Source organism: Thermostichus sp. MS-CIW-15, from assembly GCF_054060575.1.
Genome location: NZ_JBSSDI010000010.1, coordinates 1 through 54001, shown reverse-complemented (window position 1 = coordinate 54001; position 54001 = coordinate 1). Strand labels below are relative to the sequence as shown.

54 protein-coding genes, 1 tRNA gene and 1 pseudogene (1 of these 56 cut by a window edge) are annotated in these 54001 nt (G+C 60.7%); 25 read left to right on the top strand and 31 right to left on the bottom strand.

Annotation, left to right across the window (positions count from 1 at the left end):
• The 3 genes from ACVW0R_RS05415 to ACVW0R_RS05405 all read left to right on the top strand — a co-directional run.
• A protein-coding gene (locus ACVW0R_RS05415) for a putative 2-dehydropantoate 2-reductase (RefSeq protein WP_011429313.1) crosses the window boundary here: on the top strand, positions 1-121 show its 3' end. Its footprint begins 839 nt before the window's first position; 121 of the gene's 960 nt are visible here — the last part of the coding sequence; the start codon falls outside the window, past its left edge; it ends in the stop codon at positions 119-121.
• 62 nt (positions 122-183) lie between these two features.
• On the top strand, positions 184-738 hold the full coding sequence (locus tag ACVW0R_RS05410) for a metal-binding protein (protein ID WP_011429312.1): 555 nt from the start codon (positions 184-186) through the stop codon (positions 736-738).
• A 104-nt stretch (positions 739-842) separates the two neighbouring features.
• Positions 843-2567, top strand: a complete 1725-nt coding sequence (locus tag ACVW0R_RS05405) for an ABC transporter ATP-binding protein (protein ID WP_011429311.1) — start codon at positions 843-845, stop codon at positions 2565-2567.
• 3 nt (positions 2568-2570) lie between these two features.
• Here the strand turns inward: ACVW0R_RS05405 and ACVW0R_RS05400 are convergent, their stop codons facing one another.
• The 3 genes from ACVW0R_RS05400 to ACVW0R_RS05390 form a co-directional block, all read right to left on the bottom strand.
• Positions 2571-3482, bottom strand: coding sequence for a PfkB family carbohydrate kinase (locus tag ACVW0R_RS05400; RefSeq protein ID WP_041438075.1), 912 nt, complete (start codon positions 3480-3482; stop codon positions 2571-2573).
• A 9-nt stretch (positions 3483-3491) separates the two neighbouring features.
• A complete protein-coding gene (locus ACVW0R_RS05395) occupies positions 3492-4355 on the bottom strand; it encodes a M48 family metallopeptidase (RefSeq protein ID WP_011429309.1) in 864 nt (287 codons plus the stop codon).
• A 198-nt stretch (positions 4356-4553) separates the two neighbouring features.
• The gene (locus tag ACVW0R_RS05390; protein ID WP_143597300.1) at positions 4554-4925 is read right to left on the bottom strand and encodes a hypothetical protein; all 372 of its coding nucleotides are present in this window, start codon (positions 4923-4925) and stop codon (positions 4554-4556) included.
• A gap of 192 nt (positions 4926-5117) precedes the next feature.
• Between ACVW0R_RS05390 and treY the strand changes: the two genes are divergently transcribed.
• Positions 5118-7919 carry a malto-oligosyltrehalose synthase gene (treY, locus tag ACVW0R_RS05385; protein ID WP_099812492.1) on the top strand — a complete coding sequence of 934 codons (2802 nt, stop codon included), beginning with the start codon at positions 5118-5120 and terminating at the stop codon, positions 7917-7919.
• A gap of 5 nt (positions 7920-7924) precedes the next feature.
• Here the strand turns inward: treY and tpiA are convergent, their stop codons facing one another.
• The 3 genes from tpiA to ACVW0R_RS05370 all read right to left on the bottom strand — a co-directional run bounded on the left by tpiA (position 7925) and on the right by ACVW0R_RS05370 (position 10189).
• Positions 7925-8692 carry a triose-phosphate isomerase gene (gene tpiA, locus ACVW0R_RS05380; RefSeq protein ID WP_011429306.1) on the bottom strand — a complete coding sequence of 256 codons (768 nt, stop codon included), beginning with the start codon at positions 8690-8692 and terminating at the stop codon, positions 7925-7927.
• A gap of 92 nt (positions 8693-8784) precedes the next feature.
• Positions 8785-9504, bottom strand: a complete 720-nt coding sequence (locus ACVW0R_RS05375; protein ID WP_099812493.1) for a hypothetical protein — start codon at positions 9502-9504, stop codon at positions 8785-8787.
• 7 nt (positions 9505-9511) lie between these two features.
• Positions 9512-10189 (bottom strand): transporter permease, encoded by a 678-nt coding sequence (locus tag ACVW0R_RS05370; RefSeq protein ID WP_011429302.1) that lies wholly within the window; start codon positions 10187-10189, stop codon positions 9512-9514.
• Between the two features lie 123 nt (positions 10190-10312).
• Between ACVW0R_RS05370 and ACVW0R_RS05365 the strand changes: the two genes are divergently transcribed.
• Positions 10313-10696, top strand: coding sequence for a ribonuclease III domain-containing protein (locus tag ACVW0R_RS05365; protein WP_011429301.1), 384 nt, complete (start codon positions 10313-10315; stop codon positions 10694-10696).
• Between the two features lie 92 nt (positions 10697-10788).
• On the opposite strand, the gene ACVW0R_RS05360 is transcribed toward ACVW0R_RS05365, so the two are convergent.
• Both ACVW0R_RS05360 and ACVW0R_RS05355 read right to left on the bottom strand, forming a co-directional pair.
• The gene (locus ACVW0R_RS05360; protein WP_099812494.1) at positions 10789-11904 is read right to left on the bottom strand and encodes an aldo/keto reductase; all 1116 of its coding nucleotides are present in this window, start codon (positions 11902-11904) and stop codon (positions 10789-10791) included.
• A gap of 9 nt (positions 11905-11913) precedes the next feature.
• Entirely contained in the window at positions 11914-13203 is a 1290-nt protein-coding gene (locus ACVW0R_RS05355) for a cysteine desulfurase (RefSeq protein ID WP_011429299.1), read from the bottom strand.
• A 168-nt stretch (positions 13204-13371) separates the two neighbouring features.
• On the opposite strand from ACVW0R_RS05355, the gene ACVW0R_RS05350 reads away from it, so the two are divergent.
• Together ACVW0R_RS05350 and psb35 are read left to right on the top strand one after the other, a co-directional pair.
• On the top strand, positions 13372-13590 hold the full coding sequence (locus ACVW0R_RS05350; protein WP_011429298.1) for a hypothetical protein: 219 nt from the start codon (positions 13372-13374) through the stop codon (positions 13588-13590).
• Between the two features lie 110 nt (positions 13591-13700).
• A complete protein-coding gene (psb35, locus tag ACVW0R_RS05345; protein WP_011429297.1) occupies positions 13701-14009 on the top strand; it encodes a photosystem II assembly protein Psb35 in 309 nt (102 codons plus the stop codon).
• Positions 14010-14186: 177 nt separating this feature from the next.
• Here psb35 and ACVW0R_RS05340 read toward each other — a convergent pair whose 3' ends face one another.
• Together ACVW0R_RS05340 and ACVW0R_RS05335 are read right to left on the bottom strand one after the other, a co-directional pair.
• Positions 14187-15338 carry a glucose-6-phosphate dehydrogenase assembly protein OpcA gene (locus ACVW0R_RS05340; protein WP_457501770.1) on the bottom strand — a complete coding sequence of 384 codons (1152 nt, stop codon included), beginning with the start codon at positions 15336-15338 and terminating at the stop codon, positions 14187-14189.
• A gap of 110 nt (positions 15339-15448) precedes the next feature.
• Complete coding sequence (locus tag ACVW0R_RS05335) at positions 15449-17047, bottom strand: glucose-6-phosphate isomerase (protein WP_457501769.1); 1599 nt, start codon at positions 17045-17047, stop codon at positions 15449-15451.
• 185 nt (positions 17048-17232) lie between these two features.
• On the opposite strand from ACVW0R_RS05335, the gene ribD reads away from it, so the two are divergent.
• Together ribD and ACVW0R_RS05325 are read left to right on the top strand one after the other, a co-directional pair.
• Positions 17233-18342, top strand: a complete 1110-nt coding sequence (gene ribD, locus ACVW0R_RS05330) for a bifunctional diaminohydroxyphosphoribosylaminopyrimidine deaminase/5-amino-6-(5-phosphoribosylamino)uracil reductase RibD (protein ID WP_099812499.1) — start codon at positions 17233-17235, stop codon at positions 18340-18342.
• 443 nt (positions 18343-18785) lie between these two features.
• Positions 18786-19802, top strand: coding sequence for a hypothetical protein (locus tag ACVW0R_RS05325; RefSeq protein WP_414390243.1), 1017 nt, complete (start codon positions 18786-18788; stop codon positions 19800-19802).
• Between the two features lie 190 nt (positions 19803-19992).
• On the opposite strand, the gene ACVW0R_RS05320 is transcribed toward ACVW0R_RS05325, so the two are convergent.
• Positions 19993-20226, bottom strand: a complete 234-nt coding sequence (locus ACVW0R_RS05320; protein WP_011429292.1) for a hypothetical protein — start codon at positions 20224-20226, stop codon at positions 19993-19995.
• Between the two features lie 403 nt (positions 20227-20629).
• Here ACVW0R_RS05320 and ACVW0R_RS05315 point away from each other — a divergent pair, with 403 nt between their 5' ends.
• The gene (locus ACVW0R_RS05315) at positions 20630-20869 is read left to right on the top strand and encodes a hypothetical protein (protein WP_011429291.1); all 240 of its coding nucleotides are present in this window, start codon (positions 20630-20632) and stop codon (positions 20867-20869) included.
• Here ACVW0R_RS05315 and ACVW0R_RS05310 read toward each other — a convergent pair.
• On the bottom strand, positions 20866-21693 hold the full coding sequence (locus ACVW0R_RS05310; protein WP_011429290.1) for a DUF1350 family protein: 828 nt from the start codon (positions 21691-21693) through the stop codon (positions 20866-20868). The genes ACVW0R_RS05315 and ACVW0R_RS05310 overlap by 4 nt on opposite strands.
• A gap of 437 nt (positions 21694-22130) precedes the next feature.
• On the opposite strand from ACVW0R_RS05310, the gene ACVW0R_RS05305 reads away from it, so the two are divergent.
• On the top strand, positions 22131-22373 hold the full coding sequence (locus ACVW0R_RS05305; RefSeq protein WP_041438072.1) for a hypothetical protein: 243 nt from the start codon (positions 22131-22133) through the stop codon (positions 22371-22373).
• A gap of 51 nt (positions 22374-22424) precedes the next feature.
• On the opposite strand, the gene ACVW0R_RS05300 is transcribed toward ACVW0R_RS05305, so the two are convergent.
• The 4 genes from ACVW0R_RS05300 to crtE all read right to left on the bottom strand — a co-directional run bounded on the left by ACVW0R_RS05300 (position 22425) and on the right by crtE (position 25388).
• On the bottom strand, positions 22425-23261 hold the full coding sequence (locus ACVW0R_RS05300; RefSeq protein WP_099812501.1) for a SirB1 family protein: 837 nt from the start codon (positions 23259-23261) through the stop codon (positions 22425-22427).
• A 31-nt stretch (positions 23262-23292) separates the two neighbouring features.
• Positions 23293-23910, bottom strand: coding sequence for a ZPR1-type zinc finger protein (locus tag ACVW0R_RS05295; protein WP_011429287.1), 618 nt, complete (start codon positions 23908-23910; stop codon positions 23293-23295).
• Positions 23911-23952: 42 nt separating this feature from the next.
• Entirely contained in the window at positions 23953-24414 is a 462-nt protein-coding gene (locus tag ACVW0R_RS05290) for a divergent PAP2 family protein (RefSeq protein WP_041438070.1), read from the bottom strand.
• A gap of 80 nt (positions 24415-24494) precedes the next feature.
• Positions 24495-25388, bottom strand: a complete 894-nt coding sequence (gene crtE / locus ACVW0R_RS05285) for a geranylgeranyl diphosphate synthase CrtE (protein ID WP_011429285.1) — start codon at positions 25386-25388, stop codon at positions 24495-24497.
• Positions 25389-25612: 224 nt separating this feature from the next.
• On the opposite strand from crtE, the gene hemE reads away from it, so the two are divergent.
• Both hemE and ACVW0R_RS05275 read left to right on the top strand, forming a co-directional pair.
• Entirely contained in the window at positions 25613-26701 is a 1089-nt protein-coding gene (gene hemE / locus ACVW0R_RS05280; RefSeq protein ID WP_099812502.1) for a uroporphyrinogen decarboxylase, read from the top strand.
• Positions 26702-26762: 61 nt separating this feature from the next.
• Positions 26763-27746, top strand: a complete 984-nt coding sequence (locus tag ACVW0R_RS05275; protein WP_457501768.1) for a glycosyltransferase family 2 protein — start codon at positions 26763-26765, stop codon at positions 27744-27746.
• Here the strand turns inward: ACVW0R_RS05275 and ACVW0R_RS05270 are convergent.
• Positions 27701-28558: an inositol monophosphatase family protein gene (locus ACVW0R_RS05270; protein WP_099812504.1), complete on the bottom strand. Its 858-nt coding sequence runs from the start codon at positions 28556-28558 to the stop codon at positions 27701-27703. The two genes, ACVW0R_RS05275 and ACVW0R_RS05270, sit on opposite strands and share 46 nt — an antisense overlap.
• A gap of 130 nt (positions 28559-28688) precedes the next feature.
• On the opposite strand from ACVW0R_RS05270, the gene ACVW0R_RS05265 reads away from it, so the two are divergent.
• Positions 28689-30641, top strand: coding sequence for a protein kinase domain-containing protein (locus tag ACVW0R_RS05265; protein WP_457501767.1), 1953 nt, complete (start codon positions 28689-28691; stop codon positions 30639-30641).
• A gap of 317 nt (positions 30642-30958) precedes the next feature.
• Positions 30959-31597 carry a YIP1 family protein gene (locus tag ACVW0R_RS05260; protein WP_457392205.1) on the top strand — a complete coding sequence of 213 codons (639 nt, stop codon included), beginning with the start codon at positions 30959-30961 and terminating at the stop codon, positions 31595-31597.
• A gap of 38 nt (positions 31598-31635) precedes the next feature.
• Here ACVW0R_RS05260 and ACVW0R_RS05255 read toward each other — a convergent pair whose 3' ends face one another.
• From ACVW0R_RS05255 to ACVW0R_RS05240, 4 genes are all read right to left on the bottom strand, one after another.
• Complete coding sequence (locus tag ACVW0R_RS05255; RefSeq protein ID WP_011429279.1) at positions 31636-31863, bottom strand: indolepyruvate ferredoxin oxidoreductase subunit alpha; 228 nt, start codon at positions 31861-31863, stop codon at positions 31636-31638.
• Between the two features lie 287 nt (positions 31864-32150).
• Positions 32151-32780: a rod shape-determining protein MreD gene (gene mreD, locus ACVW0R_RS05250; RefSeq protein WP_099812506.1), complete on the bottom strand. Its 630-nt coding sequence runs from the start codon at positions 32778-32780 to the stop codon at positions 32151-32153.
• The gene (gene mreC, locus ACVW0R_RS05245; protein ID WP_457501766.1) at positions 32767-33510 is read right to left on the bottom strand and encodes a rod shape-determining protein MreC; all 744 of its coding nucleotides are present in this window, start codon (positions 33508-33510) and stop codon (positions 32767-32769) included. The genes mreD and mreC overlap by 14 nt, the downstream gene beginning before the upstream one ends.
• Before the next feature lie 60 nt (positions 33511-33570).
• Positions 33571-34599, bottom strand: a complete 1029-nt coding sequence (locus ACVW0R_RS05240) for a rod shape-determining protein (RefSeq protein WP_011429276.1) — start codon at positions 34597-34599, stop codon at positions 33571-33573.
• A gap of 165 nt (positions 34600-34764) precedes the next feature.
• On the opposite strand from ACVW0R_RS05240, the gene ACVW0R_RS05235 reads away from it, so the two are divergent.
• Positions 34765-35181 (top strand): VOC family protein, encoded by a 417-nt coding sequence (locus tag ACVW0R_RS05235; protein WP_071813547.1) that lies wholly within the window; start codon positions 34765-34767, stop codon positions 35179-35181.
• 362 nt (positions 35182-35543) lie between these two features.
• On the opposite strand, the gene ACVW0R_RS05230 is transcribed toward ACVW0R_RS05235, so the two are convergent.
• From ACVW0R_RS05230 to ACVW0R_RS05220, 3 genes are all read right to left on the bottom strand, one after another.
• Entirely contained in the window at positions 35544-36293 is a 750-nt protein-coding gene (locus tag ACVW0R_RS05230; protein ID WP_099812508.1) for an LmeA family phospholipid-binding protein, read from the bottom strand.
• 81 nt (positions 36294-36374) lie between these two features.
• Positions 36375-38393, bottom strand: a complete 2019-nt coding sequence (gene bchD / locus ACVW0R_RS05225) for a magnesium chelatase ATPase subunit D (RefSeq protein WP_457501765.1) — start codon at positions 38391-38393, stop codon at positions 36375-36377.
• Positions 38394-38518: 125 nt separating this feature from the next.
• Positions 38519-39961, bottom strand: coding sequence for a gamma-aminobutyraldehyde dehydrogenase (locus ACVW0R_RS05220; protein ID WP_099812510.1), 1443 nt, complete (start codon positions 39959-39961; stop codon positions 38519-38521).
• Between the two features lie 168 nt (positions 39962-40129).
• Here ACVW0R_RS05220 and ACVW0R_RS05215 point away from each other — a divergent pair, with 168 nt between their 5' ends.
• From ACVW0R_RS05215 to gatB, 3 genes are all read left to right on the top strand, one after another.
• Positions 40130-40321 carry a hypothetical protein gene (locus ACVW0R_RS05215; protein ID WP_041438067.1) on the top strand — a complete coding sequence of 64 codons (192 nt, stop codon included), beginning with the start codon at positions 40130-40132 and terminating at the stop codon, positions 40319-40321.
• Positions 40318-40602 (top strand): acylphosphatase, encoded by a 285-nt coding sequence (locus ACVW0R_RS05210; RefSeq protein ID WP_099812511.1) that lies wholly within the window; start codon positions 40318-40320, stop codon positions 40600-40602. The genes ACVW0R_RS05215 and ACVW0R_RS05210 overlap by 4 nt, the downstream gene beginning before the upstream one ends.
• 65 nt (positions 40603-40667) lie before the next feature.
• A complete protein-coding gene (gatB, locus tag ACVW0R_RS05205; RefSeq protein WP_011429268.1) occupies positions 40668-42140 on the top strand; it encodes an Asp-tRNA(Asn)/Glu-tRNA(Gln) amidotransferase subunit GatB in 1473 nt (490 codons plus the stop codon).
• Here gatB and ACVW0R_RS05200 read toward each other — a convergent pair.
• Positions 42137-42730 (bottom strand): Maf family protein, encoded by a 594-nt coding sequence (locus ACVW0R_RS05200; RefSeq protein WP_099834680.1) that lies wholly within the window; start codon positions 42728-42730, stop codon positions 42137-42139. The two genes, gatB and ACVW0R_RS05200, sit on opposite strands and share 4 nt — an antisense overlap.
• A 140-nt stretch (positions 42731-42870) precedes the next feature.
• On the opposite strand from ACVW0R_RS05200, the gene ACVW0R_RS05195 reads away from it, so the two are divergent.
• The 4 genes from ACVW0R_RS05195 to ACVW0R_RS05180 all read left to right on the top strand — a co-directional run bounded on the left by ACVW0R_RS05195 (position 42871) and on the right by ACVW0R_RS05180 (position 45980).
• The gene (locus ACVW0R_RS05195) at positions 42871-43752 is read left to right on the top strand and encodes an ion transporter (protein ID WP_011429266.1); all 882 of its coding nucleotides are present in this window, start codon (positions 42871-42873) and stop codon (positions 43750-43752) included.
• A 22-nt stretch (positions 43753-43774) separates the two neighbouring features.
• Positions 43775-44281: a hypothetical protein gene (locus tag ACVW0R_RS05190; protein WP_457501764.1), complete on the top strand. Its 507-nt coding sequence runs from the start codon at positions 43775-43777 to the stop codon at positions 44279-44281.
• 89 nt (positions 44282-44370) lie between these two features.
• Positions 44371-44784 (top strand): PH domain-containing protein, encoded by a 414-nt coding sequence (locus ACVW0R_RS05185; RefSeq protein WP_011429264.1) that lies wholly within the window; start codon positions 44371-44373, stop codon positions 44782-44784.
• A gap of 2 nt (positions 44785-44786) precedes the next feature.
• Positions 44787-45980, top strand: coding sequence for a glycosyltransferase (locus ACVW0R_RS05180; RefSeq protein ID WP_457501763.1), 1194 nt, complete (start codon positions 44787-44789; stop codon positions 45978-45980).
• On the opposite strand, the gene ACVW0R_RS05175 is transcribed toward ACVW0R_RS05180, so the two are convergent.
• The gene (locus ACVW0R_RS05175) at positions 45974-47623 is read right to left on the bottom strand and encodes a hypothetical protein (RefSeq protein ID WP_011429262.1); all 1650 of its coding nucleotides are present in this window, start codon (positions 47621-47623) and stop codon (positions 45974-45976) included. The genes ACVW0R_RS05180 and ACVW0R_RS05175 overlap by 7 nt on opposite strands.
• Before the next feature lie 168 nt (positions 47624-47791).
• Between ACVW0R_RS05175 and ACVW0R_RS05170 the strand changes: the two genes are divergently transcribed.
• Entirely contained in the window at positions 47792-48211 is a 420-nt protein-coding gene (locus ACVW0R_RS05170; protein ID WP_011429261.1) for a hypothetical protein, read from the top strand.
• Positions 48212-48274: 63 nt separating this feature from the next.
• Here ACVW0R_RS05170 and ssuE read toward each other — a convergent pair whose 3' ends face one another.
• Positions 48275-48826: an NADPH-dependent FMN reductase gene (gene ssuE / locus ACVW0R_RS05165; RefSeq protein ID WP_011429260.1), complete on the bottom strand. Its 552-nt coding sequence runs from the start codon at positions 48824-48826 to the stop codon at positions 48275-48277.
• Positions 48827-48934: 108 nt separating this feature from the next.
• Between ssuE and ACVW0R_RS05160 the strand changes: the two genes are divergently transcribed.
• Positions 48935-49006: transfer RNA gene (locus ACVW0R_RS05160), tRNA-Gly, on the top strand.
• A gap of 389 nt (positions 49007-49395) precedes the next feature.
• Here the strand turns inward: ACVW0R_RS05160 and nusB are convergent.
• The 4 genes and pseudogenes from nusB to ACVW0R_RS05140 form a co-directional block, all read right to left on the bottom strand.
• On the bottom strand, positions 49396-50262 hold the full coding sequence (gene nusB / locus ACVW0R_RS05155) for a transcription antitermination factor NusB (RefSeq protein ID WP_457501762.1): 867 nt from the start codon (positions 50260-50262) through the stop codon (positions 49396-49398).
• Between the two features lie 119 nt (positions 50263-50381).
• Entirely contained in the window at positions 50382-52541 is a 2160-nt protein-coding gene (locus ACVW0R_RS05150; RefSeq protein WP_041438062.1) for an ATP-dependent helicase, read from the bottom strand.
• 11 nt (positions 52542-52552) lie between these two features.
• Positions 52553-53410, bottom strand: coding sequence for a Cof-type HAD-IIB family hydrolase (locus tag ACVW0R_RS05145; RefSeq protein ID WP_011429257.1), 858 nt, complete (start codon positions 53408-53410; stop codon positions 52553-52555).
• Between the two features lie 136 nt (positions 53411-53546).
• Positions 53547-53678: pseudogene (locus ACVW0R_RS05140) on the bottom strand (IS200/IS605 family transposase); the annotation flags it as partial.
• Between the last annotated feature and the right edge of the window lie 323 nt (positions 53679-54001).

Below are 54001 nucleotides of genomic sequence, written 5' to 3'. Positions count from 1 at the left end.
GGCTATTTTTGCCAACCCGCTCCGCTATGCCCAGCAAGGCGGGATTCAGATGCCGCGGGTGGAGATGCTCTACCGGCAGTTGCAGGTGTTGGATCGCCTCAATCGAGGGATCCCGGCCTGAGGGCAAGCTTTTTCCTTCTCCTGCGGCTAGACTCAGCCGCAGCGGAGCGCTGCGCTGGCTTCATGCCTCTAGGATCCACCCACGATCGCATCACCCTCTGGACAGCTCCCGGCGTCACTTTGGCAGCCGGCCTGTTGGGCAACAGCGCTGCCGTAGCTCTGGCCGTGGGATCCGCCTATCTCTTCAGCGGCCTGATGTTTTCCGGGGATCTGGACACTGACTCTCGCCAGTATCGCCGCTGGCTGTTCCTGCGCTGGATTTGGCTCCCCTACCGCCGCTGCCTGCAACACCGCTCCTTCTGGTCCCACGGGCCGATCGTCGGCACTGCCCTGCGCGTGCTCTACCTGGGCCTGTGGGTGGCGGGGGTGGGCCTGCCGGGGGCTTGGCTGGGATCCCGCCTGGGCTGGTGGCAGTGGCGGCCCTGGGCCTGGCGCAACCACCTCTGGCAAGGGTTGCATGCGCACGCAGAGACGCTGCTTTGGGTGGGCATGGGGCTGGAGCTGGGTTCGCTGAACCACAGCCTCAGCGATTGCCTGGTCTCCCGCTGGCGACGTTGGCGCAGACGCCGTCGAAGAAGGGGATCCCCCCTTGCCAGGTATGGGCAAAAGTTAGGCTAGCCAGAGCCGTCTAAGAGACAACCCCGCTGGCCAGGGATCCCGGCAGCAGCTTGTGGCCCGATCCGGTAAGCTGAGTGGGGCAGAAGCCCTTTCTTCTGAGATCTGTGCATCCGGGTCGTAGCTATCGCCGCCTTTTTCCCTTCATTCGGCCCCACCTGTGGATGTTGCTGCTGGGGCTGGCCTGTACCCTTGGCTTTGTCCTCACTATGCCTGCCCTCGCCTACTTGATCGAGTGGGTGGCCCGCTCCATCGGCGCGGGGGATCTGGGGCAACTGCGGATCTTGGCCTTGATCGGGGTGGTGTTTTTTCTGGTGCGCGGCGCCTTCCAGTACGGCCAGGACACCCTTATGGCCAAGGCCTCTTTGCAAATGGTATTGGAATTGCGGCAACGGCTCTACGCCCATTTGCAGGGGTTGGATGTGGACTACTTTTCCGGCAGCCGCACCGGCGACCTGGTCTACCGCCTCACCGGCGATCTGGATCGGGTGGGCGAAGTGGTGCAGCGCTTTTTCCACCGCTTCATCCCCAGCGTGCTCACCATCTTGGCGGTAGTGGCCTACCTGTTCTACCTCAACGGCATCCTCACCTTGACCACCCTGGTGATTGCCCCCCTGATGGGCGCCTTGATCAGTTGGTTTGGGGAGCGGCTGCTGCTGCGCTCCCGCCTTAACCAGGAGAGCATGGCCGACCTGTCCTCCCTTCTGACGGAAGCCTTTGCCGGCATCAGCCTCACCCGCGCCTTTGCTGCCGAGGACTACGAGATCCGCCGCTTCAGCGCCATGGCCGAGAACAACCGCCTGGCCCGCTTCCAAACCGAACAGGTTAAAGCTATCCAAGACCCGGTGGTGGGCTTTCTGTACGCCATGAGCGTGTTGGGGGTGTTTTGGGTGGGGGGCTGGCAGATTAGCAAGGGCAACCTGACCGGCAGCCAGTTTCTTGGCTTTATTGCCGGGGTCGCCATGCTGATCGACCCCATTGTCCACATCACCAACAACTACAGCGAGCTGAAACAGGGGGAAGCCTCGGTGGAGCGGATCTTCGAGCTCTTGGATACCCGCTCCCGCGTGCGGGAGCTGCCCGGCGCCCGCCCCATGCCGCCCATTGAAGGCTGGGTGGAGTTCGAGCAGGTTTCCTTTGCCTACAAACCAGATCAGCCGGTGCTCAAACAGATCAGCTTCCAGGTGGCCCCCGGCGAGATTGTCGCCCTGGTGGGATCCTCCGGCGCCGGCAAATCCACCCTGGTCAACCTGATCCCGCGCTTCTACGATCCCCAGGAAGGCTGCATCCGCATCGACGGCATCGACATCCGCACCGTCACCCTCAAGAGCTTGCGCCGCCAGATCGGCATCGTGCCCCAGGAGATTACCCTGTTTTCCGGCACCATCGCCAGCAACATCGCCTACGGCCAAGAGGACTTTGACCTGGAAGCAGTGCGGCAGGCGGCCCGCGTGGCCAACATCGACAGTTTCATCGAGAGCCTGCCCGATGGCTACGCCACCCGTGTTGGAGAACGCGGAGTTACCCTCTCCGGCGGCCAGCGGCAGCGGTTGGCCATTGCCCGCGCCGTGTTGCTCAACCCCAAGATCTTGATCCTGGACGAGGCCACCTCTGCTTTGGATAACGAGTCTGAGGCCTTGGTGCAGGAAGCTCTGCAGCGGTTGATGCAGCGCTGCACGGTTTTTGTGATCGCCCACCGCCTTTCTACGGTGCGCAGCGCCCATCGCATTTTCGTCCTCGAGCAGGGGCAACTGTTGGAGGAGGGCAATCATCGCGAGTTGCTGAGCAAGGGGGGGCGCTACGCCCAGTTCCACTGGCGCCAGTTCCAGTAGCTTCTACAGCCCCCACGCTTGCCGGAAGGGGCGATAGAACGCCGGATCTGGGGGGGCGCCCCCCGCAACTCCACAGATGGCCGCCGCAAACTCCACCGCCCGTTGCAGCAACACCGCCTCCGGCCATCCTTGCAGCAGGCCCAGGATGGCCACCGCGCTAAACCCATCCCCTGCCCCCACCGTATCCACCAGCCGCGGCACCGGCACCGGCTCCCCCCGATACACCCCCCTACCGGTGAACAGGAATGCACCTGCCGCCCCCAGCGTTAGGAACAAGCCCCTCAGGTTCAACCGCGCCCGCAAGGCCTGCCCCTGTTCCTCCACCTTGCCGGCGGGGATGCTTTCTAACTGCACCACCTGCTCCAGCTCCTCTTGGTTCAGCTTCAGCCAAGCGCAGGTGCGCAGCATTTCCCGGACGGGGCCTGGGCGCCACCAGGGATCCCGCAGATTGAGGTCCAAAAACACCGGACAGCCCAAAGTGGGAAGGGTCTCCTGAAAATGGCGATGGGCTGCTTCTCGACGCGCCGCCAAGCTGCCCCGGTAGATCAGGCTGGGGCGGAGGGCTTGCAGAGCTGCCCTGTCCAACTGGATGTAGTCGTAGGCTTGGTCGGGCAAGATGGCGAAGGTCGGAATCCCCTCCCCATCCAGCGTGACCCGGACTTGGCCGGTGGGGTGAAGCGGATCCCGCTGCAGCCCTTCCAGACGCAGCCCCTGCCGCCGCAGCGCCGCCAACAACTGTTCTGCCGCCTCATCTTGGCCGACGCGGCTGAGCAAGACGGGATCGGATCCTAGCCCTTTGAGGTTCCAAGCCACATTCAAAGCCGCACCGCCCAGCACCACCTTGTCTGGGAAACAATCGAAAAGGGTCTCCCCCACAATCAGGGGGAGGCCAGAGGTCACTCCGAGGGAAGCCATCCTGGCCTCTCAGGCAGCAGTCGAGCCGTGCTGCTCCAAAATTTGCCGGTAAGTGTTGCTGCGGAACCAGCGCTCAATTTCCCGAGCTCGCAGCACCGGCAGCGGGTGGGTGCGCCCAATGGTCTGCATCTGCTTCAGCTCAAGCTGCCAGAGATCGTCGTCCAGCTCCTCGTAGGTGCGGGCCTGCTCCAGAAAAGCATCCACATTGAGCTTGGCGGCCAACTGCGGCGAGCCGCCGCACAGCTTCATTAGCACCGAGATCACCGTTCTTGCGTCCTGGGTAACCAGCAGCGCCGCCCGGTCGCAGGTAAACTCGGCACAGCGCAGCCAGTGCAGCAGTTGATCTTGCAGCGCTTGATAGAAGAGCCCACCGAAGGGGAGCAAACTGGTCGAGAGCATGAGAAGGTTGGCCATCGTCAAGTAGACGCCGTGGTTGCACTTGAGGTGGCCCAGCTCGTGGGCGATCACGGCTTGAATTTCCGGCGGCTCCAGCAAGTCCAGCAGGGAGCTGTGCAGGACGATAAAGGGCTTTTTCCCCTGCATGGCAAAAGTGTAAGCGTTGGGCACGGGATTTTGGCGCACGTAGAGCTGGGGCACTTCCAGATCTAGAATGCGACAGGCCTGCACCAGAAGCTGGTGAATTTCCGGCAACTGGTGCTCGTTGATTTGAATGCTCGAGGCGATGTTATCCAGATAAAAGATCTCCCCTGCCGTCGAGCCGAGCAAATTCTGAATCAGCAGGCCCAGCCCCGGCACCTGCTGCAGAGAGCGGGTTGCCTGCAGATCCACAGGATGGCGAAAATGGTCAGCCCGCAGGCCCAACAGGATGCGGGGCTGGCGGGGAAGGGTTGGCGTGGATGGTGTAGAGGACATAGGAGGCCGTAGAAAAACGCTTAGGGTCGCAACTCGTAGGGCACAAACTGAGGCAGGCGGTTTAACAAAAATAGCCGCTCCGGCGGGGGATCCGGCAGCACCGGCTGATAGGAAAACCCCAGGGGATCCTCCCCAAAAGGGATCTGCCAATAAACGACATGATTCCCGATGCACGGTCCACCGGTAACCAGCCGCCCATTATCGGCGATAGAGCCGCTGCTGGCTCTCCGCCGAGTCTAGGGTCTTCTGTAGCCGTCGCGCCAAATCCGCCGGTTGAGAAGTGGCGTAGGCCTCTGCATCCACCGGCGTCACTGTCGACGGCAGTTGCCCATTGAGAAGAGTATGGGCTGGCAGAGGAGCCACCAAGGGATCCGGAGTGGGAGGAGCAGGGATCTCCAAACCGACCTGGGGCTGGGAGCTGCTGGCCTGCAGCAAAATCTCCTCCAGACGTTGCTGCACCAGACGCAGATGGGCAGAGGCAGCGGGAGTGGGCAGGGTGAAAACCGGTTCGTCCCCCACCCGCAACTCCCCTTGGGCAAAGCTCAGGTCGCTCCCAGAAGTGCCGCTCAAGAGAAAAATCGTTGCCCATCTCGCCGCCGCCTGGTTTAGCATCGTTGCTTGCCCTTTGGCGCTCTTGTGCCCCTGAACACCTATCTAGGGTTTTGCCGATCTTTATGCGGGACCTCCCGATCTTAGCCGCTACCCTGGAAACATCCCTTCTGGTCATGGGCTGAGCCACCTTGTCGTCGTTTTGAGGTCGTCATGCGGATCCCGACTTCCACCTATCGCATTCAGTTTCACGCTGGATTTGACTTCGAGGCAGCGCGGCAAATTGTCCCCTACCTGAAGTTGCTGGGCATCAGCGATCTATATGCTTCCCCCATCTTTCAGGCCCGCAAGGGCAGCACCCATGGCTACGACGTCGTGGATCCCAGGCAGATCAACGTGGAGTTAGGGGGGAGTGAAAAGTTTGAACTCTTGTGGGAAACCCTCAACCAGCAGGGAATCGGCTGGATCCAAGACATCGTGCCCAACCACATGGCCTACGACGGCCAAAACCAAATGCTGATGGATGTTTTGGAAAGCGGGCCTAACTCAGACTTTATCGACTACTTTGACGTGAATTGGGATCACTCCTATCTGGGGATCAAGGGCAGAATCCTTGCTCCCTTCCTGGGCGACTTCTACAACAAGTGCCTGGAGTCAGGCCAGATTCAGCTACGCTATGATGCCGACGGCCTGAGCATTAACTACTACAACTTAAGATTTCCTCTCAATATTGACACCTATGCCGATGTTTTTACCTATAACCTGGGCAAGTTGCGGCGGAAACTAGGGCGCAGCCACCCCGACTATGTCAAACTACTCGGGATCCTCTTCAGCCTCAAGTTTATTCCTAGCAAAGAGGATCTCCTAGAGCGCACGGATCAAATTAGCTTTGCCAAGCACTCCCTCTGGGAGCTCTACACCTCTAGCCCGCATATTCAAAGCTTCTTTGACGAGAACATCGCCATCTTCAACGGCAAGCCCGGGGATCCCTCCAGCTTTGACTTGTTGGACAGCCTTTTGGCACGGCAAAACTTTCGCCTCTCCTTTTGGAAGGTGGGTGCTGAGGAGATTAATTATCGTCGTTTTTTTACCATCAACGATCTGATCTCGCTGCGGATGGAAGATCGCGAAGTATTTCGCAAAACGCATCAGCTCATTCTCAAGCTCGCAGAACAGGGGCGCTTCACAGGTTTACGCATCGACCACATCGATGGCCTATTTAACCCAGAGGAGTATCTCCACCGTCTGCGAGAACGCTGTCCAGATCTCTACATTGTGGTAGAAAAAATACTAGAAGCTAATGAGAAGCTACCTCAGCAATGGCCAGTTCAAGGCACAACGGGTTACGACTTTTTAGCTAAGCTTAATGGCATCTTTTGCCAATCGGAGAATGCAGAAGCCTTCAGTGCTCTTTATCAAGATTTCACCAACCTGCAACAGTCACCAGAACAGGTTATCGAAGATAAAAAACGGCTGATTATCGAGCGCAACCTGGCAGGGGACATGGACAACCTTGCTTTTTTGCTCAAGCAGATTACCAGCCATCACCGCTATGCCAATGACTTCACCCTCTACAGCTTGCGCCGAGCCTTGGCAGAGGTTTTGGTGTGTTTCCCAGTTTACCGAGTCTACATCCACGAAGGGATCCTCAGCTCAGAAGGTCAACAGGCCGTCCGCCAAGCTGTAGAGAAAGCTAAGGAGAACCTGCCCATTTTGGTTAACGAGCTGAATTTCCTGCAGCGCTTTCTCTGCCTTGAGTTCCCCGAAAACGTCTCAGAGGAAGAGAAAAACGAGCAAATCTACTTTGCCATGCGGCTGCAACAGTTGGCTGGCCCTCTCATGGCCAAAGGGGTAGAGGATACGGCCTTCTACGTTTACAACAGGCTGCTATCCCTGAACGAAGTAGGTGGGGATCTATATCGTTTTGGCATTTCTGTCCAAGAGTTCCATCGCTTTAACCAAGAACGAGCAGCCCAGTGGCCCTTCTCAATGAATGCTTCCTCCACCCATGACACCAAACGCGGCGAGGATGTGCGGGCCCGCCTGAATGTGCTCTCGGAACTCCCCGCTGAATGGGAGAAGCACATTAAACTCTGGCATGAGTTGAATCTTGGCTACAAAGTTCGCAGCAAGCAAGCGAAGCGTTCGGAGCTGCCCGATCGCAACGACGAGTATTTTCTTTATCAGACTTTGATCGGCTCCTATCCTTTTCAACCAGAGGAAGTTCCTACCTTTATCCAGCGAGTTAAAGACTACGCCATTAAAGCAGTTCGGGAAGCTAAGGTTCATACTGCTTGGCTTCGCCCCGATACCGAATACGAAGAAGCTACCCTTGCTTTCATCGATCAGATCCTGCGGCCCTCAAGCCCCTTCTTGGAGTCTTTCCTGCCCTTTCAGCGCAAAATTGCCCACTTTGGCATCTTTAACTCTCTCTCTCAAACCCTGCTGAAGCTCACCAGCCCTGGGATCCCGGATATCTACCAGGGCACGGAGCTGTGGGATCTCAGCATGGTCGATCCCGACAATCGTCGGCCTGTGGACTTTTCCCGCCGCCTGGCTTACCTCGAAGAAATTCAACGGCGAATCAAGCAGGATCCCCTGCAACTTATCCAAGATCTTCTGCTTCACCGCCACGACGGCCGCATTAAGCTGTTTCTCATCCATCAGGTGCTAAAGGCCCGTCAGGAACAGCCGCAGCTATTTCTGGAAGGCAGTTATATTCCCCTGCAGGTGAGCGGCTCCTATGCCAACCATGTCATTGCTTTTGCCCGTCAGCACGACAAACAAGTCGTCCTGGTGGTGGCGCCCCGCTTCCTAACCTCCCTAATTTACCAGACGCAGGATCCCTTGGGGGACGCTGTTTGGAAAGACACAGAAATTCAGCTGCCGCGCTGGAAGCGGCTGGAGTGGGTCAATGGCCTCACCCAAGAAGGGATCCCTGCCGGCGACACCTTGTCGGTGGGCGCCGTCCTCAAGTCTTTTCCCGTGGCTCTACTGTGGGGGCAATCTCGCTGAGGAACCTAGGGAGCCGCTGCTGCGGCAGGAGTCAGGGCCTGGAAGTTGACAATGCGGGCAAACTCTTGGGGATCGAGGCTGGCCCCTCCCACCAGTACACCGTCAATCTGCGGCTGGGCCATCAGCTCGTCGATGTTGCTGGCTTTGACCGAGCCACCGTAGAGGATGGGCAGGTGGTCGGCGCCCAGATGCTGGCGGATAAGGCCGATGACGCGGTTGGCCTCGGCGGCTGCACAGGTTTTCCCCGTGCCAATGGCCCAGATTGGCTCGTAGGCAATCACGAGGTTGCGCAGATCGATCCCCGGCAAGGCGCGATCCAACTGTCCCACAATCCAAGACTCGGTCAGGCCTTGCTCCCGCTGTTGCAAGCTTTCCCCCACACAGAGGATGGGGGTGAGCCCGTGCCGCTGGGCCGCGGCCAAGCGCCGGTTGACGGTTTCATCGGTTTCGCCAAAGTACTGCCGCCGTTCGCTGTGGCCGACGATAACGTAGCGCACCCCCAGCTCTGCCAGCATGGGGCCGGAGATCTCTCCCGTAAACGCCCCTTGATCCTCCCAGTGCAGGTTCTGGGCTCCCACAGCCATGCCGGATCCCCGCGTTTCTTCTACCACCACGGCCAGGTCTGTGAAGGGCACGCAGAGAATGATCTGCCGCTGCGGCCTCACCCCTGCAGACGAGGCTTGCAGGGCTGGACGAAACTCGCGCAGAAACTGGCGAGCCTCAGCCTGAGTCTTGTGCATTTTCCAGTTGCCGGCAATGAGGATGGGGCGCAAGATGGATCCTCCCTAAGCGACACAACGATGTAGTCAACCGCTGGGATCCCGAGCCTGGGGGATCCCGAGCTTTTTTCGTATGTCACAGTGTATCAGCAAGAGGTTTCAGAAGAGGGCGAGGGAGGTTGTTGACACCGCTCCTCCAAGCTGGCCGCAAGGGCAGCTAGGCAGTCTTGGAGGGGGGATCCCTGCTCTAGGTGCCGGACGGCAACGGCATAGGCTTCGGGGTGGGCTTGCAACAAGGCCCGGCTCTGGCGCAGAAAGCGGTTGATGTAGGCCCTCATTTGAGCCGCAGAGGTCAAGGGCTGGGCTGCTGAGATCCCTGCCAGCAGCTTGGCCAACTGTTGTCTATCCTCCTCATCTCCCACCACTTGGCCATATTGGAGAGACTCCGCGGCAGCCCCTGCCATCCAAAACAGGCTGTAGCGCTCTAGATCTGCCCAGGGGATGCCCCCCTGGGCTTCCCAGGTGCGCATGGGGGCTTGATCCAGCTGCACTCCCCCGTAGCCGGGGATCCCGTGTCGGAAAGCCTGCCAGGGGCCCAGCACGTAGCCGCGCAAGGGGATCCCTAGCAGGTGGGCCACCACAATGTGTCCTGCCTCGTGGCAGATGACCCGCCGCCGATAGGCTGGAGAAGCCCAATCCAGCAGCGCGCCCAGCAACCCCGAGAGCCGCCCCCCAAAGGCCACCTGCTCGACAATCACCAAGCCCACCATCCCAGCCAAAGGCAGAGCCAACCGCGGCCCCAGGGCTGCCGACACCACCAAGGCCGCCACGATCCAAGCTGCGCGGGTGATTCCAGCCTCTGACATAAGGTTTCTATGCCTTCGCCTCCGGTCCTAGCTCGAGCGCCAGCAGCTCGTCGGCCAACTCCAAAAACGCCTCCCGATCCAGATAGGAAACATCTCCCACCCACTCCCCTAGCTTGACCACGTAGACTTCGCTCAAGGTCGGTCGGCGCCGCAGATCGCGGGAATAGGCCTTCACCAGCGCCAGCACCGATTGCTTTTTAACAATTCGCCGGTAGCGGGGATCGTCCCTGGCCCGCACTCGGTAGAGAACTCCTGTTTCATCGCCAATTTCCATCTCAAACTGGCGCTCGCGCACTTCTTCAATATAGAGTTGCCCCTCTTCATCCACCTTTTCCCGCTCTTCCACCACCACCTCGTAGCGGCGGGTGCTCAACACCTGGCCAAAAAAGAGCCCTCCGTAAGGGATCTCGCGAAAGGCTAGCTGCCGGCGGGAGATGGTGTAGAGGGGCCCCCAGAGGAAAGGGTAGAGCAACGAGAGAAACCCCGCCAGAAAGGAGACTGCCCCCAAGAAGGATCCCTCGCCAAAAGCGCGAGACAGCACCAGCAGCGCTACGCCCACCAAAATAGCTGTAATGATCCGGCCTACGCTCTTGAGGGCATCGCTCCAGTAAGCTGCGTACTGGAGCCGCGTCGGCACCAGCGGGATCACCGCCTCGCACTCTTCTGGGGTAAGCTCCAACAACATGCACTGAGATCCTCAAAACAGCCAACTCCGCCCCTTTACCCGCTGAGGGTGGGCCAGACCCCATCTTAGTAGAATGAGGCAGGGAAGCTCTGCTACCCTTGCTGCTCCTTCTAAGTGCTGCCCATGGTGCCCGGATCCCAGTTTGCTTCGACCGTCAGACAGCAGGTGGCCCAGTTGGACGAGGGATCCCGACGGGACAAGGCGTGGCTAGGAGATGCGGTGCTGAGCCTCTTTGCCCGCCAGTGGCTGCTCGGCCCGCCACCCGACTGGCAGGTGCCTTCCCCTCCCGGCTGCGATCTTAGCCGCGCGGAACTCTTCACCTGGCTCACCTCCAACCAATTTTTGTCGGCTCTGCGGGATCCCACCCAGGTGGAGGCAGAAATCGGCCTTATCTACGAAAGAGAAGGCCTCCCGGCAGCCTTTGCCTACATTCAGGAACAGCTCCTGCCTCTGTTTGTTAGACAGGTACACAACCGTGCCAAAACCCTGCGCAGCAAGCGGCGCTAGAGCCTTGAACTCCGGAGCAGCAAGAGGCTTCCCCCTAGCTGGCTCTCCTGGCCAGGATTTTCACCCCCCTCACCCCCTGGGAGAAGGGGCCCTTACTCCCACAGCCGCCGGATGGGAGAGCGGTGCAAAAGGCGGTGGGTTTCGGCCAACAACTCCGGGATCGGCAGGTGCTGCGGACAACGGGGCAGGCAGTCGCCGCACTCGCTGCAGCGGTCGGCAGGCACCCCTGGGAACCAGTGCCCTGCCTGGCCGAACATGTTGTAGCGATATTGGGCAAACTCGGTCATCTCGTGGGCAAGAGCCAAGTTGCGCAGCCGCAGCACCTCTGGGATGTGGATCCCTTCGGGACAGGGCAGGCAGGCGTAGCACTGGGCACAGCGGCTGGAGCCCAGGCGTTCCTGCTCCGCTTGATGCAGCCGCTCCTGTACCTGCAGGCCCTCCGTCCACCAGCGCTCGGGATCCTGCAGGGCCGCCAGGGCCGTCTGCAGCTCGTCGGGATGGGTAATGCCCAGGCTGAGGGTGTGGATGCGGGGATCCGCCAGCAAAAATCGATAGGCAAACTCCAGGGGGCTAAAGGGCGCACAGCTCTCCCGGAGACGCTGGGGCGGGCGATAGAGCATCCCCCCTTTGTCGGCAGGGGAGATGATGAACACCCCCATATCCTGCTGGGCTGCCGCCTCCAGGGCCGCGGCATTGCGCTGCTGGAAAAAGTGGTAGTGCAAATTCACAAAGTCAAACTGGCCCCTCTGGATGGCCTGCAGGATTAGCTCCAGGGATCCATGAGTGGAAAAGCCGATGTAGCGCACCAAGCCCTCCTGCTGCGCCTGCCGCAGCAGCGGCAAGCCCTCCTGCAGCACCCACTCCAGGTGTTCGGGCAGGTTGATGCCGTGGAAGGCAAACTGATCCAAATACTCCACCTGTAGCCGCTGCAGGGATCCCTCCAGCCGTTCCCGCAGCCTCTCGCCGGGCGTAAGCTTGGTGGTCAGGATCAGGCGCTGCCGCGGCACCGCCAGCTTCTGCAGGATCTCCCCCAAGAGCACCTCGGCCTGGCCATAGGCCTGCGCCGTTTCGATGTGGTTGATCCCTGCTTCTAGCGCCGCTGCCACCGTGGCCTGGGCCTGCTCCGGCGGCACATGGACTAGGCGCATGCTGCCCAGGGAGAAAGCCGACATAAGCTGCTGTGTGCGCCCAAAGCGGCGGTAGAGCATCTTCCTCGGCTACCCCAAGGCCTCCCTGAAAAACGCCACCGCCTCCGCCAGCACCTCCAGGAAGCGATCCACCTCGGCCAAGGTGTTGTAGAGGTAAACGCTGGCCCGCGCCGTCGATTGCACCTGCAAGTGGCGATGCAGCGGCTGGGTGCAGTGGTGGCCGGCCCGGATGGCGATCCCCTGCTCATCCAGCAGCGTAGACAGGTCGTGGGGGTGGATGCCCTCCGCCGAAAAGCTGACCAGCCCCGCCCGCCGCGTCGGGTCCTTGGGGCCATAGATTGTAATGCCTGGAATGCGCTGAAGCCCTTCTAGGAGGCGAGCGGTTAACTTTTGCTCATGGGCATGCACGCGCTCCAGACCGATCTGGCTTAGGTAATCGACGGCTGCCCCCAGACCCACGGCTTGGGCAATGGCCGGCGTGCCCGCCTCAAACTTGTGGGGGATATCGGCGTAGGTGGCGTGATCCCAGTACACCTCGGCAATCATCTCGCCCCCGCCCAAAAAGGGCGGCATGGCCCGCAGCAGCTCCCGCTTGCCGTAGAGCACCCCGATCCCCGTGGGGCCGCCCATCTTGTGCCCAGAAAAGGCCAGCCAATCGCAGTCTAGGGCCTGCACATCCACCGGCATGTGGGGCACGCTCTGACAGGCATCCAGCAACACCTTGGCCCCACAGCGATGGGCTAACTCAACCACCTCCCGGACAGGGTTGATGGATCCCAGCATGTTGGAGACGTGAGTTACAGCCACTAGGCGGGTGCGGTCGCCCAGCAAAGAGCGGTAGTGCTCCAAATCCAGCTCGCCCTCGGGCGTGATCTGGATAAACTTGAGGCAGGCCCCCGTCTTTTGAGCCACGAATTGCCAGGGGATCAAGTTGCTGTGGTGCTCCATCACCGACAGAATAATCTCATCCCCCCGCTCTAGGGTGCTCATGCCCCAACTGTAGGCCACCAGGTTAATGGCCTCGCTGGCGTTGCGGGTGTAGATGATCTCTTGCGGGGAAGGCGCGTTGATAAAGCGGGCAATCTTCTCCCGCGCCCCCTCGTAGGCCTCCGTGGCTTCGTTGCCCAAGGTATGCACTCCCCGGTGCACGTTGGCGTTGCTGTGCCGATAGTAGAAATCCATTGCCTGCAAAACCGCCAGCGGCTTCTGGGAAGTGGCCGCATTGTCAAAATAGATGAGCGGCTGGCCGTTGACTTGGCGCTGCAAAATTGGAAAATCCGACCGCACCTGGGCAGCTAAGTCGGCAGCAGCGTCAAAAGCCTGGTCCAGCTTGGGGGAAGAAAGAGAGGATACCGCCATAGTCTGCGCAGAAGCCTACCTCCCTCAGTATGGCATCGCTCTGGGCACCCCTCGGCAAACTCCTTCCCTCTCGCCAGGGATCCCTACCTCCCCTCGCCAGTCGGAAAAGTTGTCAAGAACTGTAATTTTATGTTAAGTTTGTTTACGTACAGTTATGAGGCATTACCTATGCAATCCTCTCCTAGGATCCCTTCTCGCCTGGACTCCGCTTCTGTGGCCCAATACTACGACACCACCAACGACTGGATCCCGGGCTGGACGGAGCAGGCGGAGCGTTGGAATGGCCGCCTGGCTATGGTGGGTTTGGTGATCAGCGTTGCCACAGAGGCGCTGGTGGGTCACAGTGTTTTTGCCACCACTCTCGCTCAGTGGCTGGGACTGCGATAGTTGAGAACATCTGAGTTTTACGCAAGCATCAGGTCGGGCGTTCTGTCTGGGGGCTGCCCGATCGGCTCGCTACCCAGGCTATTGACTGTTTCACTGAACCCAACAGGCCGATGATCCTCGACAACCCTTTCTTTCCTTACATTGCCGTTATGGTGAGCGGGCTGGTGGCTGCTGTTGCCCTCGGTTCGATGGCTTTCTTCAACTCCAAGCGTCCTGCGGGCTGGGAGGGTGCTGCTCGTCCGCGATACGTGCCTCAGTATGGGCAAGAGGGCGAGGCTCCGCCCGAGTGGGAAATTGGGTGGACGGAAAAGGCCGAGCGCTGGAACGGGCGATTGGCCATGCTGGGGTTTGCCATGAGCATTGCGGTGGAAGCCCTGGTAGGTCACAGCGTGCTGGCCTCCGTCCTGGGGCTGCGCTGAGCTGGCTTCGACAGTGGATAGGCGGATCTGGCTAGCTTTCTTGGGCCGATTTGTCAGGATATCCCGAGAAGCCTAGGTTCTCGTCTGTCAAGCGCTGGGTTGGGGTCTTCGCTTCCCTGCATTTGAACGCGAGACAGTATCCGTCTCCCCAAGATTGCCAACAACGAAATCGAGATTCTACCCCAGCGCTCCGCTTTTCTTTAATTTGAGGATCTGGGCCACCACCCCTAAGGTCTCTTCGTAAAGATAGTTGGGGCCAGGCCGCTGCAACTCGGCAGCTAGCAGCGTTTCCAAGGACTCCTGCTCCAGGGGAGCCACCTGGCGAACCACGCACCTCTGGGCACCTCCCATGGCTTCCATGCGCATGCACCCTGTGGTTTCTGAACAGAGCACGGTGCAGGCGTCGGCTTCCTGGTTGCTGGAGGTGAGGCGCAAGCCGATGAGATCTCCCGCCTGGCTCATCTCCGAGACCAGGGGCACGGCAGCCAATTCTGCCCTCACCTCGCCTCCCGCTTGGGTTTGGAAGCGGATGCGGTCGATCTCGTAGTCGTGTTCCCAAGTCTGGGCCCGCTCGGTGGGCGTCCACCCCAGCCGGCTGGCCAGCCAGCCCAAGAAAAGGAGGGCCTGGCAGGGGTTGCCAGCTCTGTAGTCAATGGTTACTTGATCTATCCAGGACAGAGACTCTCGCCGATCTGGGGGGTCGAAGGCTTGGGCGGTGAGTTCCTGCCAGGGCAGCAGCCGTCGCCAGTTGAGATCCCCGCAGTGGTGCCCCTCGCTGATGAGGAGATGAATTTCCTGCAGGTCTTCTTCTGGGTTGACAAAGCCCCGCGAGTCGACGATGACGCGGTTGCTCAGGGCTACCAGCTTTTGAAACAACAAGCTATTCAAGTCTAAGTTCCCTTGCCACCACAGGAACGTGGGCAGGTTGGGGATCAACAGCGAGGCGACAGTGCTGCAAGCGCGCACAAAAGCCGATTCCGGCGCTTTCAGGGTGATGTACTCACAACACACCAGCGAGCTGCGCTGCTCGCGGGTCACCGGGCAATAGGCCGCCACCTGGGCCTCGATGGCGTCGTCTGTGGCTCCCTCCCGTTTGGCCCTTAGGTCGATGACGCGGCAGGGGTTCTGGGTGGCAATGGCTTCGACGGTGGGGGAAGGCAGCAGCAGGGCATCGTCTAGCGACTCATACACCACCAGGGTAAAGGTGGCAGCCCGGGCGGCAACGCTCTCTCCCTTGGAGGACCAGATCTTGTTCAGCTCCTGGTCAATGTCCTCGATGGAGACATCTTTTGGGGTTTGTAAAGGCAGGACGGCGGCAGGTTGGTCCATAGTCTCCTCCTGGAGTAGCCTCTTGCTCGATTCTAGGCAGACAGGCCGGCTGCCCAGGAGGGGTTTAAGGTGAGATACAGATCTTTCTTCAGGCTGCCTCTTCTAAACCCTCAGGCCGGGCGCGGCTGGATGCTTAGCTCCAAGGGTCGGCCAGGATCCCCCACAAGCACTAGACTGCGGCCATTGGCTTGCAGATGCCGCACAATCCAGTACAGGGTCTCGATGCGCTCTGGGCAGCCCAGTTTTTCCGCCAACTGGGGCAAGGTCAGGGATCCCTTTTGCTCTTGCATCACCTCCAGCACCTGACGCTGGAGCTGCAGGACGGCGCTAGCCGCTTTCTTGCCGGCTTCCACCCCCGGCTGGTGATAGGCGTTGACCTGGATCAAGGAGGCGTAGAGGCCCACTGCCCGTTCGTAGAGGGCAATCAGGGCCCCCACGGAGCGGGCATCCACCCGCGGCAGCGTCACTGTGACGGAGTCGCGCCCGTTTTCGTAGAGGGCTTGGCGGGTGCCCTGCAGCAGGCCATCCAGATAGTCGCCGCTGGTTACCTCGGGCTCTACGAAGGGGGAAGGGATCCCGGGCTCGCGATCCTGAAGCACCTCGATGAAGGTGACGAAGAAGTTGTTGAGGCCGTCCCGCAACTGCTGCACGTAGGCGTGCTGATCGGTGGTGCCCTTGTTGCCGTAGACGGTTAGGCCCTGCTCCACGCGGTTGCCCTGCAGGTCGTGGGACTTGCCTAGAGATTCCATCACCAACTGCTGCAGGTAGCGGCTAAACAGCGCCAGGCGGTCTTTGTAGGGTAAAACCACCATATCCTTGCGCCCTCGCCCCTCGCCGACGATGTACCAGGCCATGGCCAAGAGGGCGGCAGGATTGCGCTCCAGATGGGGTACGCGGGTGGCTTTGTCCATGGTGGCAGCTCCGGCCAGCAAAGCCCGGATGTCGATCCCCTGCAACGCTGCCGGCAGCAGGCCCACCGCGGAAGTTTCCGAGGTGCGCCCCCCCACCCAGTCGAAGATGGGAAAAACGGCTAGCCACCCCTCCTGCCGCGCCTGCTGCTCCAATTGGCTGCCGGGGCCGGTGATGGCCACTGCATGGGCAGAAAAGGGGATCCCTGCCTTCCGGTAAGCCAGCTCCACTTCCACCAAGGCGTTGCGCGGCTCGGGCGTGTTGCCGGATTTGGAGGTGACAACCACCAGGGTTTGTCCCAGTTTGCCGGCCAGCCGTCCCAGCACCCGGTCAAACCCGTCCGGATCCGTGTTGTCGATGAAGTGAATGTTCAAGGGCGGCTGCAGCGGAGCCAGGGCCTCCGCCACAAATTGTGGCCCCAGAGCCGAGCCGCCAATGCCAATCCAGAGCAGCTCGGTGAAACGCCCTCCCCCACTGGCTGGGATCACGCCGCCGTGGATCTTTTTGGCAAAGCTCTCCACCTGTTCAACGCAGTCTTGAATTGCCTGCCGGATTTCGGCAGTGGGAGCCAGCTCCGGCGCCCGCAGCCAGTAGTGGCCCACCTGGCGGCCTTCGTCGGGATTGGCAATGGCCCCGGCTTCTAGGGCCTGCATCTCGGCAAAGGCGCGGGCAAAGGCAGGCCGCAGCGCTTCCACCTGAGCGGAAGTAAAACGGATGCGGCTGATATCAACAAAAATTTCCAGCTCGGGATGGTAGTAGAGCCAATCGCAGTAGCGCTGCCAAAGTTGAAGGCTGTCCATGGGATCCCTTCTGCCAAGGCCGTAACCAGCTTACCAAAAACGCCCTCCAGCTCCTGGACGGGCCAGCGGGTGAAGTCGCCAACAGCGCCCAGATCCGTCGCGCACTTGAAGGGAACGGGTCGGCTTTTGTTCCCCAGATGGCAAGGCTAGAATCCAGAGCAACTGTAGCTTGATCCCGGCCCCTTATGAACTCGGATCGGCAATGGATGGAACGGTGCCTGTCCTTGGCCCGCTCCACACCGCAGCGCCCCTCCCCTAACCCGCGGGTAGCTTGCGTTATTGTCCGGGGGGATCAGGTGGTGGGGGAAGGCGTTCATCCGGGAGCCGGCCAGCCCCACGCCGAGGTGTTGGCTCTGCAGCAGGCGGGATCCCTGGCCAAGGGCGCTACCCTCTACGTCAACCTCGAGCCCTGCAACCACTACGGGCGCACCCCTCCCTGTACCGAGGCCATCCTGGCTGCCGGGATCCGGCGGGTGGTGGTGGGAATGCAGGATCCCAATCCCCTGGTGGCCGGCAAAGGGATCCGCCGCCTGCAGGAGGCAGGGGTTGAGGTGACGGTGGGGGTGCTGGAGCAGGAATGTCAGGAGCTCAACGAAGGCTTTGCCTTCGCCATTGTGCAGAAACGGTGTTTTGGCCTGCTCAAATACGCCATGACCCTAGACGGCAAGAGCGCCGCCGCCACCGGCCACAGCCGCTGGATCAGCAATCCGCTGGCGCGAGAGTGGGTTCACCGCCAGCGGGCCTGGCACGATGCAGTCATCGTGGGCTCCGGCACCGTCTGGCACGATAACCCCCACCTTACCTGCCGCCTGCCGGATTTTCACGGATCCCAGCCCCTGCGAGTGGTTCTCAGCCGCTCTCTGAATCTGCCCCCGCTGGCCCACCTGTGGCGAGCGGAGGAGGCGCCAACTTTGGTGATTACCGAGGCCACTGAAGCCCATCCCCTCTGGGGATCCCTGGCCAAGCAAGGGGTGGAGCTGCTGCACCTGGATCAAGTAACCCCGGCTCAAGCGGCGCAGGTTCTCTTTGAGCGAGGCTGTCTGAGTGCCCTCTGGGAATGCGGCGGCACCTTGGCCTGGGCAGCCCTTAAAGATGGGGCCATCCAGAAGGTGGCCGCCTTCATCGCTCCCAAGATCTTGGGCGGGGCCGACGCGCCAACCCCCGTAGCAGGAGAAGGGATCCCGGATGTGAACCAAAGCTGGCAACTGTTGGAGCCGCAACTGCAGACTGTGGGGGATAACTGGTTGATAACCGGGAAGATCCTCCCTTCTGGCGCCGACGACTCCGGTGAATGATTTGTTCTCGATGACTCTCAATTGTCATCCGAGAGAGTTTTAGGTTTTTGAACGAACAAAATCATATCTGCTTAAGGTAAACGAGTATACTGCTCAGAAAGAATGTGGCGTTTCTGAAAAACAGGGATCGAAACTGAGCTAGCCTGTGATAGGCTACTGGTGCCCTCTAGAGCTTGCGGTTCAAAGGAATATAGCCCACAGAAAAAACTTTACCTGAGTAAGGTTTCAGCTCGTGTGACGATACGGGTTTTGCCCAAGCAGGCTGTAACTGCCATTTTGCCAAAAGCCACCCGGATCATTGAGCTCCTCTGGGGTGAGCCTTGAGAAAGCGACAACAAAGGGCTGTCCTTCTTGTCCAGTCTCCTTTCGTTGCCTGCCCGGCGAGCTGATTGAGAACTTTCCCCTCTCATTTCCCAGTACAAATCTTGGTAGGGAGGATCATCATGTTGAACCTTTTTGCCGGCCTGCTCTTTGCCTCGGCTCACCTCAGCCCTTCAGGAAATGTCCTCATTGAAGGAGATGTGGGGGAGTGGGCTTTTGCTGATCGCCAAGTTACTGAGACAGCTACATTGACTGTTCTCATACGGCCCGAGGCGAGCTTGGCCTCTTGGAGAGAAATGCTCTCGGTCATGAACGTTCAGGTACCAAAATTGCCCCGCTTCCTGGCAAACAATATGCGGAATAATCTCCTAGAGTACTGCCCCCAAACAATGTGGGAGTTTCACCGGGAAAGCGAAGAGGATGTCCTCTACGAGTTCCGTAGCGCCGGCTGTCGTGGGCAGGTTGCCGGGATCCAAGAGCATGAAATTGGCCGCATCACCCAAGGCCCAGACGGCCCTGTGCGCATTGCCTACGCCGCCAAGCCAGAGATGACACCCGAAATGCGGAGCCGCTGGCTGAACTTGCTGGGCAGCGAGGTGGGGACGGCTCGGGGCTTTCCCATCCAAAACCTTACCGGGGCCGCCCGAAAGCCTTCTTCCCCAGCTCCAGAGCAGCCGATCGCCCACTGGCTACAGGAAGCAACCGAGGCCCTGAAGCGGCAGGAAGATTTGCTGGCCGAGCTGGATCGCCTCGCTCAGGAAGCGCAAGCCAATGCCCGCGCCTATAGCCAGAAAGCCCCAAACGAGGCGGGGACAAGGGTGATCAGCCTGCACCGAGGTCGGGGAGACGGCAGCCCTGGCGAGGCCACAACCGAGTTTAAGACCACCGACACCTTGATCTGGGCCATCTTGCCGGTGGGCAGCCTCCCTGCCAACGCCCAGGTGGAGATGCTCTGGTACTACGAGGGCGGAGAAGCCGGGAGCGAGCAACTGATCCGCAAGTTTGATTTTCCCTGGGATCCCCTAGCCGACACGGTGCGAGGCTTTCTCAGCTTCAGCCAACCCTACACCGGGCGCTACCGCGTCGAGGTTCATGTCAACGGCGAGAAGATAGGAGTTGGCCGCTTTACAATTCGGTAGCCTTAGCTTGGCTCCCGCTTCCAACTCTTTTCTCTCGGAGGGAGACCGGCCTCTCTCTTAGAAGACTTACAGACAACAATTTTTAACTATAAATCCAGACTTTCCGGCAGGGCAATGTCCATCGCCATCTGCCTGTTTTTCGCGCTGTGAAGACCGTTGTGCTGAGAGTGAAAAGATAGCTCGACATTCTCTAGCGAGTTCTGATCACAGCTCTAGCTTTGAGGTTGTAGATAAAGCTGGTGCGGTACTGCAACAGCAAATTGCGCAGGTAAAGGGGCAAGTTGCGCTGGTAGAGTAGGCGAGTTCTGCGGTAGATCAGTTTGCGGCGACGGTTGATCGCCCGGCTGCGCTGCTGCAAAGGAGCCTGCAGAGAACGCTGAAGTGCCAGGGATCCAGCCGCGCCGGCCAGCCTCCGCCGTACCATACCCCACCTCTCAAGCAGCAGTTAGCTCAAGTGTAAGGGATCCCCCTGCGAGCAGCCGCTGGCGGGTCGATGTATTTTGGTATCCTGCAGACAATTGGCCTGAGGAGCTAGGAGCTGCCCGGAAGCTTTCTCCTTTGCCAGATCTTGCAACAGTTGCCGGCGCTTCCCCCGAAGGGCGACAGGTGTAGGCCGCTTGAACGCCCAGCAATCTTTGCCAGCGGGATCCCTTTGGGGCCTGTAGCTTAGACAAGGCCGGCAAGGCCCCAGGGGGCCGCGCCCGCCGCTACCCCGCCGACAAGTTGCTGGCTGCAGAAGACAGAGAACTCTTTACGCTTTAACCAGGTTTTGTCAATAGCAGTTGAGCGACAGGTTCGTTACAATAGATTACAGCTTAGATTACGATATGTTGATTATCCTTGCCATTGTGATCCTACTGGGGTTCTGGGCGCTGCGCTTAATGGAACAGGCGTTTCAGCGGCAGGAGTTCTCGCGCATGTTGGCGGGAACGCTGGTGGCCGTAGCTGCCGGTGGTGTTTTAACCTGTTACTTCCTGATGAGCGATATTCTACAGATGCTGTTTCCTCTGCAGGCTCAGTCTCCCCACTCACAGGAGCTCCTCTCCGACCTAAGCTGGCTCGACTAAGCCAGTTGTGCTGCCAGCCAGGCTTGAATACTCCGGATCATTCGTTGGTTAGGAGCCAGTAAGTTTTGATAAAAAAACTGCGCGAAAGCATCGATGGGACTGAACTCCCCCCCGACCCGGAAAGGATAGCTGAAACCCAGCGGGGTTAAGTGATCCCCCTCCAGGCGTTGCCATTCGGTGTAGCCTCCGTACTTGCGGCGAAGCTGTTGATAGAGCAGCGGAATATCGTCAATATCATCCTGCTGAAACTCTACAAGCAGGTTGTTTCTAACCGGATACTGCTCCTCGATAAGGCGATTGGTTTCTGCCGGAGAAGGCTCAAACTCCAACCACAGATTCACTGGCGGTGACGAGGATCCCATCCACATCCGCCACAGAGTGCTCAGTTGCTGTTGCGGCCACGCCTGGGCCAAGGCCTGCAGCACCGGCAGCGCCCGTTCCAGTCCCGCATTGCTGTAGGCCAAGAAAATATTGCCGCGCCGCTGGGATCCCAAAGAAGGAAGGGCTAGGCAGGAGAGGATCTGCAGCTTACCGCCAAGGCTGTGGCCCAAGCCAAAGAGGGGCAACCCCATCAAACCTTTGCTCTGCAGGCTTCTATGCAAAGATTGCGCTGCTTTAAAAGCCAGTTGCGCGTGATCGATATCGGTGGTGTAGGGGGTAGCCACAACGGCCATGCCCATACGGGCCAATTCTTCCAGCAGGCGGCTGTAGAAAAATTGTGGGGCGGATCCCACAAAAGCTCCGCCCAGAAAGTGGATCACGGCACGGGGTTGGGGAGGCAGAAGAAACCAAGTCTGTCCATCCGTTTGCCAAGTCAATGTCATGGTGCTACAACCTCACCTGCGATTTGACTGGGATTTCCCAGAAAACCCGCTAGCCGACAGGATCCCACTTCATCCTAATGGAGTACCAACAGACTAGTGGATCGCCCCCCGGGATCCTAGACCAAGCAACTCACTCGTGGCGCGACTGGCCCCAAAGTCGCCAAAACTGCAGCAGCTATCGGGTGAACCCATCACTCGCACCCCCTTCGCAAAAGATTGGGAAAGGCGAACCGGACAAGCCTCCCTGGGGAGCTCCCAAGCCTCGGCGAGGCCCCGTGAAAGTACCCTTGGCAGTTTCCCTTAGCATGGGCGGCCCTAGATCTTGGCCAAAATACGTGATCCTCAGGATGGCTACGTCAAGTATTTCTTGCATTCTAGGTTTATGAGCTCAGATAACAAATTCTCCGCTGAGATTGCCATCAGATTGTGAGGTTGTAATGAGCATTCGCGAGATTATCGACGAGGTCTTACGATCCTCGACCCTGACGCTGCAGCAGGAGTTTTCTATTAACAAAATCCTTCGGGAAAAAGACTACAACCTATCTGACCTGGAAGCTTTAGACGAGCTGGTAGAGGCAATTCTTCGCCAGGAGGTGAAAGCTGCTCCAGACTCTTGCAAAAGCCCCAGCGACACCCAAAGATGGCAAGGCGAGATCTCAGGTGAGATCCGTATTGCTTAGGTGGCCAGCTCTCGATTGGAGGATTTTTTCGAGCAATTGCTGCACCTGACTTTAGTCAGAGTAAGCTTCTAGCCTTTGTAGGATCTCTTGGATTAAATGCTCGTCGGGGCCGCTGAGCTCTGGGTGGAGGGTCGCCTGGTTGAGGTAGTGCCTCAGATCCTGACAGGCCTGCTGCCAACGCCCCAACTGGTAACAGAGCAAGCCCCGATCCCTCAGGTGGGGCAAGGACTCTGGGATCAATAACAAGATGCGCTCCACCGCTGCCAAGGCAAGCTCTAGCTGGGCGCGGCTCAAGTAAATCTGCTTAAGATTGTTGAGCAGCCGCACCAAGATTAGGCGAGGAGGGGTGGGGCGGAGGTGATGATCTTGTAAAGGGATCCTGGGCCCGTAGATCTGTGCCAAACGCTCTTGGCAGTCCTCGGGAAACAAAATTTCTCCCTGATGAAAGGGATCCACAAAAATCTCCGCGTCTGCAAACAGGGGCCGCACCAGAAAGTGGCCGGGCATGCCTACCCCTGCCATGGGAAAATCGATCCGCCGCGCCAGCTCTAGATAGATCAGAGAAAGAGTGATCGGGATCCCGGTGCGCCGATCGATCACCTCGTTTAAAAAGCTGTTGCGCGGGTCATAATAGTCTTCGCTGTTGCCACAAAAGCCCAGATCTTCAAAGAGATAGCGATTTAAAATCCGGATGACGCGCAGGGGGTAGCGCTCGGGAGGAAGACGCTCTTGCACTTCTGCGGCCATCTCATCCAAAGCGGCCAAATACTCTTCTACATCCAAGTCGGGATAGGCTTCTTGGGCGATCCAGAGGGCCGCTCGGCCCAGATCGATGGGATCCGCTTGAATTTCTTGGAGGAAGCGTTGGCGGGCAGCAGGAATGCTCATGGGAGGCTGGAGTGTTTGTCAACCATCTCGGCTAGAACAGCAGCGTGCAGAAGCTGGTCAACAGCAGCGTCAATGCCGTCAGAAGCAGGCTAAAGCTCCACAGCCCCACGGCGGCAAACAGGAGGAGCCCGATGACCCAGATGAGCAGAGCATTCCAGTAGGGCCGGTTGGGGGCCTTGGAAACGTTGATTTTTTGGAAGAAGGGCAGCAGGATAAACGCCACATCCAGCAGCAGCCGCGGCAGCCGCAAATCCTGGGGCAACGGCCGATCCCGCACTGCCAAGTAGAGCAGCCCCCAGCTCAACAGGAGCGGGAGCAGCAACAGGTAATTGGATTCGGCCAGCAGCGGTCGATCCACGACTAGCGGAAACAGAGGGCTGATCCCCCAGCCCAGATAGAGGTAAAAGTCGAACTTCAACAGCGGCTGCAACAGAGGGGGCAGGCCGAGGCGCTGAATGTGTTGTTGAATCCTACTCCCCTGAGCTCCGGATCTCTGGCCCCCAGATCCGCCTGTTTGAGGGGTTTGCCCTGCCGGGGTTGCCCGCCAACCGCAGTGGTCGCAGTAGGGGGACTTGTAGCGATAGGCCGGGATCGGCTTGCCACAGGCCGGGCAGCGCTGGATCGGACGAGGTTGAGAACTGGAGGCCATGACCACCCGTGATGCTCCTGCTCTAGCATGCCCCAATTGCGTTCAGTTGATTCCCAGGACAAAAGATAACGTGATACAGGCTGCCCCCAAGGCTGCTCCGGCGATCACCTGGACGGGCGTATGGCCCAGCAACTCCCTCAAGTAGGGCTCCTGGAAGCGATCTGCACCCTTCTCCTCAAACCATTCTTCCATGAGGCGGTTCAGCACCCGCGCCTGCTTGCCGGCAGCCTGACGGATCCCGGCGGCATCGTACATCACCACCAGCGCAAAGACCATCGTTGCCGCAAACAGCAGGCTGTCCCAGCCTTCCTCCAGCCCCACCCCCACCGACAAAGCCGTTACCAGCGCTGCGTGAGAGCTGGGCATCCCCCCTGTCTCCACCAAAACCCGCAGGTTGAGCTTGCCCGAACGCACATAGGCCAGGATCAGCTTGATGGCCTGGGCCAAGACACTGGCCAGCAGAGCAACCCAGAGAACGTGGTTGGCCATCAACTGCTGCAGCATAGGGCTCTCCGGCACCAGAACGCGACCAGGGTCTCCGACAGGGTGGACAGGGATCCCATCTACCTTCTTGTCCTCTTGTCTCAATGCTGGCGGCGGGTGATGAAATCGGCCAGAGCCAACAGGGGCTCGGCCTGGGATCCGTAGGGGCGCAACGCCTCCTTGGCCGATTGGATCAGTTCCTCAGCTTTCTGCCGGGAAGCCTCTAGGCCCAACAAGCTGGGGTAGGTGGCTTTGGCGGCAGCTTGATCCTTGCCTGCCGTTTTGCCCAGTTGCTCGCTGGTGGCAGTAACATCCAAAATGTCGTCCACGATCTGAAAAGCCAGGCCGATGTCCCGAGCGTAGTGGCTCAGCCGCGCCAGCAGCTCCTCATCGGCCCCTGCCAGGATCCCTCCCGAAACCACCGAGGCCTCCAGCAGAGCACCCGTCTTGTGGCTGTGGATGTACTCCAAAGTTTCTAGGGAAATGGCTTTGCCTTCGGACTCCAGATCCACCACCTGGCCCCCTACCAAGCCGGTTGCCGCCACAGCATGGCCAATGCGGGCAATGACTTGCAGCACCAACTGCGGCGGCACCCCCCGCGTTTGGCTGGCGATATGCTCAAAGGCATAGGCCAGCAGGGCATCTCCTGCCAAAATGGCGATATCCTCGCCGAATACCTTGTGATTGGTGGGCTTGCCGCGGCGAAAATCGTCGTTGTCCATCGCCGGCAGATCGTCGTGGATCAGCGACATGGTGTGGATCATCTCCAGGGCGCAGGCGGTGGGCATGGCCTGCTCCACAGAGCCGCCGGCCAACTCACAGGCCGCCAGACAGAGGATCGGCCTCAGGCGTTTCCCCCCCGCCAGCAGGCTGTAGCGCATCGCCTCGTAAATGCGCTCCGGATAGGCGGGAACCAATGCCGCAGAAAGCGCCTCTTCCACCTGTTGCTGGCGTTGGCTCAAGTAGGTGTCCAGGTTGAAGGTTTGGGCAACCAAGGGAGGGCTCCTCTCAACTCAGCAACGGCGGGAAGGGGTTCTACAACAGGCCTGCAAGCTGACATTATCTCATGTCCACTCTAGGTCGGGATCCGCCTTCCTCAGCCGGTGAAAGCAAGTTGCAACCCCTAAGGAAAGGGTCAAGAGGAAGGGCCGCGAGCTTGCGCTAGCCGTCCCCCCAATGTCAGGATGCATTGAGGATCTTGAACCGGCTTGGTCTTCCCATGTCCCACTCACCTGCTCAGCTCAGCGCTTCTCCTTCCTCCGTCGGCGATGGCGACCGTCTGCTGCGGGCGGCCCGCGGGGAAGTGGTAGATCGTCCCCCCGTTTGGATGATGCGCCAGGCGGGTCGCTACATGGCGGCCTACCGCGAGCTGCAGAGCAAATACACCTTCAAGCAGCGCTGCGAGATCCCGGAGCTGGCGATTGAGATCTCGCTGCAGCCGTTTCGCGCCTTTGCCCCCGACGGCGTCATTATGTTCAGCGACATCCTCACCCCCCTCGAGGGCATGGGGATCCCCTTTGAGTTGGTGGAGCAGCAGGGGCCGATCATCGACCCGCCGATCCGCTCCCAGGCCCAAGTTGAGCAAATCCGACTGCTAGAGCCGGAAGAAAGCCTGCCCTTTATCAAGACCATCCTCAGCACTCTGCGCCGCGAGGTGGAAGGGAAGGCGACGCTGCTGGGCTTTGTCGGCTCCCCTTGGACCTTGGCCTGCTACGCCGTGGAGGGCCGCAGCTCCAAAGATTATGCCCATATCAAGAGCCTGGCCTTCACTCAGCCGCAGGTGTTGCATCAGTTGCTGAGTAAGCTGGCGGATAGCATTGCCCGCTACGTGATCTACCAGATCGAGTGCGGCGCCCAGGTGGTGCAGCTCTTCGACACCTGGGCCGGCCAGCTCAGCCCCGGCGACTACGAAACCTGGGCTTTGCCCTACCAAAAGCAAATTGTGGATCAGGTGAAAGCTCGGTGCCCGCAGGTGCCGCTCATTCTCTACATCAACGGCAGCGCTGCTTTGTTGGAGCGGGTGGGCAAAGCTGGCATCGATGTGTTCAGCCTCGATTGGATGAGCGATATGGCCGAGGCCAGGGCCCGCCTGGGATCCCTGGCGGTGCAGGGCAATCTCGACCCGATGGTGTTGCTGGGATCCCCGGAATTCATCCGGCAGCGCACCCTGGAGGTGATTCAAAAGGCGGGATCTCGCGGCCACATCATGAACCTGGGCCACGGCGTGCACCACACCACTCCGGAGGCCAATGTCCATCACTTTTTCGAGACGGTGCGCCAGGCGGCAGAGCTGCTCAAAGCTCTCTAGCCGTATGGAAAAACCCCTTGACTTTAGGGGTAGGGTTTGCCTTACGAGCCAGGGATCCCCGGTGTACATCAGCGTCATCATCCCCACCTACAACCGCCGTCCCATCTTGCAGAAATGTCTGCAGGCCTTGGCGCAGCAGCAGCCTGGCCCCTACGACGGCTACGAGGTGGTGGTGGTGGACGACGGCTCCACCGATGGCACGCTGGAATGGCTGCAGAGCCAGCCGCCAGATTTGCCGCCGATCAGGCTTTTGTGCCAAGAACACCGCGGCCCTGCTGCCGCCCGCAACCTGGGGTTTCGCCACGCCCAGGGATCCATCATTGTCTTTATCGACAGCGACCTGGTGGTGGTGGAGCACTTTTTGGCCGCTCATGCCCGGATGCTGCGGCGACACGGGGTTACCGGCAATCCCGACTCGCCCCACGAGGCCAAGGTCTTCACCTACGGGCGGGTAATCAACACCTGCAATTTTCGGGATCCCTGCTCCGAGCCCTTCAAGCCCACCGATTTTTCGGCAGCCTTCTTTGCCACCGGCAACGTGGCCATTGCCCGCCATTGGCTGGAGCGGGCTTGTGAAACCCCTGCCGGCCCCTTTGACGAGCGGTTTCACCTCTACGGCTGGGAAGACCTGGAGCTAGGGGTGCGGCTAAAGCGCCTGGGCCTGCGCCTGGTCAAGTGCCCCCAAGCCACCGGCTACCATTGGCATCCGCCCTTCGAGCTGGCGCAAATCCCAGCCCTCATCGAGCGGGAGCGGCAGCGGGGCCGCATGGGCATCCTCTTTTACCAAAAGCACCCCACCTGGGCCGTGCGCCTGATGATCCAACTGACGCCTCTGCATCAATGCCTGTGGGGCCTTCTGTCGCTGGGGGGGTGGCTGAACGAGAAGCGCTTAGAGCCGCTGCTGCGCTGGTTGATCCGGCAGGGCCGCTCGCAGTTGGCCTTGGAGCTGTGTCGGGTTTTCTTCCTCAACTGGTACAACGTCCAGGCGGTTTACGAGAGCTACAGAGCGATGAAAGCCCGAAACACGGGGATCCACCTGTTCTGAGCGCTCACCAGCGTCGGATAGGTCAGCCGACCATAGTCCTTGCCGGGGAGCAAGGGCGTTCCGGGATCCGGGTCGGCAGGGCCAAGGGGTTCCCAAACGGCGCCGGCCCCCTTGACAATGGCCCACACCGCCGCCACATCCCAGATCTTGGGCGAGCGTTCTACCGCCCCCAAAAGGCTGCCGCCGGCCACCGCCAGCAGGTTGTAGGCAGCGCCGCCCAGCATGCGGGCTTTGCAGGGAAATTGCGGGCTAATCCAGTGGCTGCTGCGGGAGCAAAAATTAAACAGTTGGTTGGGTCCGGGTGGGGCGGTGCTGGGGCGAATGGGCTGAGGACGGACGGGATCCCGGTCGTGGCGGATGAGAAAAGCTCCTGCCGGCGCGTCGTCGGGAAACTGAGGCCAGTAGCCGTAGAAAGTCTGGCGGATGGGGGGCAGATGCACACAGCCAAACACAGGCACACCCCAGTGCAACAGCGCCAGCGAGCTGCCCCAGATGGGGATCCCGTGGGCAAAATTGGTGGTGCCATCCAGGGGATCCACCACCCAGCACCACTCTTTCTCCAGGAAAATGTGGTTGGACTCCTCGCTCAGGCAGCCGTGATCCGGGTAGGCCGCGGCAATTGCCTCCTGAAAGGCGCGATCCGCCCATTGGTCAGAAGCGGTCACCAAGCTGCCGTCCGCTTTTTCCGTAGAGGAGGCCTGGCCAAAGTCTGCCAAGAGCTGCGCTCCGACCTTTGCCGTGGCCTGCAGGGCAAACTCGGTAACCTCCAGCCAGAAGGGCGGGAGAGAAGCGGTTTCAGGAGAAGCACCCATGCCCCAATCCTAGCGGGATCCCTGACTTCTGGGGCGAAAAAGGGCGGATCCCTCACCCACAGGTCTTGCGCCCTCAAGCTGACTAGAATCATTTTAGGTAGACCCTCCCCTCGGCTGGCCCTCCTCCTCCATGAACCAGCGCCTAATTGGACAACTGATCGGCAACCGCTACCGACTGACCCACCACATCAGCGAGGGTGGCTACGGCAATGTGTTCGAGGCGGTGGATACCCAGTTGAATGACGAGCCGGTGGCCGTTAAGTTGTTGCGCCCGCCGCCGCCAGACATGGAGCCGGAGTATTACCAGCAACTGCAGCAGCGCTTCCTGGACGAGGCCAGGGTCAGCGCCCTGTTGGGCGAGCACCCCAACATTGTGCAGGTGCGCTCCTACGGTCTGTACCAAAACCAGCCCTACCTGGTGATGGAGTACCTGAAGGCCAAGCCTTACACGGGCCAGGGCTTGGACTATGTGTTGGCACGGGAAGGTCCCCTGCACCCAGAGCGGGTGGTGAACTTGGCTTTGCAAATTTGCTCGGCCCTGCACCACGCCCACAACTTTCACATGGATCTGGGCAAACACTCGATTCGAGGGGTCATCCACCGCGATATCAAGCCCAGCAACATCTTTGTGCAAAAAGGGCCCGATGGCAAAGAACGGGTCAAGCTCCTGGACTTTGGCATTTCCAAACTCATGGGGGAAACCTCTCGTGGCCTGACGCAAACCGGGTATTTTTTGGGCACGATGGTCTATGCCTCGCCGGAGCAGATGCGGGGAGAGAAGCTGGATGGCCGCTCCGACATCTATTCCCTGGGGGTGGTTTTGTACGAGCTGTTAACCGGTGCGTTGCCCTTCGAGCCAGAGACCGACACCCTGCAGGGCTGGTACCACGTCCACAACTTTCAAAAGCCCCGCCCTTTTCAAGACCATCCGCTGCCCCACCCCATCCCTGAGGCCCTAGAAAAGGTGGTGCTGCGTTGCTTGGAGAAAGACCCTGCCCTTCGCCCGGCCACCATGGAGGAGCTGGCCCAGCAGCTCCGAGCCGTCTATGGGGACAAGATCCCGCCTCCCCCTCAAAAGGCTCCTCTGCAGCGGGTCCCTGCCGGCTTTGGCCAGCAAGCCACCCAGCAGAGCCGAGCCGCCCCTGTTTCGGAAGCTGAGGAAGAAGAGCTGCAGCGGGCGGTGCGTTTGATCGAGGCAGGCGAATACAAAATGGCTGTCCACCTGCTTAACAAGCTGATCCAGAGTGCCCCCAACGAAGCCCGCTACTACCTATACCGCGGCCTGGCCCACCAGCGGCAGGGCCATTGGGGCCTTGCCCAGATGGACTATCAAGGAGTGCTGCGGCTGGAGCCGGGTAACCCCTCGGCAGAACAGGGGCTGCGCGAGGTCGAACAGCAGGTCGGCCAGGAACAGGTTAGCCCCCACCAGAAGCCCACCCTCCCCACCTCAGGCAAGCCCCGCCAGAGCAAAGGATTGGCCCTGGGCTGGCTCCTGGCCAATTGGGCGGCGGCTGGGATCGGCTATCTGGGGCTGGGGGCGGCAGCTCCCCTGCTGGCTGCTTTGGGTTCGCTCCAAGGAGCGGTGGCCGGGGCCGGCCTGGGCTTGGGGATGGGGCTACTCCAGTGGGCGGTATTGCGGCGGCAGGTCTCTTGGCGGTGGGTGGCGGCCACGCTGCTGGCCACGGCTTTGGGTTGGGTAGCAGCAGATACCCTGGAGGCGGGGATGGCAACCTTCGCTTTCGATCCCAGGGATCCCTGGCTGCAGAACGCCTTGCAGGCGATGGCCAGCCCGCTGCGTGGCTTGCTGGTGGGGCTTGGCGTCGGTGGATTGCAAGGGATCCTCCTGTCCCGGCATGGGAAAGTTGCCTGGGCCTGGGTCTTGGCGGCAGGGGTAGAAGGAGGAGGGGCAGCTCTGCTCATCCATTGGCTGTTGGCCGGCTCTGCCTTGAGCCGTTGGCTGCTGCTCCTTGCCGGGCTGCTGGCTCACACCCGTCCCCTCAGCGCCCTGGTGCTTGCTAACTTAAATTGGCGCCGCATCCCTGCCGTTCAAAATTGCCAACAGGCCAAACAACAGGCCGCCTAACCCCCATCCCACAACCACCTCAGCTCCCCTCAAAACTTGCCTGACGAGGGATCCCGTGCAGCCATTAAGAGCAAGAAGGCCCTCCAGCGAGAGCCTTCTTGAGGATCCTATTGCGCCGTTTTACCGTGGTTTTCGACCTGGAAAAGCCAGTGTAGGACATCGGGGATGACTATCGATAGTTTCCAAATCGAGTTTGGCTTACTGCTCTCACATCCACACCCGTCCTAATTGTCGAAGGGTATCGATCGCAAAAACGTAACGGCAGTCACCAACGCCTCAGAATCCTTAGCCCATCATACCGCATCTGCGGGCCGTGCTTGTCAAGTGCTCATCAGGGCTTTGCCAAGGACGGGATCGGCATTTGCTTGGCTTTGGAGGAGCCCTCTTGTCGTTGGGCTAGGATAGGAGAGCAGACCGACTTTTTGCCGGCCATGCTCGACTCTTTGTTGGATAACATTTACGGCGCTTGGTTTCTGCCGGAGCCCACCTTTCGCTCGCTGCGGCAACAGCCTGTTCTCTGGCAAGCTTTTGGGGTGGTGGCGCTGCTGAACATTCTCGAGGCTGTGCGTCGTTTCGGGGTAAACCTGCCGAGCATGGTGCTGGCGCTGCTGGCAGGCTTCCTGGGATGGGTAAGCCTGGCGGCCCTGCTGCAGGCGCTGGCCTTTTGTTTTGGGCGGGCTGCCCCTTCTTTTGCGTCGCTCCTCTGCCTGACGGGCTTTGCTGGCCTGCCCTGGCTGCTGCTGGGACCTGCCCAATCCTTGGGCGGAGTGGCCGGATCCCTGTTGGGGTTCGTGGCGCTGTTGTGGTTTGTGGTTTGGCAGGTGCGGGCGGCAGCGGTGGCGCTGGATCTGGAGTGGTGGCGCCTGGCGGGTCTGATCCCGTTGGCCTTCCTGGGCGGGCTCCTGTCCTTGAACTGGTTGACCAGCGCCGTTGTGGCTTTGGCTTCTCTGGGCTGAAAGGCAATTGCAAAATTGGGAAGAAGCAGCCCGCCGGGCTAGTTGGGCACTCGCTGCAGGTGCGGTTTTTCCTCCGGCAGGATCGCCCCTTCCACAGGGCAAACCTGAAGACAGATGCCACAGTCAATACAGGTGGCAAAGTCGATCCAGAAGTAGTCGGTGCCTTTGGCATTTTTGCCGTCCCCAGGGTGAATGCAGGCGACGGGGCAGGCCTCCACACAGTCGGCAACGCCTTCACAAATATCGGTGACGATGGTATGAGGCATGGATCCCTCTCCCTCAATCGAGTCAACCTCAACACCTTCCCATCCGCTTGGCCCAGAGTCTGTTGGCCCGTTGGCAGTGGGTGGCAGAGGGCTTTGTCATTTTAGGCGAAAACGGATCCCTCTGAGAGCGACCCCAAGCCCTCACCCCCCGTTCCTCTCCTAGGGAGAGAGGAAATGGGGCAAGGAACCGTTTTGCCGCCGTTGGGAGCAGTAGCTGTGCAACCGATGTCCCATCGCGCCCGGCAACGGCTGTGGGGAATGCAGATCACTGGCGGCAGAACCTGCAGCTAGGTCTCTCTCAAATCCCGCTCTTGAGATTGCCACCAACGGCTGAGGGGCCAATAGAGAGCGGGGGCCCACAGGCTGCTTAAAATGGCCGACGTGAGGGCATTGCGCTGATGGTTCCACCAGATGCTCTCCAGAGAACGGGGGCCATCGCCGCCAATGGCGCCGGCGGCGGGCGAGGAGTTTGCCAACCCATCCAACCAAGTTGCCATTTCCGCCGGCTCGAGGCCAGCGGATCCCTGAGAGGCCGTCAGCCACATCCATTGCAGCGCCATCAGCGTCTCGGCAATCACCACCATGCCGAAGACGATCAAAGCCACGGAGATGAAGTCCTCTTGCATGTAGCGCTGCTTCTGCAACTTGGCCGTGAGGATCCCGACCACCGCCAACCCCAGGGCATGGGTAGGATAAGGGTTGGTCAGGGCATCCTGCAGAAAACCCAATGTGATCCCGGCAACAGCCCCCTGCCAAGCCTTGCGCCGCACGCTCCAGCACACCACCCAGATCAGGGGCCAATCGGGGGTTAGGCCCGCCAGCTCCAAGCCCGGCCCCCGCCACCAAGGGGCCACCACCGCCAACAGCCCTGACAAGGCGGTGACCAGCCAATTGAGGCGAGACTTAAGGTTGAGCATAGCGGTAAATCAAGGCCCACTCCAAGAGGCCCAGGGACGCCGACAATTCGACTGTGGCTTGTGGGGCAGGGCTGGCATCCAGGTTGATGGCTCGAACCGTTCCCACCACAACCCCCGCCGGGTAGAAGCTGCTCAGGCCCGAAGTTACCACCACATCCCCCACTTCCACTTTGGGATCCTTATCGAAAAAATCCAAGATGGCGTTCTGGGTGCCGGTGCCCCGCAAGATGCCCATGTGCCGGCTGCGGCTGAGCATCACCCCGACACGGCTGGTGGGATCGCTAATAAGCAGCACGCGGCTGGTGTTGGGGGTTACCGCCTCAACCCGCCCGACCAATCCCCCCGGTGCCATAACCACATCTCCTACCCTGACCCCATGCTGGCTGCCGCGGCTGAGGGTGAGCTGTTGCCACCAGTGATCGGCGCTGCGGCCCACCACCGCCGCCGGGATCCTTGCTTGGGGCATTTGCTCGGTAAATTGCAGCAGGCGCTTCAGCTCGCGGTTTTGGTGCCGCAGCTCGGCCACCAGGGCCTGTAGCTCGCGGGTGGCGGCCTGGCTAAGTACGGCGTCAGGATCCACAGGTGGACGGATGGGTGCGGTGAGCCAACTGTACAGCTCCACCAGCAGGGATCCCTGGGTCTGGCGCAAAGCCCACGCCCCTCCTATCGCCGAAGCAGACAGGAGCAACCCCAAACCATAACGCATCCACCACTGGTGTAGCCGATTCAAGCAATACCTCTCTAACCCACTCGACTCACACCTCGAATCAGGGATTCAGAGGAAACTCCTCTAACCCTTGAAGCTGCCGCTCAACACTCGACCCAAGGTTTTGAAATCCTCCAAAACCCGCCCTGTACCGAGCACCACACAACTGAGGGGATCCGGGGCAATGTGAACCAGGATCCCGGTCTCATGGCTGATCAGGGCGTCTAGCCCCTTGAGCAACGCCCCCCCTCCCGCCAACATAATGCCGCGGTCGATGATGTCTGCCGCCAATTCCGGCGGCGTGCGCTCCAGGGTGCGCTTGATGGCCTCCACAATGACCGAGAGGGGCTCGGCCATGCTCTCACGGATCTCAGTGCTCTTCACCGTCACAGTGCGGGGCAAACCCGAAAGCAAATGCAGCCCCCGCACTTCCATGGTCATCTCCTCTTGAGTTGGGTAGGCAGAGCCGATTTGAATTTTAATCTCTTCGGCAGTGCGCTCCCCGATGGTGAGATTGTGAACTTTTTTCATGTACTGAATGATGGCCTCGCTCAGCTCGTCTCCTGCCACCCGCACCGACTCGCTGAGGACGATCCCTTGCAAGCTGAGGACGGCCACCTCGGTGGTGCCGCCGCCGATGTCGATGATCATGTTCCCGGTGGGCTCTTGCACCGGCAGCCCCGCGCCGATGGCTGCTGCCACCGGCTCATCCACCAAATACACCTCCCGCGAGCCGGCTTGCAGGGCCGCTTCCATCACTGCCCGTCGCTCTACGCCGGTCACCCCACTTGGGATCCCGATGACGATGCGCGGGGCGATCAAGTAACGACCTCCATGCACCCGCTGGATGAAGTGCTTCAGCATCATCTCCGCCGTGTCGAAGTCGGCGATCACCCCATCCCGCAGAGGACGCACAGCCACGATGTTGCCCGGGGTACGGCCCAACATTTTTTTGGCATCTTCCCCCACGGCCAGCGGTTGTTTGGTGTTTTGGTCGATGGCGACGACAGAGGGCTCCTGTAGGACAATGCCGCGGCCAGCCACATAGACTAGGGTGTTGGCCGTGCCCAGATCGATGCCCATGTCACGGGAAAATCGGCTGAATAGCCCCACGGTAGGTTGCTCCAGTTTTTATTCGTGAAGAAAGAGCAGCAAGTCTCGCTACCTACTATAGTCCAATCCTAGGAGAGGCGGGGATCCCTTTCCGAGTGGCGCAGTTAGGGCTGGCTATCAGCGGAAGTTCGGATTAGAATGAGTAGCTTCCTTTTTCCGGTTGCGATGCAGATTGCTGCAGCTTTGCTGAGCTTGGCCACCCCCAATTTGCCCCGTTTGTTGCACTTTTACCAGGCCCTCTTGGGGATCCCGCCCCAAGTCCAGCTCTCCAGGGAGGGAGAGCCAGTGTATGTGGAGTTTCGCCTGCCTGGCCTGCGACTGGGCCTCTACCGCAGTCTCCATCCAGAGTTTGCCGCCCAGGCGGGAGCAGCAAGTCTTTGCCTGCAGGTGCAGGATCTGGCGGCATGCCTGGGATCCCTGGCGGCGGTGTTGGCGGAGCACCAGATCTCCGTTTCGCCGCTGCGGCAGGCCTTTCACGGCCAGGAGGTGGACTTCCGGGATCCCGATGGCAATCGCATTGTGTTGCACCAACCTTCTGCGGCCTTCTGGCAGGCGATGACCTGGGAGGGGACTTGCAACTGAACCAAGACCCCTGAGGCTCAGGGGAGACTCTTTGGAACCTTTTCGAGCAAAAAAAGTTGTGGCAGGTGCTATGTCCCAGCCTGAATTCAAAGGGTCGTAGCCAGTTTGGGGGGACAGGCTTTTTCCCAATTGGGGCAAGAGGCCGGGGTGTTGGGAAAAGTCCCCCATCCCCTGTGGTTGAGAATAGTTAAAACTCGGAGGCTAGGTAGGGATGGCGGTGTCCCCGTTGAGGCTGAGCAGGTCATGAAAAAACCTCTGGGCGTCTGTCCGTGTTTCGACCCCAGAGGCTTCTTCTCTTCACTCCTCACCACCCCTGAGCGTACCCGCCTTCCAAAAGGTTGTCAAGCATTTTCCCAGGGGGGCTAGCGGGTGGGAAACCGCACCAGAGCAGCGCTGCCGTAGAGGATCATCTGGTGAGGCTGTAGGCACACCCGATCTACTCGCAGCTTGCTCCCTTGCAGGGCTAGCCGATCCAAATCCAGGAGCGCATTCAGGTGATCCACCAAGGCTCGGCTCAGGGCCCGCCCCTCCTCCGTGTCGCCCTCAAACAGCGGATCGGCAAGGCAAATGCGGCGACGTTCTAGCACCTCGATGCGAGCGGAAAAGCCCACCTGCAAGGGCTTTTCTCCCCCTGGCTGAACCTCGGCCTGCAATCGCAACCGCTGCTCTGGGGTGAGGTGAACCTCGACCTGATGAAATGAGAGCGGCTTGCCCCCCTGATCCACCTGAGCCAGCTTGTTCAGCACAAAAGGCGTGTTAAAGGATCGCGCCAGATCCGCTTCGCTCAGCACCACCCGCATCCTGGCCTGCACCGGCTGCCGCAGCTTAATCCGACCCTGCCAGATTTGGCTAAAGTCAATGGCTACAGCGTTGCAAAACAGCTCTAAAAGCGAAAGCCGCAGGCCGTTGTACATCTGCAGGTTCTGGCCCACCAGCTCAAAGCTGTCGATGCGTCCTTGCAACAGCTTGGCAATGGGCTCTGCCCGCACGCGCGCCTCCAGCCGCTCTGCCTGCTTGAAGAGAGCGCGAATGGCTGCGCTCACTCCCCGGCTGACCCAGTCAGTAAGCATGGGATGAGGCAAAGAGAGTTCTGGCAGGAGTCCTGTGACCATAGGGCAAGCTAAGAGCGCCTACAGGGATCATAACCAACCATTAAGAAAAGTTACAGCTCCTACCGAGGGAGAGCTGCTCTCTCAAGGGTATGGGCGTCCCTCTTGCATGGCCGAGCGGGCCACGGCTGCGATCCCCTGGTCGGTGGCGCGGGGCAGATGAAAGTACCGTCCGCCCGCCAGTTCCGCCAGCTCGGCGCTGAAACCGGTGGTTACAAAGCGGCTCTGCGAGTCGATGAGAAGCAGCTTCAATCCCAGGGCGCGGATGCGCAGGGCGATCTCCCGCAGCTCCTGCTTCAGGTCGATGGGATCGCTTTTGCTGCGTCCCAGGGAGCGGCTGAGGGGGATGTTGGCCCGGCCATCGGTGAGGGCTACCAGGAGCACCTCTCCCACGTCGCCGCTGGCGCGGGCGTTCACCCCCAGGCGCACCGCTTGGGTGAGGGCATGGGCCAGTGGGGATCCCCCGCCGCAGGGCAGGGATTCCAGGCGGCGGCGGGCCAGCTCGATGGAGCGGGTGGGGGGCAGCAGCACCTCGGCAGCCTCGCCGCGAAAGGCAATCAGGGCAACTTTGTCGCGGTTTTGGTAGGCCTCAGTGAGCAGGCGCAGGGCGGCGCCTTTGGCCGCCTGCATGCGGTTGAGGGCCATGGAGCCGGAGGCGTCTACCACGAAGATCACCAAGGCCCCTGCCTTGCGGGCCAGCTTCTTGGCGCGGATGTCGCCGGGCTCAACAATGACGGCCCGCCCCGGCTGCCGCTGGCGGCGGCTTTTCTGGTAGGGGGCAGCCGCCCGCAGAGTGGCGTCGACGGCGATGCGGGGATTGGCGCCCTGGGGCAGGATGGGCTTGACGTAGCGGCCCCGGTCGGCGCTGAACACCAGGCTGCGGGATCCCGTTTTCCCTTGTTGGTTGAGGGATTGGGCAAAGGCCAAGAGGCGCGGGTCGAGGGCCACTTGTTCGGGATCGAAGAAAAACTCCTGGGGCAGGCTGGGATTTTCCGGCTGGGGCTCCGTCTCTTCTCTGTCTTCCCCCTCCTTGTCGGGCTCTGGCGGCTGGGGATCCGACTGTTGCGATTGGGGTGGCGGCGGGGGTTGGTCGGGATCGTAGCGGGCGCGGGGCAGCAGCACCAGTTGCACTGCCTGTTGCAGATCCTCGGCCACCAGGCGATCCCGTCCCTCCAGGGCGGCCAGGGCACAGGCGGCCCGCAGGGCAAACTGCTCCCCTCGATGGCCTTGGACGTTGCCGCGGATGGCCTCTTGCACCAGGTAGAGGATCTGTTCCCGCTTGGGCTTGACCTGGGGCAGCCACTCCCGCGCCAGGAGAATGCGGGTGCGGATTTCCTCCAGTTCCGCTTGGTGTTCCGCCAGAAAGGACTCGGGAGCGTCGACAAATTGCGTTGCCCGCTGGACAATTTCCCTGCGCTCTTCCAGGCTCAGCTCCTGCCCCACCGGCACCACCAGCGCCAGGCGATCCAGCAGGTGGGGGCGCAGGGATCCCTCTTCGGGGTTGTAGGTGGCCACCAAGAGAGGCCGGCAGGGGTGTTGCAGGCTCAGCCCTTCCCGCTCCAGGCGGTTGACCCCATCTCCCACCACCGTCAGCAGCAGGTTGACGATGGCGTCGTCCAAGAGGTGGATGTCATCCACGTAGAGCACGCCGCGGTGGGCGGCAGCCAAGAGCCCCGGCTGAAAAACCGTTTCCCCCTGCCTCACCGAGGCCTCCACATCCACGGATCCCAAGAGCCGATCCTCGGTCACCCCCAAAGGCACTTGGACAAAGGGAGGGGCTATCACCTGGGTGGGGGGTGTCGTTCCCTGGGGGTAGCGGGCCTTGGCCCAGTCCGACCAGGTCTCGGGCCGCGCCGGGTCGTCGTTGCAATAGGAGCCGGCAATCACCTCGATGGGGGGCAGCAGGGCGTGGATCCCTCGGGCCAAGACCGACTTGGCCGTGCCGCGCGGCCCCACCAGCACCACTCCTCCCAAGCTGGGATCCACCGCCGCCAACAGGAGAGCCAGCTTGGCGGTTTGCTGGCCGACCACGGCGGTAAGAGGGAAAGTGCGGGGAGGGGCTAGAGCTGCCGATCCTGAGGTTGAGGAGTAGAACGTGGCCATCGGCACGATAGGGGCTCGAGGTAGGGAGACATGCACTCAAGTCTATCGCTTGTAGGAGTTTCCCGGAGCCTTGCCAACTGGCTACCGCTAGCCTCTTCCTCGAACGAGGTTGCCAGAGCCACCCCTCAACAAGTAGCAATCATCACATGCTTGGCAATTTGATACTCTCGCACGGCCTCTGCCGAGAGATCTTTGCCAAATCCCGATTGCTTGAAGCCGCCGTGGGGAGCCTCGGAGGCGATGGGGAGATGATCGTTGATCCAGACGGTTCCGAACTCCAGATCGGCGGCCAGTTTCATGGCTCGTCCGAGGTCTTGAGTCCACACAGAAGCCGCCAGCCCGTATAGGACGTCATTGCCCAGGCGTAGCGCTTCCGCTTCTTCGCGGAACGAGCCGAGCGTGAGGACCGGCCCAAAAACCTCACTCTGCACGATCTCCGCTTTTTGATCGACATGGGTAATCACTGTGGGTTCGTAGTAGTAGCCCCGGTCAAACTGAGGAGGGATCCGCCCGCCGGTCAGCACCTTGGCTCCCTCGGCTTTGGCCCGCTCCACAAATCCCCTCACCCGCTCCCGCTGGGCTGCCGAGACCAAGGGCCCCATCTCCACCCCCGCCTCAAAAGGGGATCCCAGCCTTACTTTGCGCATCGCCTCGACGATGGCCTCTTGCATCTGCGCCAGCTTGCTCTCGTGCACATAGAGGCGGGTGGCTGCCGTGCAGTCCTGGCCGCTGTTGAAGGTGGCGGCAAAAGCAGCCTTGGCGGCCACAGTCTCCACGTCGGCATCCTCGAAAACCAAAAACGGGGCTTTGCCTCCCAGCTCCAGATGCACCCGCTTGAGAGTGTCTGCCGCCGTCCGCATCACCTGCTTGCCAGTGGCAGTAGAGCCGGTGAGGCTGACCATGCGTACCTGCGGGTGCTCCACCAGGGCTTGGCCGGTAGCATCGCCTCCGGTAACGATGTTGACCACCCCCGGCGGGATCCCGGCCTCAGCAGTCAGCTCCGCCAGCATCAGGGTAGTCAGAGGGGTGGTGGGAGCGGGCTTGAGCACTACTGTGCAGCCGGCAGCCAGGGCGGGGCCGATCTTCCAGACGGCCATCAGCAGCGGGTAGTTCCAAGGGGTAATTTGCGCGCACACCCCCACTGGCTCCTTGCGAAATAGCGAGGTGTAACCTCTGGCGTATTCTCCGGCGCTCAAACCATGGATGTCGCGGGCGGCAGCGGCAAAGAAACGCAGGTTATCCACCGCAAAGGCCAGATCCCCTCCCAAGCTGACCAGCTCGTAGGGCTTGCCGGTGTTTTCCGACTCCAGACGGGCCAGCTCGGCAGCGCGAGCTTCGATGAGATCCGCCAACTTCCAGAGGGCCAGGGATCGCTCGCCGGGGGTGAGCTTCGACCAACGGCCATCGTAGAAAGCCGTGTGGGCCGCCTGCACCGCCCGATCCACATCGGCAGGGCTGGCGTCCACCACCTCCGCCAATTGCTCGCCCGTAGCCGGGTTCTCGATCACCATCAGGTTTCCCCCTTGGCTGTCAACCCATTGGCCGTCGATCCAGAGTTTGTGGGCCATGGCCTCTTCTCAACTGCTCGCTAGCAACACTTCTCCCCATTGTGCCGAATCTTGTCCAGCTTGGAGGGCGTTGTCGAGGAGAGGGCCAAGCCGCCAGGGATCCCCTCTCTCTGGGGTTTCCGTCTGGTAAGGTCAGAAGGGAGCTTTCTGCACCAGCGAGGTTGGCCTATGTCTCCTGTGCTGTGGCAAGCCATTGGGTACGCCGGCGGGATCTCGCTGGGGATCGTGGGACTGGTTGCCCTTGTCAACTTTCTCTGGCAGCGCCTAGAGCAGCAGGCGGAGAAAGCTACGGCCCAGCCAGCCGAGTCGCCCTCGGCTTCAGAACTTGGCAACACCTCGGAGGGATCCCCCTCAGCATGAGCGACAGGGTTCGCGTTCACGTTTGGGTGCGCGGGCGGGTTCAGGGAGTGGGGTTTCGGGCCTACACCGAAGCCATGGCCCGCAACGCCGGCGTCCACGGCTGGGTGCGCAATCTGCGGGATGGCCGGGTGGAGGCGGTTTTTGAAGGATCCCCGGCGGCGGTGGAGGCGATGTTGCGCTGGTGCCAGCAGGGCAGCCCCGGCTCGCGGGTGGAGGCCGTCGAACACCGCTTCGAGCCACCCGAAGGCCTCTCCACCTTCGAGATCCGCCCCACCGTTTGAGGCAGCAGCTCAGCAGCTAGCGATATCCCACTAGAATGGGAAAACCTACTCTTTCTCGTTTGGCCATGACGGTTGCTGCCCCTGCCAAAGTGGAATACGAAGCTGTGATTGGGCTGGAGGTGCACTGCCAGCTCAGCACCCGCTCCAAGATCTTCTCCAGCAGCGCGACGGCCTTTGGCGCTCCCCCCAACACCCAAATTGACCCTGTCTGCATGGGCCTGCCCGGCACCCTGCCCGTGCTGAACGAGAAGGTGCTGGAATACGCGGTCAAGGCTGGCCTGGCCCTCAATTGCACCATCGCCCCCTACAGCAAGTTCGACCGCAAGCAGTACTTCTACCCCGACCTGCCCAAAAACTACCAAATCTCCCAGTACGACCTGCCCATTGCCACCCACGGCTGGGTCGAGATCCAGCTCAGCGACGGCCGCAGCAAGCGCATCGGCATCACCCGTTTGCACATAGAAGAAGACGCGGGCAAATTGGTGCATGCCGGCAGCGATCGGCTGTCGGGATCCAGCTATTCCCTGGTGGATTTCAACCGGGCAGGAGTTCCCCTCATCGAGATCGTCAGCGAGCCGGATATCCGCACTGGGGAAGAAGCAGCCGAGTATGTACAGGAGCTGCGCCGCATCCTCCGCTACGCCGGGCTGTGCGATGGCAACCTACAGGAGGGATCCCTGCGCTGCGACGTCAACATCTCGGTGCGCCCGCTGGGCTCCCCGACCTTTGGCACGAAGGTGGAAATCAAGAACATGAACTCCTTCAACGCCATCCAGCGGGCCATCGAGTACGAGTTCAACCGACAAGTTAAGGCCGTGGAAGCAGGCGAGCCCATCGTACAGGAGACCCGCCTCTGGGAAGAAAACAGCCAGCGCACCATCAGCATGCGCAAGAAAGAGGGATCCAGCGACTACCGCTATTTTCCGGAGCCGGATCTGCCGCCCATTCGTGTGACGGAAGCGCAAAAAGCCCGCTGGCAGGCGGAGCTGCCGGAATTGCCCAGTGTGAAGCGGCGGCGCTACCAACAGGTGTACGGCCTCTCGGTGTATGACTCCCGCTACCTCAGCGACGAACGCAACACCGCCGAGTACTTTGAGGCCGTGGTTGCTGCCGGCGCCGACCCGAAGGCAGCCGCCAACTGGATGATGAGCGACATCGCCAGCTACCTCAACACCCACAAGCTGGACTACCCGGACATCGCCTTGAAGCCGGAAACCCTGGCTGAGCTAATCGGCCTCATCGAGCAAGGCACTATTTCCAGCAAAATTGCCAAGGAGATCCTGCCGGAGCTGCTGGAAAAAGGCGGCTCGGCCCGCGCCCTGGTGGAGGCCAAGGGCCTGACCCAGATCTCCGATAGCAGCCTCTTGGAGCCAATGATCGCCGAGGTGCTGGCCGAGAACCCCGAGCAACTGCAGCAGTACCGGGAGGGCAAAACCAAGCTCTTCGGCTACTTTGTCGGGCAACTGATGAAAAAAACCCAAGGACGGGCGGATCCCAAGCTGGCCAACGAGCTGCTCAAGCGGCATCTAGACGGCTAATTCCAGGCTTCGGTGAGGGAATAGCCCAATTCCTGGATCATGCGCCGCAGCAACGGCAAACTCAGCCCAATGACGTTGCCAGGGCACCCCTCGATCCGCTCCACAAACAAGCTGCCGCGGCCGTCAATGGCAAAGCAGCCAGCACAATTGAGCGGCTCGCCGGTGGCCACGTAGGCGCGGATCTCCTCGTCGCTGGGCTTGGCAAAAAACACCCGTGTTACCGCATAGTGGACGAGGCGGCGGTTCTGCCTCGTGTCAATCAAGGCATGGCCCGTGTAGAGCTCTCCCACTTCGCCCCGCATTTGCCGCAGGCGCCGTTCCGCCTCTAGAGCATTGGCCGGCTTGCCCAGGATCTCCCCCCCTAGGTAGAGCACGGAGTCAGCCCCGATCACCAAGACGGGCTCCCGTTGCTGAGCCGCCACCGCTTCGGCTTTGGCCGCAGCCAGCTTCTGCACCAGCTCCACCGGATCCGGGCTCTGGATTTGGCTTTCGTCAAAGTAGCTGGGTTGAACGCGAAAAGGGATCCGGGCAGCTTCTAACAATTGGCGGCGGGCAGGAGATTGCGAAGCCAGGACAATGGGAGGCAACATCGATTCAATGCTCAACTCAAGCCTAGACGTTTGCAGGACTGAAGTTTGCTCTACTACTAGTTTCCATTAACCTAGTCAAGGTACGCCCGATAGGCGCTCAAGGGAAACCCTCTCGATCTCTTCCCAACGGGATCCCGTCTGTGACCACCCTACCCTCCCAGGCCACCCAAACTGAGCTTGCCCCTGCTGGCCTCCTCCAGCGCTACTGGGGGGATCAGGACACACCCGAAAGCCGCTGGGTCAATTGGCTGGTGGCGGTGCTGGTTTTCTGTTCGTCTGCCTTTTTTGTAGTGGAGACCTACCCCATTCCCCCCCAACTCCGCCTTGGGCTGGAGCGGCTGGATCGCCTCATCCTCGGCCTATTCGTGGTGGAATATCTACTGCGCTGGGCAGCGGCCCTGCAGAAGCTGCGCTACGTCTTCAGCCTCTATTCGCTCATTGACTTGCTGGCGATTTTGCCTTTTTTTGCCGGGCTGACGGATATTCGCTTTATCCGCCTCTTGCGCTGGTTTCGTATCTTGCGGCTGCTGCGCCTGGTGGAGGGCAAGACCCTCTTTGGTCAGGTCATCTCCGCCGACACCCGCATCTTGTTGCGCATCCTTTTTACTCTCTTTGCGATTGTCTTCGTCTACTCTGGCCTCATCTACCAGGTGGAACATCCGGCCAATCCCGGCGCTTTTGCCACCTTTTTGGATGCTTTCTACTTTTCGGTTGTTACCATGACCACGGTAGGGTTTGGGGATCTCACCCCCACCTCTGAGCTGGGCCGGCTGTTGACGGTGCTGATGATCCTGACGGGCGTGGCCCTGATCCCTTGGCAAGTAGGGGAGCTGATCAAGCAACTGGTGAAAAGCGGCACCTCGCTGCAGTGGGCCTGCCCGGGATGCGGCCTCTCCCAGCACGATGAGGATGCCCAGTTTTGTAAGCGCTGCGGCACGCCGCTCTATCCGGATAGCCAAGCCTCTCCAGCCAGCAGTCCGCTGGCCAATCTGCCGGTTGGGGGCAAAGACAGGATAGGCTAGGACGGGATCGAGAGAACCTGCAATGTTGGCACATCCTGAATTGGCCATCCCTGGCAAGCTCAATGTAAAGGCGGGAGTGGTGATGCTGCTGGCAGCCATCGTCCTGGGCCTCATCCTCAGTCAGGTTCAGCCGCTGCTGCCCGCTCCGCAAGATTTGCCAGGGATCCCTAGGGAACCCCTTTCCTGGCAAGAGGTGCCCAAACAAAAGTACGCCTGGCACATCTGCTACGCCTTTTTGGGCAATATGGGGCTGATCAACATCGGCGGCGGCCTGGCGCTGGTGGCGTTGGGATCCCGCTTCACAGCCGGGCACCTGTTCTCCCAGATTCTTCTTTTGGGGGGAATGCTGCACCCTGCCTCTTGGGCTGTGGTGGCTCTGACAGGTCTGGAAGGGTGGGGCTGGCTGGGCAATGTCGGGGCGGTGGCGGTGGCGCTGGTGGTGATGGTGTTGTTTGTTCACCTGATCTTGGCTACCTACCGCTCGGGGCAAGCCCTCCAAAAACTGACTCGATCCCGCATCCACCGCTAACTCGGCAGACAGTTGGGGTGAGAAACCGTTTAGCTTAAGATTGTTTTTAGCATTGTTGATGCTGACATTCGACATTAGGTGGGCTGAGCATGGCGATCAAAGAAGAAGTTTTTTTTGAGGGCGGCCCTCACACGGGCGATCTGGTGTTGAACTCCTTCCTCGGCCTCACCCTCGTTGGCTTGCCTCTGTTTGTGGGCGCCCTGGTGCGCAAGCTTTGGGTTCACTACCGGATAACCAACCGTCGCATCACTGTGATCGGCGGCTGGGGCGGCAAGGAGCGCTCTGATGTCATTTACAAAGAGATTGCCAAGGTGGTGACGGTGCCACGGGGCCTAGGCACCTGGGGCGATATGGTGCTCACCCTCAAAGACGGCAGCCGCCTAGAGATGCGGGCAGTGCCCCGCTTCCGCGAGATCTACGCCTACATCAGCGAACGGCTGGACGAGAAAGCCAGGCAAGTAAGCGGGCCCATCGGCAAAAGGTCCCCCTCGACCCAAGCCTAGCCATGCCTGCTTGGGATCCCTCCTGGGCGCAGCGCCTGGCGCTGGTGCACGAGTATTTGATCTGGCCAGGGGGATCGGAAAAGGTTTTGCAGGAGCTCCTTGCCTTTGCCCCACAGGCACCTCTCTACGTCAGCCTCTTCTCGTCCCACACCTTGCCGCCGAGCTGGCAGCAGCGGTCGGTTTACACCTCGTTTTTGCAGGGCTGGGCCCGCTGGCTGGGGGTGCTGCAGCGCAACTATCACAGCCGCCTTAAGTACCTGCTGCCCTGGATGCCCTTGGCCTACGAGAGCTTTGACTTCTCCGCCTATGACTGCGTCATCTCCAGCAGCCATGCCTTTGCCAAAGGGATCCTGACAGGGCCTTCCACTCTGCACCTTAGCTACATCCACAGCCCGCCCCGTTACCTCTGGGAAAACCAGGAGCTCTATCTGGAGCGGGAGGGGTTGACGGGGATCCGCCCGCTTGCCGCCCTCAGCCGCTGGCTGTTGCACCGCCTGCGCCAGTGGGACTTTGTGGCAGCCCAGCGGCCAGATCTCTTGATTGCCAACTCGCAGCACATCCGCCGGCGCCTGGCCAAGCTCTACCGCCGCGAGGCTGTGGTTATCTATCCGCCGGTGCCGCTGCAGGGGTTTGAGCCGGTAACCCATCCCCAAGCCGACTACGACCTGGTGGTGGGCCGGCTGGTGCCCTACAAGCGGGTGGATTTGGCGATCGCTGCCTGTAAGCAGCTGGGCCGCCGCCTGGTAGTGGTGGGGGAAGGGCCGGAGCTGCCGCGACTGAAGCAACTGGCAGGGCCGCAAGTGGAGTTTTTGCCCCACCAGCCCCAAGACCGCCTGCAGGAGCTGCTGGCCAATTGCCGGCTGCTGCTGTTTCCCTGGGAAGAGGATTTTGGCCTGGTGGCGGTGGAGGCGCAAGCCTGTGGTCGTCCTGTGGTCGCCCTGAACCGGGGAGGCACCCGCGAGACCGTCATCCACGGCCAGACGGGGATCCTCATCCCCGAAGCCAGGGTGGAAGCCCTCGTCGAAGGGCTGCGCCAGGCGGAGCGCCAGGAATGGGATCCGCAGCGGATTCGGACCCATGCCTTGCAATTTGCGCCGGAGCGGTTCCACGCCCAGTTGGGATCCCTGCTGCGCTGGGCCTGGCCCCGTTTCCAGGCGGGAGAGCGCTTGGATCCGCAAGAATGGCAGCCTCAGTAGGGCCGCCGCTGTACAAAAGCCGGCAACTCGATGCGGCTGCGGCTGCCCCCTTCTCCCCCAGCCCGTGCAGCCGCCAAGGCGGAGCGTCTCAGCAGCTTCTCCGCCCGATCCTGCCGCTCCTCAAGGGCAAGGGGTGGGATCCCACCAGCGGGCGTTCTCCCAGTTGTGGGTCGGCTGGTGGGTGGGGCGGCAGCCACCGCTGGGGAGGGAGCAGGCCCTTCAGCTGCCGCCTGAACCCGTTCCTGAGCCGGGCGGCCAGACCTGAGCTCGACACCTGCTTGGGGAGGAGCCGCAGACGACTGCCGCAGAGCGGCTAGCTGCTCCTCCAGCTCCTGATTGCGTTGCAACAACAGGGCCACCTCTTTTTCCTGAGTTTGGGCATAGGCGTGGGCCTGCACACACTCGGTTTTCAAAGTCGCCACCTGCTGCTGCAGCTTCTCGATCTGTTTCTGGCTAACCAGATGATGGGCCTCCGCCAGCTCCTGTGCCCGCCGGGCTTCTTCCAGGCTTTCCCGAGTTGGTCGCTGGGCCAGCTCCCGAAGCTGCTGCTGCACTTCCTGCCACTGGACAAGGGTGGGCCGCTGAGCCAGCTCTTGGAGAAGCTGATCCCGTTCGGCCCGCAAGGCGTCGAGCTCCCGGGTGAGAGCCTGCACTTGCTCTTCTAGAGCAAGGAGCCGCTGCGTCTGCAGAGACTCCGCCTCGCCGCTGGGATCCACTTGGGCTTTTCGCTCTTGGCGCAGAGCCTGCAGCTCCGCCTCCAGTTTGGCAATTTGCTGGGCCTGTTCTGCCTGGCGCTGCTGGCTCTGCTGCAGCTCCGCCAGCAAGGTGGTTCGCTCGGCCTTGGCAAAAGAGGCTTGTTGGCGCAACTGGTTCAGCTCCGCTTGCAAGCTTGCCCATTGCTCCTGCGAAGGGCGTTCTTCCAATTCGCGAAGACGTTGCTGCGCTGCATTCAGGTCGGCTTGCAGGCGTGCCTTTTCGCTTTCCAGCTCGGCTTTGAGACGCTGCCCCTCAGCCTCGGCCTGGCGGTGGGCCGCCTCCAGCTCCGCCCGTAGGGCTTCCATTTCCTGCGCAGAGGGCCGAGCGGCCAGCTCCTGGATTTGCGCCTGCAACTGCGCCTTCTCTTCCTCCAGCGCTTGAATGCGGAGCTGCGATTGGGCTTGTAAAAGCTGTACCTGCGGCAACTTGACGGCGTATTCCCCCAACTGGTTGGCCTGCTGTTTCAGCTCCCAGAGCTCCTGCTGCAGTTGATAGAACCGGGCCGGATCGACGCGCCGCTGCAGTTCTGCCTTCAGGGTTTCGATTTCTGCTTGGCTGGTCTGCAACTGTTGCTGCAGGATCTGGTAGTGCTCCAGCGTGGGTCGGCGCTCCATTTCCCAGAGAAGATTTTGTAACTCTTCAATGTGCTGCTGTTGGAGCTGAAAAGCTTCCAGGGTAGGACGTTGTTCCAGCCGCGCCTTCTCCTCTTGACAAGCCTGCAAAGCTTGCTCCCGCTCCTGCAGTTGGGCCTGCGCTTCCAGCAGTTGCTGTTCCAGGCGATGGGTACATTCAATCTGCTGCAATGACAGTGCCTCTGACTCTGCTAGGGATCGCTCCAAGTTGCGCACGCGCGCCCGCAAAGCTTTCAGCTCCTCTTCCACTTCCATAGCCCGGCTGCTCGACAGATTATGGGCTTTACTCTAGCAGATGCTCCGGGCAAATATCCAGCTTGACACCACCTATAGCGTGAATTTTTGAGTTCTCCCAAAACTAACGCTAGAGATGTTGCCTCCATCCTCTATACTTGGGGGATGGAGTTCTGAAGCGGGAGCCCTGTGATCAAGCTGGGATCCAAACCTTGGGGGTTGACGCTGGCCCTGCTGGGCGTGGCTCTGGTCGGTTGTGGTGCCGCCGCGCTCACTGCCAGCCCCCCTCTGCCGCCGCTAATCACCAGCAGCGACATTCCTGCCGCCGTTAGCCGGGGCGGCTTTTTGGAGGTTGGGGTCTCGGTGTCGGTGCCGGGGCGGCTCCCAGCGGAGCTGGCGTTTCAGGTGTCATGGTCGGGGATCGAGGTGCAGACGCTGTCAGCAGCCCAGGTCAACTGTGTCTCCGGCAACGTGTCCTGCACTACTCGCTTCCGCATCCGCCCCCCTTTGAACTTGGTGCCCGGCTCTTACCTGCTCAGTTTACGGGTTTTCGACCGGTTGGGACAAAGTGCCGCTGTGACTGCGACGGTGCTGTTGAGGGATCCCTGAAGGCTGCACCGGAGAGTTGCCTTTCAGTTGTTGGCTGGGCGCTTCCGCATGAACGAAAAATCCTTATTTCACCGCCTGGGCAAGCGCCCGGATCCCTGCTTGCAGACGTTCTTCAATGTCGGCCTCCAGCCGCAGGGTGCCGTCGGCCTCAAACTGGATCTGCGAGCTGAGGATGTAGATCCCTTTCAAGATATGGGTTGCGCCCATCACGGCCAGCACCGGCTTCATGGCAAAGTCGATGGCCAGCAGGTGGGCCAGGGTTCCCCCGGTGGCAATGGGGAGAATCACCTTGCCGGTAAAAGCATCCTGGTCTAGCAAATCCAGCAGCGCCTTCAACACGCCTGGATAAGAAGCTTTATAGACAGGAGCAGAGATGACGATCCCGGCAGCCTGGGCCACCTTTTCCTGAATCTGCTGGAGGTGAGGGCTCTCAAAGTTAACCCGCACCAGATCCTCTGGCGGCAAATCCCGCACCGAGACAAACTCCGTCGTCAATCCCAGACCGGACAGGATCCCGGCAGCGTGGTGCAAAATCGCTTCCGACCGCGGTGGCGGGCCAGCGGCTTCCCGAGAAAGAGGGCCAGGACTACCGGAGAGCAGGAGGATGGCCGGCATGGATCAACAAAAGAAGTAGAACGCTGCTTCTGTTGTACCAGGGATCCCGTCCAAGAAATGCTAAACTATGCGTTAGGAAAGTCTCCAGGTTGTCGAGCCTGGATCCCTGCGGGCGTAGTTCAGTGGTAGAACGCTAGCTTCCCAAGCTGGATGTCGTGAGTTCGAATCTCATCGCCCGCTTCCCCATCGAAAACACAGAGGGATAGCTGGCTGGCCCCGTACTTGAGTGCGGGGCGGAAAGGCCCGTGAGCAACTTTAGCTGCTCATCAATGGCATAGTTATCACCGAGGCGTGCCGTTCCCAGGCGAGCCCCTAAGACGGTGAAAAACCCGACCGGTGGCAAGCGTCCGGAAGAGACTGCCGTCTCAGCCAACCTGCAACGACTCCGTCCCGCTGACGCGATCAGAAAAGTCAGCAGAACCTTGGGGCCTTGCCTCCAGGAACTGTCTAGAGGTGTCTTGACAACGCCTCTGTGAGTCCGCTTGCGGACTGCGTAAAAATCCCCTGGGCGGTAGGAGGGTCAAACAATCTGCCCCACGCAGGGCCTTCACCCTAAGGCAGTGAGGAGCCTAGCTTCTGAGATCCCCGGCTGGCGAAGGATTCCGACCGAAAGGGGCTTCCATGCGGCTGTCCACCACCCGCCGTAGCACCCCGTTGACAAAAGCGGCGGCCTCCGGATCCCCGTATTTTTTGGCCAATTCTACAGCTTCGTTGATGGCGACCTTGTCGGGGCTGCTGCGCAGGATCTCCATTTCCACTACCGCCAGGCGCAGGATATCGCGCTCGATCCGCCCCACCCGCTTCAGTTGCCAGCCTACCAAAACCCCTTGCAAACGGGCGTCGATAGCCCCCTTATGGGTGCGCAGGGCGGTCAACAGTTGGAGAGCGTAGGCGCGTACCTCTTGAGCTTGGGCAATGTGCAACAGCTCCGGCATGGAGAGGGCAACTCCCAGCCGGTTGACCGCCTTTTGGGACAACTGAACGACCTCATCCAGGATGCGGCGGACGCTGTACAGCCGCTGTTCCAGGTGTTCCAGGGCTTGGCCGGCGTTGCTGAGGGCCACTTGGGCTTGGTGGGCCAGCTCCAGCAATTCTCCCTGCACGGTGTCGCCGGCGTTGGCCTCCTTCAGAGCCGTTTCCAAGCGTTGCAGATGTCGTTGGGCCTGCTGAAGGCGGACAGTAAGAGAGCGAGCTCCGCCCTCTTCCTTGGCATCAGAAGCGGCCAATAACAGGGGATCGCTCTCGTGCAACAGGCGATCGCTGCGCTGGATCTCCGCCGCCGCTGTGGAGAGAGTTTCATGGGTCTCTTCCTGCAGAGCGCGGATGGCTGCCAGCAGCAAGTCCTCCAGTTGTTTTTCGCTCAGTTTGGCCGCTGTGGCCGGCAGTTGGTTGACCCCCAGCAGGGCCAGTTCGCGGGCAACACGCCGAGGTTGCATTGCAGAATACCCATGTTTTTAAACGACTGCCCCATCGCGCAAGGCGGCGCTATCGGGCTTAGCCATGCTAGCAGCCTGCCGCGGGGCAATGAAGAACCAGAGGCCCGGGCGCCTCGCTGTCAACTTGCCTCGCAAGGGCGGCTCAACACGCGAAACACCAACGATGCACTCTGCTCTTCGCCAAAGCGAGATTGGCTGGAGACGGAGAGGGTAAGCCGCCGTTTGCTGCGGGTGATGCCCACGTACAGCAGCCGCAGCCGCTCTGCGGCCAGATCCAAAAAGGCTTGCTCGGTGGCCGAGTCGGCCTGCTGCTCCCAACAACTTCTGCGGCTGAGCTGCCGCAACTGGGCCAGGGCTTCTGCTCTCATATCGACATCCTCCAAAAACCTCAGCCCCACCGGTCGCTCTTCAGAGTAGGTGGGAAACTCGTAGGCCGACACCTGGGGGATGAACACCTGATCCCATTCCAAGCCCTTGGCGCGGTGCAGAGTCGTAACGGTGATGCTGCCCGGCTCCGGGTTGAAGGCAAAGATCTCCGAGGGCAGGTTGTTGAGGCGGCGATCCAGAATCACCCGCAATTCTTGGGCAATCTCCTGCCAATCGACCTCGGGCAGGGATCCCAGCACCTGCTCCAACTGGTCGATGACGTAGCAACCCACAAACAGCTCTTCCGGCTTGCGGTAGAGGCTTTGGACAATCACATTGAGCACCTCCGGCCAAGGGGAGCGCCCGGCCCGCAGCCAACCGGCAAGGATGCGCAGCAGCCTGCCCAAGTTTTGCCAAGAGGGGCTATCCGGCAAAGTGGGGGCTTCCCCAAACTGGGGAAATAGCAGCCGCTCCGGCAGCGAGGCGCGGATCCAGTCCAGCATCGGCCCCAGCTCCAGGCGCGGGATCCCGGCCCAGTCGGCCAGGTGATCCACAGCAGCGGCCAAGCGGGCAGAGGAAATGGGCTGGGCCAACCAGTCGATGATTCCCTTGAGTTGCAGCAACACCCGCCGCTGGCTGGGGTTGCCCCGCAACAGATCGATCACCTGCTCTGCCCCCAGTTCCCGCAGGTAGTCGAGGGCCTTGCCCCCCAGCTCGTTGGTGGTGACCAGAATGGCCACCGTCTGGTCGGGAAAAGCCTGGGCGGCTGCCAGGGCCCACCGCGTCACCTCCTGCAGCTCCTGCTCCGGGGATCCGACTACCCGGCGAAACACCACCTCCCCTTCGCTGGCCGGGGGATTTAGGCCGCCAGCGCTGGCCGGGCAAATGTGCTGGGGAGCCAGGGCGGTGCGCAGGGCTGGGATGGGGTGCTTCTGGTTCACCCAGTCCACCAGGCGGTTGGCCAACTCCAGGATCTGGGGGGCGCTGCGGCTGGACTCTTTCAACGTCACCTGGGGATTGGCCTGACAAAAGGCGCGAAACAGCCGCGGCTCGGCGGTGGTGAAGGTGCCCATGATGCTTTGGTTGGGATCCCCGACCCGTACCAGGTTGCCGGTGCGCTGGCTGAGCAGCCGCAGCAGCTCTTCTTGGAGGGGGGAGCTGTCCTGGGCCTCGTCCTCGAATAGGTAGTCGTACCAATTTTGCACCTGCTGCCGCAGGGCCGGGTCGCGCTCGATTAGCTCCACTGCCTGCCAGCCCAGGTCGTCGTAGTCCAGCTTGCCCAGGCGACGCAGCTCCGCTTGGTAGGCAGCATAGATGGGGGCCGCCCAGCCCAGATAGCCCTGAGTAGTTGTGGGGATCGCCTCCGGCCCCAGACGCAGATTCTTGGCCGTGCTGATCACCGCCCGCACCATCTGCTGGAAGCTGCGTCGAAACCGCAGCCGGTTTCGGACCACCTTGTGGGGCTTCTCGGCAGGGATCAAGGGCTCCCAGAGGTGGGTGTGGTGGGCGAGCCAGGCGCGGCAGAGACGGCTGAGCAGGCGCTCCTGTTCATATTCCTCCAGGATGGACAGCTCTTCCCAAGGGCCGGGAACCTCCCGCAACACCCGCAGCGCCAGCGAGTGCAAGGTGAAGGCTTGGGTAAAGCGATCCGGATAGCCCGCCTGTTGCAGGCGTTGGTTGATGCGGTTGATCAAATTGCTTCGCGCCGAACGCATGTAGGTGAACACCCCAATGCGCTCCGGTGGAACGCCGCGATTCAGGATGAGATCGGCGATTAGCAGCTCCAGGATAAACGTCTTGCCGCTCCCCGGAACTGCCGCGATCCCCAGAGGCCCCGACCGATACGCCAATGCCCGTTGCTGTTCTGGACGCAACGTGACTTGGGGAAAAGGAGAATCTGCCAAGCTCACCATTGCATCCGCAACTAGCCGAGGATAAAGGTCTCAATGGCCACCGCCACCCCATCTTCGGTGACGGGGGGAGCAACCCAATCAGCGTGGGGCAGCAGAGCCGGCGAGGCGTTCCCCATGGCTACCCCGATCCCCGCATACTGGAGCATCTCGATGTCGTTGTCGCCATCGCCGATGGCCATCACCTGATCCGCCGACACCCCCAGCAGCTCTTCCGCCAGAAAACGAACGGCATTGCCCTTGTTCACCGCCGCATGGGTGGCCTCCAAAAAAATCGGCTCCGAGCGGGTGAGGTAGATCTGCTCAGGAGAATACCGCTGCCGCAGGGATCCCTGGAGTTGCTGCAGAAACTCCGTATCCTCCGAAACAGCCAGGATCTTGGTGGGGCTTTTCCCGTGTTGGGCGGGGGAGAGCATCTGGAACGGCACCTGGGAGCGCTCGGCATAGGCTTGGCTGAGGGGGCTGAGCTCCCGCAAATAGAGCTGATCGTCGATGTAGAGGTGCACCCCCACCGGCTGATCCTGCAGCACCTGCAGCAGCTCCTCCGCCAGCGACCAGTCCAGGCTCCAATGCTTCAAGGTCTTTTGGCTGTCGGGATCGCGAATGAGCGCCCCCTGATAGCTGCAGAGGGGCATATCGGCCCCAATGGCGTAGTGAAACCGCTCAGCAGAGCGATGCATCCGACCTGTAGCAATGGCTACCCGCACGCCTGCCGCCTTGGCTTTTTGAATGGCCTGCCGCACCGGCTCCGAAACCTGGTTGGAAGGCCCGGCAATCGTGCCGTCGATGTCCAATACCAACAGCCGAATGTCTCTCCAGGATCCTGCCTCCTTTTTTCGCTGTTGGACTTGAGCTTCTGCTCCGGTTTGCATTGCCCCTCCTCCTGGCAACCTCCCAGACACTAACACAAAAGGATAGCTGGGTAGCCCCGCACTTTAGTGCAGGGCGGAAAAGCCCGCTAGCCACTTTAGTCGCTTACCCATGATGGGGGTCGTTGATATAGTTTCATAGCTCAAACAACCTCTTCCTGACTTCTCCTACCAACACCTTTTTCCTTCTCTTTGGCCAAAAAATAAGATAAACAACCGCTAGCCCCACACCATGGTTGTAGTGATTGTACCGTTGACTTTCCTCTCGCACTATCGCTTACTTAGGTTGGAACAAAGAACAAAAACAAGAATGCGGTTTAGGGAAGGTCAATAACCGAAACTTTGTTTTCATCCCAACAGGTCGGTTCAAGGAGAATTATGTCAGCATTATGGCATCGAGTTTATTGAGGTAGAGGTACAGCTCGCAGGCAAGCTTCCTAGATGGAGATGAGCTACCTAGTTATGGTGAAAAACCCGACGGGTGGAGACCCTCTGGAAGGCGTGTCAAGCGGGGCCTGTACCAAACGGCAAAGGGGTGGTTGGTCAACGCTGAGGCAAATGCTGCCGCCAACCTGCTTAAGAAAGTCAGCAGAA

What these genes read in the sequence shown, in the direction of transcription:
- ACVW0R_RS05410 (WP_011429312.1), top strand. Translation starts at nt 184, where the DNA reads ATGCCTCTAGGATCCACCCACGATCGCATCACCCTCTGGACAGCTCCC.
- ACVW0R_RS05400 (WP_041438075.1), bottom strand. Translation starts at nt 3,482, where the DNA reads ATGGCTTCCCTCGGAGTGACCTCTGGCCTCCCCCTGATTGTGGGGGAG.
- ACVW0R_RS05395 (WP_011429309.1), bottom strand. Translation starts at nt 4,355, where the DNA reads ATGTCCTCTACACCATCCACGCCAACCCTTCCCCGCCAGCCCCGCATC.
- treY (WP_099812492.1), top strand. Translation starts at nt 5,118, where the DNA reads ATGCGGATCCCGACTTCCACCTATCGCATTCAGTTTCACGCTGGATTT.
- ACVW0R_RS05375 (WP_099812493.1), bottom strand. Translation starts at nt 9,504, where the DNA reads ATGTCAGAGGCTGGAATCACCCGCGCAGCTTGGATCGTGGCGGCCTTG.
- ACVW0R_RS05370 (WP_011429302.1), bottom strand. Translation starts at nt 10,189, where the DNA reads ATGTTGTTGGAGCTTACCCCAGAAGAGTGCGAGGCGGTGATCCCGCTG.
- ACVW0R_RS05365 (WP_011429301.1), top strand. Translation starts at nt 10,313, where the DNA reads ATGGTGCCCGGATCCCAGTTTGCTTCGACCGTCAGACAGCAGGTGGCC.
- ACVW0R_RS05360 (WP_099812494.1), bottom strand. Translation starts at nt 11,904, where the DNA reads ATGCTCTACCGCCGCTTTGGGCGCACACAGCAGCTTATGTCGGCTTTC.
- ACVW0R_RS05355 (WP_011429299.1), bottom strand. Translation starts at nt 13,203, where the DNA reads ATGGCGGTATCCTCTCTTTCTTCCCCCAAGCTGGACCAGGCTTTTGAC.
- ACVW0R_RS05350 (WP_011429298.1), top strand. Translation starts at nt 13,372, where the DNA reads ATGCAATCCTCTCCTAGGATCCCTTCTCGCCTGGACTCCGCTTCTGTG.
- psb35 (WP_011429297.1), top strand. Translation starts at nt 13,701, where the DNA reads ATGATCCTCGACAACCCTTTCTTTCCTTACATTGCCGTTATGGTGAGC.
- ACVW0R_RS05340 (WP_457501770.1), bottom strand. Translation starts at nt 15,338, where the DNA reads ATGGACCAACCTGCCGCCGTCCTGCCTTTACAAACCCCAAAAGATGTC.
- ACVW0R_RS05335 (WP_457501769.1), bottom strand. Translation starts at nt 17,047, where the DNA reads ATGGACAGCCTTCAACTTTGGCAGCGCTACTGCGATTGGCTCTACTAC.
- ribD (WP_099812499.1), top strand. Translation starts at nt 17,233, where the DNA reads ATGAACTCGGATCGGCAATGGATGGAACGGTGCCTGTCCTTGGCCCGC.
- ACVW0R_RS05325 (WP_414390243.1), top strand. Translation starts at nt 18,786, where the DNA reads ATGTTGAACCTTTTTGCCGGCCTGCTCTTTGCCTCGGCTCACCTCAGC.
- ACVW0R_RS05320 (WP_011429292.1), bottom strand. Translation starts at nt 20,226, where the DNA reads ATGGTACGGCGGAGGCTGGCCGGCGCGGCTGGATCCCTGGCACTTCAG.
- ACVW0R_RS05315 (WP_011429291.1), top strand. Translation starts at nt 20,630, where the DNA reads ATGTTGATTATCCTTGCCATTGTGATCCTACTGGGGTTCTGGGCGCTG.
- ACVW0R_RS05310 (WP_011429290.1), bottom strand. Translation starts at nt 21,693, where the DNA reads ATGACATTGACTTGGCAAACGGATGGACAGACTTGGTTTCTTCTGCCT.
- ACVW0R_RS05305 (WP_041438072.1), top strand. Translation starts at nt 22,131, where the DNA reads ATGAGCATTCGCGAGATTATCGACGAGGTCTTACGATCCTCGACCCTG.
- ACVW0R_RS05300 (WP_099812501.1), bottom strand. Translation starts at nt 23,261, where the DNA reads ATGAGCATTCCTGCTGCCCGCCAACGCTTCCTCCAAGAAATTCAAGCG.
- ACVW0R_RS05295 (WP_011429287.1), bottom strand. Translation starts at nt 23,910, where the DNA reads ATGGCCTCCAGTTCTCAACCTCGTCCGATCCAGCGCTGCCCGGCCTGT.
- ACVW0R_RS05290 (WP_041438070.1), bottom strand. Translation starts at nt 24,414, where the DNA reads ATGCTGCAGCAGTTGATGGCCAACCACGTTCTCTGGGTTGCTCTGCTG.
- hemE (WP_099812502.1), top strand. Translation starts at nt 25,613, where the DNA reads ATGTCCCACTCACCTGCTCAGCTCAGCGCTTCTCCTTCCTCCGTCGGC.
- ACVW0R_RS05270 (WP_099812504.1), bottom strand. Translation starts at nt 28,558, where the DNA reads ATGGGTGCTTCTCCTGAAACCGCTTCTCTCCCGCCCTTCTGGCTGGAG.
- ACVW0R_RS05265 (WP_457501767.1), top strand. Translation starts at nt 28,689, where the DNA reads ATGAACCAGCGCCTAATTGGACAACTGATCGGCAACCGCTACCGACTG.
- ACVW0R_RS05255 (WP_011429279.1), bottom strand. Translation starts at nt 31,863, where the DNA reads ATGCCTCATACCATCGTCACCGATATTTGTGAAGGCGTTGCCGACTGT.
- mreD (WP_099812506.1), bottom strand. Translation starts at nt 32,780, where the DNA reads ATGCTCAACCTTAAGTCTCGCCTCAATTGGCTGGTCACCGCCTTGTCA.
- ACVW0R_RS05235 (WP_071813547.1), top strand. Translation starts at nt 34,765, where the DNA reads ATGCAGATTGCTGCAGCTTTGCTGAGCTTGGCCACCCCCAATTTGCCC.
- ACVW0R_RS05230 (WP_099812508.1), bottom strand. Translation starts at nt 36,293, where the DNA reads ATGGTCACAGGACTCCTGCCAGAACTCTCTTTGCCTCATCCCATGCTT.
- bchD (WP_457501765.1), bottom strand. Translation starts at nt 38,393, where the DNA reads ATGGCCACGTTCTACTCCTCAACCTCAGGATCGGCAGCTCTAGCCCCT.
- ACVW0R_RS05220 (WP_099812510.1), bottom strand. Translation starts at nt 39,961, where the DNA reads ATGGCCCACAAACTCTGGATCGACGGCCAATGGGTTGACAGCCAAGGG.
- ACVW0R_RS05215 (WP_041438067.1), top strand. Translation starts at nt 40,130, where the DNA reads ATGTCTCCTGTGCTGTGGCAAGCCATTGGGTACGCCGGCGGGATCTCG.
- ACVW0R_RS05210 (WP_099812511.1), top strand. Translation starts at nt 40,318, where the DNA reads ATGAGCGACAGGGTTCGCGTTCACGTTTGGGTGCGCGGGCGGGTTCAG.
- gatB (WP_011429268.1), top strand. Translation starts at nt 40,668, where the DNA reads ATGACGGTTGCTGCCCCTGCCAAAGTGGAATACGAAGCTGTGATTGGG.
- ACVW0R_RS05200 (WP_099834680.1), bottom strand. Translation starts at nt 42,730, where the DNA reads ATGTTGCCTCCCATTGTCCTGGCTTCGCAATCTCCTGCCCGCCGCCAA.
- ACVW0R_RS05190 (WP_457501764.1), top strand. Translation starts at nt 43,775, where the DNA reads ATGTTGGCACATCCTGAATTGGCCATCCCTGGCAAGCTCAATGTAAAG.
- ACVW0R_RS05185 (WP_011429264.1), top strand. Translation starts at nt 44,371, where the DNA reads ATGGCGATCAAAGAAGAAGTTTTTTTTGAGGGCGGCCCTCACACGGGC.
- ACVW0R_RS05180 (WP_457501763.1), top strand. Translation starts at nt 44,787, where the DNA reads ATGCCTGCTTGGGATCCCTCCTGGGCGCAGCGCCTGGCGCTGGTGCAC.
- ACVW0R_RS05175 (WP_011429262.1), bottom strand. Translation starts at nt 47,623, where the DNA reads ATGGAAGTGGAAGAGGAGCTGAAAGCTTTGCGGGCGCGCGTGCGCAAC.
- ssuE (WP_011429260.1), bottom strand. Translation starts at nt 48,826, where the DNA reads ATGCCGGCCATCCTCCTGCTCTCCGGTAGTCCTGGCCCTCTTTCTCGG.
- nusB (WP_457501762.1), bottom strand. Translation starts at nt 50,262, where the DNA reads ATGCAACCTCGGCGTGTTGCCCGCGAACTGGCCCTGCTGGGGGTCAAC.
- ACVW0R_RS05150 (WP_041438062.1), bottom strand. Translation starts at nt 52,541, where the DNA reads ATGGTGAGCTTGGCAGATTCTCCTTTTCCCCAAGTCACGTTGCGTCCA.
- ACVW0R_RS05145 (WP_011429257.1), bottom strand. Translation starts at nt 53,410, where the DNA reads ATGCAAACCGGAGCAGAAGCTCAAGTCCAACAGCGAAAAAAGGAGGCA.